The organism is Anaerotignum lactatifermentans DSM 14214, from assembly GCF_900142265.1.
Lineage (GTDB): Bacteria > Bacillota > Clostridia > Lachnospirales > Anaerotignaceae > Anaerotignum > Anaerotignum lactatifermentans.
The window spans coordinates 1-57671 of the sequence record NZ_FRAH01000008.1 but is presented as its reverse complement, the minus strand read 5'-3'; the positions used below and the strand labels follow the sequence as shown (position 1 = coordinate 57671).

At 48.3% G+C, this 57671-nt stretch carries 54 protein-coding genes and 3 pseudogenes (1 of these 57 running past the window's edge); 40 read left to right on the top strand and 17 right to left on the bottom strand.

Features of this window, described 5'->3' with window-relative positions:
- From BUB35_RS19455 to BUB35_RS03675, 22 genes and pseudogenes are all read left to right on the top strand, one after another.
- Positions 1-267, top strand: partial view of a TnpV protein gene (locus BUB35_RS19455; protein ID WP_084730548.1) — the 3' portion only. It extends 84 nt beyond the left edge of the window; the window shows 267 of its 351 coding nt (coding positions 85-351); its start codon lies beyond the left edge, outside the window; it ends in the stop codon at positions 265-267.
- A gap of 122 nt (positions 268-389) precedes the next feature.
- Positions 390-4901: pseudogene (locus BUB35_RS18815) on the top strand (DEAD/DEAH box helicase family protein); the annotation flags it as partial.
- A 778-nt stretch (positions 4902-5679) separates the two neighbouring features.
- Positions 5680-7575: a group II intron reverse transcriptase/maturase gene (gene ltrA / locus BUB35_RS03765; RefSeq protein ID WP_072849300.1), complete on the top strand. Its 1896-nt coding sequence runs from the start codon at positions 5680-5682 to the stop codon at positions 7573-7575.
- Positions 7576-7734: 159 nt separating this feature from the next.
- A pseudogene (locus tag BUB35_RS03760) lies at positions 7735-9753 on the top strand (helicase-related protein); the annotation flags it as partial.
- 2 nt (positions 9754-9755) lie between these two features.
- Complete coding sequence (locus tag BUB35_RS03755; RefSeq protein WP_072849297.1) at positions 9756-10565, top strand: DUF3848 domain-containing protein; 810 nt, start codon at positions 9756-9758, stop codon at positions 10563-10565.
- Position 10566: 1 nt separating this feature from the next.
- On the top strand, positions 10567-10905 hold the full coding sequence (locus tag BUB35_RS03750; protein ID WP_072849293.1) for a plasmid mobilization protein: 339 nt from the start codon (positions 10567-10569) through the stop codon (positions 10903-10905).
- Between the two features lie 138 nt (positions 10906-11043).
- Entirely contained in the window at positions 11044-11349 is a 306-nt protein-coding gene (locus tag BUB35_RS03745; protein WP_072849344.1) for a hypothetical protein, read from the top strand.
- Positions 11349-11639 carry a CD1845 family protein gene (locus BUB35_RS03740; protein ID WP_096348612.1) on the top strand — a complete coding sequence of 97 codons (291 nt, stop codon included), beginning with the start codon at positions 11349-11351 and terminating at the stop codon, positions 11637-11639. The genes BUB35_RS03745 and BUB35_RS03740 overlap by 1 nt, the downstream gene beginning before the upstream one ends.
- Positions 11640-11689: 50 nt before the next feature.
- Entirely contained in the window at positions 11690-11893 is a 204-nt protein-coding gene (locus BUB35_RS03735; RefSeq protein WP_072849286.1) for a hypothetical protein, read from the top strand.
- Between the two features lie 19 nt (positions 11894-11912).
- Positions 11913-12575, top strand: coding sequence for a response regulator transcription factor (locus BUB35_RS03730; protein ID WP_072849282.1), 663 nt, complete (start codon positions 11913-11915; stop codon positions 12573-12575).
- The gene (locus tag BUB35_RS03725) at positions 12572-13588 is read left to right on the top strand and encodes a sensor histidine kinase (RefSeq protein ID WP_072849277.1); all 1017 of its coding nucleotides are present in this window, start codon (positions 12572-12574) and stop codon (positions 13586-13588) included. Before BUB35_RS03730 ends, BUB35_RS03725 begins: the two co-directional genes overlap by 4 nt.
- A 125-nt stretch (positions 13589-13713) precedes the next feature.
- Complete coding sequence (locus BUB35_RS03720; protein WP_072849273.1) at positions 13714-14484, top strand: ABC transporter ATP-binding protein; 771 nt, start codon at positions 13714-13716, stop codon at positions 14482-14484.
- Positions 14471-16486 carry an ABC transporter permease gene (locus BUB35_RS03715; RefSeq protein WP_072849268.1) on the top strand — a complete coding sequence of 672 codons (2016 nt, stop codon included), beginning with the start codon at positions 14471-14473 and terminating at the stop codon, positions 16484-16486. Before BUB35_RS03720 ends, BUB35_RS03715 begins: the two co-directional genes overlap by 14 nt.
- Before the next feature lie 2 nt (positions 16487-16488).
- Positions 16489-16623, top strand: coding sequence for a hypothetical protein (locus BUB35_RS19770; protein WP_276326378.1), 135 nt, complete (start codon positions 16489-16491; stop codon positions 16621-16623).
- A gap of 433 nt (positions 16624-17056) precedes the next feature.
- Positions 17057-17539, top strand: a complete 483-nt coding sequence (locus BUB35_RS03710) for a hypothetical protein (RefSeq protein WP_072849263.1) — start codon at positions 17057-17059, stop codon at positions 17537-17539.
- Between the two features lie 225 nt (positions 17540-17764).
- The gene (locus tag BUB35_RS03705) at positions 17765-18154 is read left to right on the top strand and encodes a BlaI/MecI/CopY family transcriptional regulator (protein WP_072849258.1); all 390 of its coding nucleotides are present in this window, start codon (positions 17765-17767) and stop codon (positions 18152-18154) included.
- The gene (locus BUB35_RS03700; protein ID WP_072849254.1) at positions 18138-19103 is read left to right on the top strand and encodes a M56 family metallopeptidase; all 966 of its coding nucleotides are present in this window, start codon (positions 18138-18140) and stop codon (positions 19101-19103) included. Before BUB35_RS03705 ends, BUB35_RS03700 begins: the two co-directional genes overlap by 17 nt.
- A gap of 52 nt (positions 19104-19155) precedes the next feature.
- On the top strand, positions 19156-20034 hold the full coding sequence (locus BUB35_RS03695) for an ABC transporter ATP-binding protein (RefSeq protein ID WP_072849251.1): 879 nt from the start codon (positions 19156-19158) through the stop codon (positions 20032-20034).
- The gene (locus BUB35_RS03690) at positions 20027-20788 is read left to right on the top strand and encodes a hypothetical protein (RefSeq protein WP_072849248.1); all 762 of its coding nucleotides are present in this window, start codon (positions 20027-20029) and stop codon (positions 20786-20788) included. Before BUB35_RS03695 ends, BUB35_RS03690 begins: the two co-directional genes overlap by 8 nt.
- Positions 20785-21420 carry a hypothetical protein gene (locus BUB35_RS03685; RefSeq protein ID WP_072849246.1) on the top strand — a complete coding sequence of 212 codons (636 nt, stop codon included), beginning with the start codon at positions 20785-20787 and terminating at the stop codon, positions 21418-21420. Before BUB35_RS03690 ends, BUB35_RS03685 begins: the two co-directional genes overlap by 4 nt.
- A complete protein-coding gene (locus tag BUB35_RS03680; protein ID WP_072849242.1) occupies positions 21417-21698 on the top strand; it encodes a helix-turn-helix domain-containing protein in 282 nt (93 codons plus the stop codon). The genes BUB35_RS03685 and BUB35_RS03680 overlap by 4 nt, the downstream gene beginning before the upstream one ends.
- Before the next feature lie 73 nt (positions 21699-21771).
- A complete protein-coding gene (locus BUB35_RS03675) occupies positions 21772-23196 on the top strand; it encodes a relaxase/mobilization nuclease domain-containing protein (protein ID WP_072849342.1) in 1425 nt (474 codons plus the stop codon).
- Positions 23197-23580: 384 nt separating this feature from the next.
- On the opposite strand, the gene BUB35_RS03665 is transcribed toward BUB35_RS03675, so the two are convergent.
- Positions 23581-23949, bottom strand: a complete 369-nt coding sequence (locus BUB35_RS03665) for a helix-turn-helix domain-containing protein (RefSeq protein ID WP_072849238.1) — start codon at positions 23947-23949, stop codon at positions 23581-23583.
- A gap of 99 nt (positions 23950-24048) precedes the next feature.
- Here BUB35_RS03665 and BUB35_RS18665 point away from each other — a divergent pair.
- Positions 24049-24177, top strand: a pseudogene (locus tag BUB35_RS18665) (TnpV protein); the annotation flags it as partial.
- 43 nt (positions 24178-24220) lie between these two features.
- On the opposite strand, the gene BUB35_RS03655 reads toward BUB35_RS18665, so the two are convergent.
- Genes BUB35_RS03655 through BUB35_RS03645 form a run of 3 tightly spaced genes read right to left on the bottom strand, consistent with a single transcriptional unit; the run spans position 24221 to position 26093 of the window.
- The gene (locus BUB35_RS03655) at positions 24221-24979 is read right to left on the bottom strand and encodes an ABC transporter permease (RefSeq protein WP_072849230.1); all 759 of its coding nucleotides are present in this window, start codon (positions 24977-24979) and stop codon (positions 24221-24223) included.
- Entirely contained in the window at positions 24976-25893 is a 918-nt protein-coding gene (locus BUB35_RS03650; RefSeq protein WP_072849225.1) for an ABC transporter ATP-binding protein, read from the bottom strand. Before BUB35_RS03650 ends, BUB35_RS03655 begins: the two co-directional genes overlap by 4 nt.
- On the bottom strand, positions 25890-26093 hold the full coding sequence (locus BUB35_RS03645) for a PLDc N-terminal domain-containing protein (RefSeq protein WP_072849224.1): 204 nt from the start codon (positions 26091-26093) through the stop codon (positions 25890-25892). The genes BUB35_RS03650 and BUB35_RS03645 overlap by 4 nt, the downstream gene beginning before the upstream one ends.
- A gap of 168 nt (positions 26094-26261) precedes the next feature.
- Here BUB35_RS03645 and BUB35_RS03640 point away from each other — a divergent pair, with 168 nt between their 5' ends.
- The 3 genes from BUB35_RS03640 (at position 26262) to BUB35_RS03630 (ending at position 27522) form a co-directional block, all read left to right on the top strand.
- On the top strand, positions 26262-26816 hold the full coding sequence (locus BUB35_RS03640; RefSeq protein WP_227604675.1) for a helix-turn-helix domain-containing protein: 555 nt from the start codon (positions 26262-26264) through the stop codon (positions 26814-26816).
- Positions 26817-26908: 92 nt separating this feature from the next.
- The gene (locus tag BUB35_RS03635; protein ID WP_072849222.1) at positions 26909-27196 is read left to right on the top strand and encodes a metalloregulator ArsR/SmtB family transcription factor; all 288 of its coding nucleotides are present in this window, start codon (positions 26909-26911) and stop codon (positions 27194-27196) included.
- A gap of 11 nt (positions 27197-27207) precedes the next feature.
- The gene (locus BUB35_RS03630) at positions 27208-27522 is read left to right on the top strand and encodes a winged helix-turn-helix domain-containing protein (RefSeq protein WP_072849220.1); all 315 of its coding nucleotides are present in this window, start codon (positions 27208-27210) and stop codon (positions 27520-27522) included.
- Between the two features lie 82 nt (positions 27523-27604).
- Here BUB35_RS03630 and BUB35_RS03625 read toward each other — a convergent pair whose 3' ends face one another.
- The gene (locus BUB35_RS03625) at positions 27605-27937 is read right to left on the bottom strand and encodes a hypothetical protein (protein WP_072849218.1); all 333 of its coding nucleotides are present in this window, start codon (positions 27935-27937) and stop codon (positions 27605-27607) included.
- A 43-nt stretch (positions 27938-27980) separates the two neighbouring features.
- On the opposite strand from BUB35_RS03625, the gene BUB35_RS03620 reads away from it, so the two are divergent.
- The 3 genes from BUB35_RS03620 (at position 27981) to BUB35_RS03610 (ending at position 30694) form a co-directional block, all read left to right on the top strand.
- Entirely contained in the window at positions 27981-28484 is a 504-nt protein-coding gene (locus tag BUB35_RS03620; RefSeq protein ID WP_072849216.1) for a sigma-70 family RNA polymerase sigma factor, read from the top strand.
- A gap of 595 nt (positions 28485-29079) precedes the next feature.
- Positions 29080-29274 (top strand): helix-turn-helix domain-containing protein, encoded by a 195-nt coding sequence (locus BUB35_RS19450; protein ID WP_072849340.1) that lies wholly within the window; start codon positions 29080-29082, stop codon positions 29272-29274.
- Between the two features lie 115 nt (positions 29275-29389).
- Positions 29390-30694: a tyrosine-type recombinase/integrase gene (locus tag BUB35_RS03610; RefSeq protein ID WP_072849214.1), complete on the top strand. Its 1305-nt coding sequence runs from the start codon at positions 29390-29392 to the stop codon at positions 30692-30694.
- A 180-nt stretch (positions 30695-30874) separates the two neighbouring features.
- Here the strand turns inward: BUB35_RS03610 and BUB35_RS03605 are convergent, their stop codons facing one another.
- Positions 30875-32065 carry a zinc-ribbon domain-containing protein gene (locus BUB35_RS03605; protein WP_072849212.1) on the bottom strand — a complete coding sequence of 397 codons (1191 nt, stop codon included), beginning with the start codon at positions 32063-32065 and terminating at the stop codon, positions 30875-30877.
- A gap of 198 nt (positions 32066-32263) precedes the next feature.
- Here BUB35_RS03605 and BUB35_RS03600 point away from each other — a divergent pair, with 198 nt between their 5' ends.
- Positions 32264-32593 (top strand): helix-turn-helix domain-containing protein, encoded by a 330-nt coding sequence (locus tag BUB35_RS03600; RefSeq protein ID WP_072849210.1) that lies wholly within the window; start codon positions 32264-32266, stop codon positions 32591-32593.
- Positions 32594-32767: 174 nt separating this feature from the next.
- Here BUB35_RS03600 and BUB35_RS03595 read toward each other — a convergent pair whose 3' ends face one another.
- Both BUB35_RS03595 and BUB35_RS03590 read right to left on the bottom strand, forming a co-directional pair.
- Complete coding sequence (locus tag BUB35_RS03595; RefSeq protein WP_242949191.1) at positions 32768-33652, bottom strand: restriction endonuclease; 885 nt, start codon at positions 33650-33652, stop codon at positions 32768-32770.
- A gap of 175 nt (positions 33653-33827) precedes the next feature.
- A complete protein-coding gene (locus tag BUB35_RS03590) occupies positions 33828-34280 on the bottom strand; it encodes a helix-turn-helix domain-containing protein (protein ID WP_084730544.1) in 453 nt (150 codons plus the stop codon).
- Between the two features lie 107 nt (positions 34281-34387).
- On the opposite strand from BUB35_RS03590, the gene BUB35_RS03585 reads away from it, so the two are divergent.
- Positions 34388-35479 carry a serine/threonine protein kinase gene (locus tag BUB35_RS03585; protein ID WP_072849206.1) on the top strand — a complete coding sequence of 364 codons (1092 nt, stop codon included), beginning with the start codon at positions 34388-34390 and terminating at the stop codon, positions 35477-35479.
- Between the two features lie 95 nt (positions 35480-35574).
- Here BUB35_RS03585 and lysS read toward each other — a convergent pair whose 3' ends face one another.
- The 3 genes from lysS to BUB35_RS03570 all read right to left on the bottom strand — a co-directional run bounded on the left by lysS (position 35575) and on the right by BUB35_RS03570 (position 39122).
- On the bottom strand, positions 35575-37479 hold the full coding sequence (gene lysS, locus BUB35_RS03580; protein WP_096348613.1) for a lysine--tRNA ligase: 1905 nt from the start codon (positions 37477-37479) through the stop codon (positions 35575-35577).
- 78 nt (positions 37480-37557) lie between these two features.
- On the bottom strand, positions 37558-38037 hold the full coding sequence (gene greA, locus BUB35_RS03575; RefSeq protein WP_072849202.1) for a transcription elongation factor GreA: 480 nt from the start codon (positions 38035-38037) through the stop codon (positions 37558-37560).
- Between the two features lie 170 nt (positions 38038-38207).
- Complete coding sequence (locus BUB35_RS03570; protein ID WP_072849200.1) at positions 38208-39122, bottom strand: hypothetical protein; 915 nt, start codon at positions 39120-39122, stop codon at positions 38208-38210.
- A 416-nt stretch (positions 39123-39538) separates the two neighbouring features.
- Here BUB35_RS03570 and nifJ point away from each other — a divergent pair, with 416 nt between their 5' ends.
- From nifJ to BUB35_RS03555, 3 genes are all read left to right on the top strand, one after another.
- On the top strand, positions 39539-43069 hold the full coding sequence (gene nifJ, locus BUB35_RS03565) for a pyruvate:ferredoxin (flavodoxin) oxidoreductase (RefSeq protein ID WP_072849198.1): 3531 nt from the start codon (positions 39539-39541) through the stop codon (positions 43067-43069).
- Positions 43070-43544: 475 nt separating this feature from the next.
- On the top strand, positions 43545-44783 hold the full coding sequence (locus tag BUB35_RS03560) for a dicarboxylate/amino acid:cation symporter (protein ID WP_072849336.1): 1239 nt from the start codon (positions 43545-43547) through the stop codon (positions 44781-44783).
- Positions 44784-45298: 515 nt separating this feature from the next.
- Positions 45299-46036: a hypothetical protein gene (locus tag BUB35_RS03555; protein ID WP_072849196.1), complete on the top strand. Its 738-nt coding sequence runs from the start codon at positions 45299-45301 to the stop codon at positions 46034-46036.
- Positions 46037-46140: 104 nt separating this feature from the next.
- Here BUB35_RS03555 and BUB35_RS03550 read toward each other — a convergent pair whose 3' ends face one another.
- The gene (locus BUB35_RS03550) at positions 46141-46851 is read right to left on the bottom strand and encodes a 4Fe-4S binding protein (RefSeq protein ID WP_072849194.1); all 711 of its coding nucleotides are present in this window, start codon (positions 46849-46851) and stop codon (positions 46141-46143) included.
- 101 nt (positions 46852-46952) lie between these two features.
- On the opposite strand from BUB35_RS03550, the gene BUB35_RS03545 reads away from it, so the two are divergent.
- Both BUB35_RS03545 and BUB35_RS03540 read left to right on the top strand, forming a co-directional pair.
- Positions 46953-47612, top strand: a complete 660-nt coding sequence (locus tag BUB35_RS03545; protein ID WP_159432857.1) for a Crp/Fnr family transcriptional regulator — start codon at positions 46953-46955, stop codon at positions 47610-47612.
- Between the two features lie 120 nt (positions 47613-47732).
- A complete protein-coding gene (locus BUB35_RS03540) occupies positions 47733-48389 on the top strand; it encodes a hypothetical protein (RefSeq protein ID WP_072849192.1) in 657 nt (218 codons plus the stop codon).
- A 193-nt stretch (positions 48390-48582) separates the two neighbouring features.
- Here BUB35_RS03540 and BUB35_RS03535 read toward each other — a convergent pair whose 3' ends face one another.
- The 5 genes from BUB35_RS03535 to proC form a co-directional block, all read right to left on the bottom strand.
- The gene (locus BUB35_RS03535) at positions 48583-49890 is read right to left on the bottom strand and encodes a GntP family permease (protein ID WP_072849190.1); all 1308 of its coding nucleotides are present in this window, start codon (positions 49888-49890) and stop codon (positions 48583-48585) included.
- A 34-nt stretch (positions 49891-49924) separates the two neighbouring features.
- The gene (locus tag BUB35_RS03530; protein WP_330391064.1) at positions 49925-50716 is read right to left on the bottom strand and encodes an enoyl-CoA hydratase-related protein; all 792 of its coding nucleotides are present in this window, start codon (positions 50714-50716) and stop codon (positions 49925-49927) included.
- 208 nt (positions 50717-50924) lie between these two features.
- Entirely contained in the window at positions 50925-52319 is a 1395-nt protein-coding gene (locus BUB35_RS03525; protein WP_072849188.1) for a sigma-54 interaction domain-containing protein, read from the bottom strand.
- 639 nt (positions 52320-52958) lie between these two features.
- Positions 52959-53777: an S-layer homology domain-containing protein gene (locus tag BUB35_RS03520; RefSeq protein WP_072849186.1), complete on the bottom strand. Its 819-nt coding sequence runs from the start codon at positions 53775-53777 to the stop codon at positions 52959-52961.
- 200 nt (positions 53778-53977) lie between these two features.
- Positions 53978-54787: a pyrroline-5-carboxylate reductase gene (gene proC, locus BUB35_RS03515; RefSeq protein ID WP_072849184.1), complete on the bottom strand. Its 810-nt coding sequence runs from the start codon at positions 54785-54787 to the stop codon at positions 53978-53980.
- Between the two features lie 154 nt (positions 54788-54941).
- On the opposite strand from proC, the gene BUB35_RS03510 reads away from it, so the two are divergent.
- The 4 genes from BUB35_RS03510 to BUB35_RS03495 all read left to right on the top strand — a co-directional run bounded on the left by BUB35_RS03510 (position 54942) and on the right by BUB35_RS03495 (position 57475).
- Positions 54942-55295: an arsenate reductase family protein gene (locus BUB35_RS03510; protein WP_072849182.1), complete on the top strand. Its 354-nt coding sequence runs from the start codon at positions 54942-54944 to the stop codon at positions 55293-55295.
- Entirely contained in the window at positions 55277-55786 is a 510-nt protein-coding gene (locus tag BUB35_RS03505) for a GNAT family N-acetyltransferase (RefSeq protein ID WP_084730542.1), read from the top strand. The genes BUB35_RS03510 and BUB35_RS03505 overlap by 19 nt, the downstream gene beginning before the upstream one ends.
- Positions 55787-56134: 348 nt before the next feature.
- Positions 56135-56881 carry an SIMPL domain-containing protein gene (locus BUB35_RS03500; RefSeq protein WP_072849180.1) on the top strand — a complete coding sequence of 249 codons (747 nt, stop codon included), beginning with the start codon at positions 56135-56137 and terminating at the stop codon, positions 56879-56881.
- Positions 56882-57058: 177 nt separating this feature from the next.
- Positions 57059-57475: a hypothetical protein gene (locus BUB35_RS03495; protein ID WP_072849178.1), complete on the top strand. Its 417-nt coding sequence runs from the start codon at positions 57059-57061 to the stop codon at positions 57473-57475.
- The last annotated feature ends 196 nt before the right edge of the window (positions 57476-57671 follow it).

Sequence of the window (57671 nt, the reverse complement as noted above, 5' to 3'; positions counted from 1 at the left end):
TACGGGAGGATGCGCCGGGATTATCTGAAGGAGCATCGGCCAGTCCTGTTCAACGCCATGATGGTGAGCGGGAAACTGTACCCGCACCTGAACGAGATCGAGCAGACCATGAACCGGCGTCTGGAGCAGATGATGCCGGAGCTGATGCAGGCAGCGGGCGTGACGGAGGAACTGAAAGCCCGCGATCCGATGACCTGGGTGGGGCTGATGAACAACTGCAAAGCTCAGGCGGAGGAAATCCTTCTGACGGAACTTATATACAGCTAACCCTGTTCCCCTCGGAACAGGAACAAATACGGCGGATTGATGAAGGGCCAGGCGTTTTCGCGTCTGGCCCTTCTGCTGTCCCGGAGCCGGAACCGACCCCGCCAGCACCGGCGGCCCCTCGCCGGGCGCTTACCCAGGCCGACATTGATGCCGCCATCCAGGAATGGAACGGCAATATCGAGAGCAAGCACGCGGTTGTCCGCTACATGAAGGACCATGCCCGTGAAAAGGACACCGCTGCCTGGCTGCGGCAGGAATACGGCGATGCGCTGCCAGCCTTTCCTGTCACAGCGGATGGCGCGGCGGGCGATGTGCCGTGGCCCAAAGTACAGCGCCGGATCGCCCAGCTCATCAAGGAGGACCGCTTCTATACTCAAGAAGAACAGGACCGCTTTGACAACATCGACCCTACCGCCATCCGGGAGGCCCTGGCCGAGCGTGGGATTGTGGACGGTCAGGTGGCAGACCCGGAAAGGCTGGACAATGACCCTTTCATCCGCCAGGTGATGCGGGATGTGGATGCCATCGCAGTCGAGAAACAGGACGAGGCAAGGCCGGAGCCGCCTGCGCCGGACTTATCCGGCCAGCCTGTCACCCGCGAGGGAGACACCATTACCATCGGGAACGGGGAGCCGACCCATGAGATCGACATTACCGTTTCCGATGAGGAATACGAGGCCATCCAGCAGGCCATCCCGGAGGAAAAGGTCTATGACCCTGCCGCGCCGGTCTACCATGAAGGCGATACGGTCTATCTGGAAAATCAGGAATACCAGATCACGGAGCTGCGGGAGGATATGGTACAGCTTCTTCCTTCCGGCATGGCTTACCCCATCTTCCGGGCCGAGAGCCGGGAGCGGTTTGAGCAGCTTCTGAAAAACGACCTGAGAAACGGTCCCATTACTGAATTCCTTTCTGCCGCCCCGGAGAAAGCGGACCAGGACCTGCGGGAAGTGCTGACTTCCGGCCTGTTTACCTGGCAGGACAAGGAGTATATTTCCCGCTGGCTGCGGGATGGCGAGGGCAACACCAAAATCGCCAAACGCCTTTCCGAGCTGTATTCAGGGCGTGTGGAGACGATGGACCTTGTGACCGGGGATATAGCGGACTACCGCACCTTCACCACCAGCGTTGAGGTGGAAATTCTGGACCATGAGGAACGAAAACTTGCGACCCTGGCATACCGCTGGGAGGAACTTGCACCGCTTCTGCGGGGGCTGTATGTAAAGGAGCAGGACGGCTTCTTTCAGGACCCGGAAGGCTTTGCAGACCGGCACACCCCTCTCATGGAAGGAACTCCGTTCTATCAGGTGGGCGACCATGTGACGCTCCCCGCTCCCGACCACCCCATCACCGGCACGATTGATGCCATTGAGGATAACTCTGTCCGCATTTACACCGGGCCTTATGCCTGGAGCTATGATGTCATCAGCCGGGAGCAGTTTGAAACCTGGCTGCGTCAGGATGAGCGAAACGCCGGACTGTTCACGCCGGAGGAAAAAGAAACCCCTGCGCCGGAAATTACTTCTGAACCGGTAACGGTCTATCCGGGGGACAAAAATGGACTTCCCTATGATGTGGTGGTGGAGCGGCTGCGCGTGGATGAGCCGGAACCAGCCCCATCTGCGGAGCAGGCTGACCATCAGGAAAACACGGACCAGCCCCGCCGAACCGGGCAGAACTTCCGCATCACGGACGATCACCTGGGGGAAGGCGGACCGAGGCTCAAATACCAGACCAATATCACCGCCATCCGGCTGTTGAAAGAACTTGAGGCGGCGGGCCAGCAGGCCAGCCCGGAACAGCAGGAAGTGCTGTCCCGCTATGTGGGCTGGGGCGGCGTGCCGGAGGCTTTCGACCCGTCCAAAACCGCCTGGGCCAAAGAGTATGCCGAGCTGAAGGAGCTTTTGACCCCGGAGGAATATGAGGCGGCGCGGGCCTCCACCCTGAACGCCCACTACACCAGCCCTATGGTGATCCGCGCCATTTATGAGGCCGTGGAGCAGATGGGCTTTCACAGTGGCAACATTCTGGAACCGTCCTGCGGCGTGGGCAACTTCTTCGGGATGCTCCCGGAGAGCATGAGCGAAAGCAAGCTGTACGGCGTGGAGCTGGACAGCATCACCGGGCGCATCGCCCGCCAGCTCTACCCCAATGCCCGCATCGAGGTCAACGGCTTTGAGAAAACGCAGTACCCGGATGGCATCTTTGACCTTGCCATCGGAAATGTGCCGTTTGGCAACTACCGGGTGAGTGACCGGCCTTATGACCGGCACAATCTGCTGATCCACGATTACTTCTTTGCCAAGACCATCGACAAGGTTCGGGCAGGCGGCATCATCGCTTTCATCACCTCCAACGGCATCAGCGGCGGCACGATGGACAAAAAGGACGCGCACGCCAGAGAGTATATGGCCCGGCGCTGCGACCTGCTGGGCGCGGTCCGCCTGCCGAACACTACCTTCCGGGCCAATGCCGGGACAGACATAGCGATGGACATTGTTTTCCTGCAAAAGCGGGATGTCCCCCGGATGCAGGGTGAGCCGCTGCCGGAATGGGTGGAGACAGACCTGTTACACACAAACACTTATACGGATAAAGATGGGCGGGAACGACACGACCATGTGACCATGAACCGCTACTTCCGTACCCACCCGGAAATGGTGCTGGGCGACCTGGATATTGTGACCGGGCCGTTTGGCCCCCAGCTTGTCTGCAATCCGAGAGAAGGCGCAGACCTGGAACAGCAGCTCCATGAAGCGATGCAGCATATCCAGGGCCGCTATACCGAGGCCGAGCTGCCGGAGCTGGGCGAAGGCGAGGACATCGACACCTCCCTCCCGGCAGACCCGGATGTGAAAAACTATTCTTACACAGTGGTCGATGGCGCGGTGTACTATCGAGAAAACAGCCGCATGGTGCGCCCGGACTTAAACGCTACCGCCGAGGCCCGCGTCAAAGGGCTGGTGGAGCTGCGGGACTGTGTGCAGCGGCTCATCGACCTGGAAATGAACGCCTCCATGCCGGATGCCGCCATCCGGGAACAGATGGCGGAGCTGAACCGGCTCTATGATGCCTTTTCTGCCAAGTACGGCCTTATCAATGACCGGGCGAACCGGCTGGCCTTTGCCGATGACAGCAGCTATTACCTGCTCTGTGCGCTGGAAGTGCTGGACGAGGATGGCAGGCTGGAACGCAAGGCGGATATGTTCACCAAGCGGACCATTAAGCCCCATGAGGCGGTGGCCTCCGTGGACACCGCCGCCGAAGCCCTGGCAGTCTCCATTTCGGAGAAAGCCTGTGTGGATATGGGCTATATGGCTTCGCTCACCGGCAGGACCGGGGACGAGCTGGCCGAGGAACTGCGGGGCGTGATCTTCCAGGTGCCGGGGATTACGGAACCGGACGGCTCGCCCCATTATGTGACCGCCGATGAATACCTGTCCGGCAATGTCCGGCAGAAGCTGCGCCAGGCACAGCGGGCGGCGGAGCGCGATCCGGCGTTTACCGTCAATGTGGAGGCGCTCACCGCTGCCCAGCCTAAAGACCTGGATGCCTCTGAGATTGAGGTGCGGCTGGGTGCGACCTGGATTGACAAGGAATACATCCAGCAGTTTATGTACGAAACTTTCAAAACCCCGCCCTATCTGCGGGATGTGATCGAGGTGAAGTATGTCCCTTACACCGCTGAATGGCAGGTGACGGGGAAAAACTCTGTGGGCTATAACAATGTGGCCGCCTACACTACTTTCGGGACCAACCGGGCCAACGCCTATAAAATCCTGGAGGACAGCCTGAACCTGCGGGATGTCCGTATCTATGACACAGTGGAGGATGCGGATGGAAAAGAGCGCCGGGTGTTAAACGCCAAAGAAACCACCCTGGCCGCGCAGAAGCAGCAGGCCATCCGGGAGGCGTTTAAGGACTGGATTTGGAAAGACCCGGAGCGGCGGCAGGCATTGGTGCGCCAGTACAATGAGGAAATGAACAGTACCAGACCACGCGAGTATGACGGCAGCCATATCGTCTTTGGCGGCATGAACCCGTCCATCACCCTGCGGGAGCATCAGAAAAACGCCATTGCCCATGTGCTGTACGGCGGAAATACATTGCTGGCCCATGAGGTGGGCGCTGGCAAGACCTTTGAGATGGTGGCCGCTGCAATGGAGGCCAAGCGCCTGGGGCTATGCCAGAAATCCCTTTTTGTGGTCCCGAACCACCTGACCGAGCAGTGGGCTTCGGAGTTTTTGCGGCTGTACCCTTCGGCCAATATCCTGGTGACAACCAAAAAGGACTTCGAGAAACACAACCGCAAGAAGTTTTGCGCCAGGATCGCTACCGGCGACTATGATGCTATCATTATCGGACACTCGCAGTTTGAGAAAATCCCCATCAGCAAAGAACGCCAGGAGCGGCTTTTACGGGAGCAGATATGGGAAATCACCGAGGGTATCTCCGAGGTGGAGGCCAGCGGCGGGGAACGCTTCACAGTCAAGCAGTTGGAACGGACCAAGAAATCTCTGGAGGCCCGGCTGGAAAAGCTGCAAGCGGAAGGCCGCAAGGATGATGTGGTAACTTTTGAACAGCTCGGCGTGGACCGGCTCTTTGTGGACGAGGCGCACAACTATAAAAACCGTGCGAAACGTTGCGCATAAGCCCTTGTTGACAGCAAGGACGAACAGCGCCATGTGGTAGCACTTGTAAATCAAGACAATACCACAGAGAACTCAAATCTCGAAATCAGGGGTGAAATTCCCCTGCCGTACAGAATCAATGCCGGAAAGGAGCAATCCGAGAGCGGTCTGTCAAGCCGCAGGCAGTACGCGGGCTAATACTCCACTGTGCGTCGCCCATCTGCAAATCGGGCGAGGTACAAGAGCGTGGTGAAGCCGTAGCCTGAAAACCTAAACCTCTTGCAAGAGAGGCATGGATAATAATGGAGCGGGCCTCCGCAAGCCTATGGCTATCCGTAAGTGTAAGCTATGCAGCATCGTAAGAGTGACAGGCATCCGAAAGGGTGAAAATTGGAAAAGGTATATGTGGCTGGTTTTTCTGCATATGCCCGACGGAATGAAATATCCGTCTGGAACCGTGCAAAAACTGTGATTCAAAGCACGGTTGGATTTTCCCGGTGTAAGGTAGCGGCCTAAGGGCTTCAGCGGTCAATGTAAAGAGCGACCACAAGGATAGAGATTTGGGAACGTTTGAGAATCTGCAATCGGAGTGTTGCAGCACGATGAACATTGCAGGGGGTCAGCCGTACCATAGTAGTCTGAGGCTGGGAAAGCCAGCTACACGGGGCTGAAATGCTCCACGGCGAAGGGTACGAGTCAAACTGATTTACAAATTTCACAAAGCGAAAATCTAATAACTCCCTGAAAGATGGGTGACGAACTGCGAGGTGAAAGCCTTGTGCATTTGAACGTCAGATTTTCAACGGAAACGGAACTAAAAGCCATTCAGGATATGCTCTATGAGAAATCCAGGCAAGGCGTTTCGTTCACCGGACTGGTGGAAGCAATGGCGCACGAAGTCACCATTGTTACCGCCATCCATAACATCAAGTCCAACAAGGGCAGTAAAACTGCCGGAGTGGACAAGATGAAGATGGACAACTATCTGCAAATGCCAAAAGATGAACTGATTTTATTGATTCAATCGTGTTTTCGCAAATATCAGCCCAAACCAGCCCGCCGTGAATATATTCCAAAAAGCAACGGCAAAATGCGGCCGCTGGGAATCCCTACGGTACTGGACAGAATCATGCAGGAATGTGTGCGGCTAATCATAGAGCCGATATGCGAGGCGAGATTTTATCCGCATAGCTATGGCTTCCGCCCTTACCGGGCGCAAAAGCACGCAATCCGGGATATTGTCAATGTAATCAACGCCGGGTGTAAATCCCCCGACCAGGCTGTGTGGGCAGTGGAAGGTGACATTCAAGGGTGTTTTGACAACATCAGCCATCGGATACTGCTTCAAAAAGTATGGCGAATGGGCATCCATGATAAACGGGTGCTGAAAATCATCAGCCAAATGCTGAAAGCCGGGTATATTGAACGGGATTTGTACCATCAAACGGCAACAGGCACACCGCAGGGAGGAATCCTTTCCCCTCTGCTGTCGAACATCTATCTGAACGATTTTGACTGGTATGTGGGGCGGACCTATATGGAGCCGCATCGCAAATGCAAGCACAAATGCAACGATACACGCAGGCTGAAATGGGCAGGAACCACGCCAAAGTATAACTTCCGTTATGCAGATGACTGGGTGGTGCTGACTTCTACGGAAAAGGAAGCGTTCCGTATGAAGCGTGAGCTGACAAAATACTTTAGGCAAAAACTGAAACTGGAACTGTCGCAGGAAAAGACCTATGTAACCGATTTGCGGAAAGGGGGGATACATTTCCTCGGTTACATCGTCAAGGCGGAGCGAAAGCGCAAAACACCGAACCCTGCAACGTGGACGGAACATCTGGTGGGAAAACCATTGCCGGATATGGAACGGCTGTCCAAAAAGATTGGCAGTCTGCTGGAACAGGTACACCGTATTGAACTGTATTCCAAACCAAACACACAGGCCGCCCAGATACAGTATGTGAATTCCATCATTCTGGGGCTGGCGCAATATTACCAGCCATCCATCTGTTCACACGCCTATCATGCAATCGACCGCAGGGTAAACAATGCGGCGCTGGCCGTTTGGAAAAAGCTGTTCCCGAAACAGTATAACCAGATGCAGGTTCCGCTGAAAACACTCTGCAATCTTCCACACAGGCACGAAGGATATGAAAGCAAAACCTTCGCAATTCCCATTGAGGGAAAATGGTTTGGAATCACCTATGCGTTTATTACGCACAGCCGGTATGAGAGCAAACCGTTTGACCAGAAGATGACGCCTTATACGGCAGAAGGTCGCAGGCGGTACGTCAATTACCGAAACAAGCACAAACCGCTGCCCTGTGACCGGTCGTCCATTAACACCCCGGAGGACATTGCCCTTGCCTGCTATGCAGACGGAAAGGGCTGGAAAGCAAACTTTGAATACTTCATGAATCGGGAATATGCCTATAACCGGGATAAGGGAAAGTGCAAATGCTGTGGAAAACCATTTTCCATAACAGTTCCAAAACACTGTCACCACATCGACAACCAGCTTCCAATCGAAAGAATCAATAAAGTTACCAATCTGGCATGGCTTTGCGAATCGTGCCACCGCATGGTTCATAACAGCCCAATACCGCCTGAGCTAGACGCAAAGGCGGTGCGCAAAATTATGAAATACCGAGAAAAACTCAAATCGTGAAATTTGTGAGTACGCTGTACCCGTGAGGATGCAGTGGTATTGAAATCTGAAGGAAGAAAGTAAATCAGTTTGATGGTAGGCCGGGTGCGCTGAAAGGTGCACGCCCGGCGTGAGGTGGGGGAAAATCCGGAGATTGCTTCAAAGGATTACCTATCACCATTGTTCCTCTATACAAAAATGCGGAATGTGGCGGGCCTTTCCACTACGGACGCGCAGAAATCCAGCGATATGTTTGCCAAGTGCCGGTACATGGATGAAATCACAGGCGGGCGCGGTGTGGTCTTTGCCACCGGCACCCCTGTCAGCAACTCTATGACAGAGCTTTACACCATGCAGCGGTATCTCCAATATGACCGGCTTCAGGAGCTGGGCATGGCGCACTTTGACTGCTGGGCCAGCCGCTTCGGGGAGACAGTGACCGCTTTGGAGCTTGCCCCGGAAGGGACCGGCTATCGGGCCAGGACCCGCTTTTCCAAGTTCTTCAACCTGCCGGAGCTGATGAACCTGTTCAAAGAGATCGCGGACATCAAGACCGCCGACCAGCTCCATCTTCCCACCCCGGAGGTAGAATATCACAACATCGTGGCCCAGCCCACCGAACACCAGAAGGAGATGGTAAAGGCCCTTTCCGAGCGGGCGGCCAAGGTACACGGCGGGAGCATCGACCCCAGGCAGGACAATATGCTCAAGATTACCAGCGATGGCCGCAAGCTGGGGCTGGACCAGCGGATCATCAATCCGCTGCTGCCGGATGAGCCGGGAACCAAAGTCAATCAGTGCGTGGACAATATCATGCAGATCTGGCGGGATGGGCAGGCGGATAAGCTGACCCAGCTCGTATTCTGCGATATTTCCACGCCCCAGGCAAGCCCCGCAAGAAAAGTGGCGAAGGCGCTGGACAATCCGACCCTGCACGCCCTGGAAGATGCGGTGCCGCTGCCGGAGCCTGAACCGGCCTTTACGGTGTATGAGGACATCCGGCGGAAACTCATCGCCCAGGGGATGCCCGCCGAACAGATTGCGTTTATTCATGAGGCCAATACTGAAGTGCGGAAAAAGGAGCTGTTCTCTAAAGTCCGTACCGGCCAGGTGCGCGTTTTGCTCGGCAGTACCCAAAAGATGGGGGCTGGGACCAATGTGCAGGACCGCCTTGTGGCGCTGCATGACCTGGACTGCCCCTGGCGGCCCGGCGACCTGGCCCAGCGGAAGGGCCGCATTGAGCGCCAGGGCAACCAGAATGAAAAGGTCCATGTATTCCGCTATGTGACTGAGGGGACCTTTGACGCATACCTCTGGCAGACGGTGGAGAACAAGCAGAAATTCATTAGCCAGATCATGTCCTCGAAATCGCCGGTGCGAAGCTGTGATGATGTGGATGAAACGGCACTCTCCTTTGCCGAGATCAAGGCCCTGTGCGCCGGGGACCCCCGCATCAAGGAGCGTATGGACCTGGATGTGGATGTGTCCCGTCTGAAGCTGATGAAGGCCGACCACCAGAGCAAGCAGTACCAGATGGAGGATAACCTGCTGAAATACTTCCCGGAGCAGATCGAAAAGCACAAAGGCTTCATCAAGGGGCTTGAGGCAGATATGGAAATGCTGGCTGCCCATCCCCACCCGGCGGACAGCTTTGCTGGGATGGAGGTGCGGGGCGATACCCTCACCGACAAGGAGAACGCCGGTGCCGCCCTGTTGGATGCCTGCAAAGAAGTGAAAAACGCCGAGCCGGTCCAGGTGGGAAGTTACCGGGGCTTCGCCATGTCGGTGTCCTTTGATGCCTTCCGCCAGGAATACACCCTGCAACTGAAAGGCCAGATGACCCATCAGGCCACTCTTGGCGTAGACCCGCGCGGCAACCTGACTCGCATTGACAATGCCCTGGCGCAGATGCCCCAGCGGTTGGAAAGCGTGAAAGCCCAGCTTGATAACCTCTACCAGCAGCAGGCCGCCGCAAAGGAAGAAGTCGGCAGGCCCTTCCCCTATGAGGATGAGCTGCGGGAGAAATCGGCCCGGTTGACGGAGCTGGACACGCTGCTCAACATCGACAGCAAGGCCCCCGGCCAGCAGGAAACCATTGTTGCCAAAAGTACACGCCCCTCCGTCCTGGAGGGGCTTCGCCGTCCCATGCCGCCGAGAGCGGCAGACAAAAAATCCAAAACCCATGAGGAGGTGCGATAACCATGACACAGGAAGAAATGCTGACAGCCCTTTATGAAAAGATGGCTGCTGAACAGGACAAGTACCGCGACTGGCTGAAAGGCCAGCCTGCGGCGGAGGTCCTGAACCATGCCTACGAGTACACTGTCCGGGAGGACATCGTGATGTGCATGGAGGAATTGGAGCTGACCGAGGCCCAGGCAAAGGCGCTTCTGGCTTCGCCCGCGCCGCTGGCCGATGTTTACAAGGACTTTGAGAAGCTGGAAACCAGCTACATGGATGTGATACGGGACACCATCGAAACCAGGGCAAACGAGCTGTATCAGGCCCAGGAAACACTGAAAAATACGCCCCTCTATCCTCATTCGGCGGCGTATGCGTCCGAGCATGGGGAGATGGCACAATACAACGCCTCGTTTCAGGCAAGCCATGCCTGCAAGGAGGCCATCGAACAGGCAATCGGCCGCCATTACAGCAATAACCGGCTGGATGCCGAAGCCGCTGTGAACGATGTATTAGAACAGTTCGGGGCGGACCGGGTACAGTATGTGCTGGCCAACACGGTCCGGCATAAGGAATGGGATGGGCGCATCTCCCGCGACAATAAGGCATGGGCCAGCACGATGCCCCTGCCGGAAGGCAGTCCCCAGGACCGGCACAGCGAGTATCTGGTGGTGGACCGCTGCAACCCCGGCCTGACCGACCTGTTTCTGAAGCAGGTACGGCAGCTTGCCGGGGAACGGGAAAAGCCCTCTGTCCGGGAGATGCTGCAAAAGGCTCCGGCGGCTCCCCGGCGCTCTGCCCCGGCCAGGAAGAAAGAGGCGGAGCGTTGATATGGCGAACCGGGAACGGGAAATCCAACTGAAATTCCGCGTCACGCCGGAGGAAAGGGATCTGATCGAGGCAAAGATGGCCCAGCTCGGCACACAGAACATGGCGGCCTATCTGCGGAAGATGGCCCTGGATGGGTATGTGGTCCGTCTGGAATTGCCGGAGCTTCAGGAGATGGTATCTCTGCTGCGCCGGAGCAGCAACAACCTAAACCAGCTCACCCGGCGCGTCCATGAGACGGGGCGCATCTATGATGCCGACCTGGAAGATCTGCGGCAGGGACAGGAAAAGCTGTGGGAGGCGGCGGAGCATATCCTCTCGGCATTGGCGGCCCTGAAATAAGGGTGCGGGGCGGCGGCCAGAACTTTGGCTTGCCGCCCCGCTTTCTTTTTTGGCCGCATCCTTGCAAAAAGAAGCTGGGGCCGCTATGCTGAAATCAGAAACGAAAACAGCGCACGAGGTAAAGGAGCTGATTGCGATATGCTGACACACGAAAAAGTGCTGAAGGTGTTCGGCCCGTATCTGGATGCCGACCCTGACTATGAGGTGGTAAAGACCAGCCGGGGCTATACGCTGCTGGCCTGGAACAACCGCCGGGAGGAATGGTTCAGCGCCGAGTTCTGCAAGACCCCGGAGGACCTGCGGGATGCCCTGTTAGATGCCTATGTGAATTACCTGGAATATGTTGTCACCGATGAGGACCGGGACCCCACCGAGCAGGAAATGCGGGAAATCCAAAAGAAGCGGCAGGCGATGTATGAGGAATGTATGAAGGAGGGACTGTGATGAGATTGATTTTGAAGATTTTGGCCGCACCCCTGGTGGTCGCCCTGACCCTGTTCGTCTGGATTTGTACCATTCTTTTGTACTGCACCGGCATGGTCCTTGGGCTGGCCGCTTTGGTGGTGGCCCTTTTAGGGGTGGCTGTGCTTGTGACCTACTCCCTGCAAAACGGCATCATCCTGCTGGTGATTGCCTTTCTTATCAGCCCGATGGGACTGCCGACTGTAGCGGCCTGGCTGCTTGGAAAGGTCCAGGGCCTACGGTATGCAATCCAGGACCGCGTTTATAGGTGAACACACCGCCTGGATATGGTATAATCGGAACATGGAAAGGCGGTGGCGGCATGGGGGCCAGCAACAAGGTCTGCCCGGTATGCGGCAGGAAAATGAAACAGCAGTTCATCGGCTTGCAGCACTGTAAATGCGGCATAAGCTGGAAAAAGGACATTGGATTTTTTGAGCGCACCAGCGACATGGTGTTTGCTCTGGAACGGCGGACGGAGGGCAAAAAGGTAAAACAGGTTCCCGTGATCCGGCATAAGGACTAAATAAAAGCAGGTGATATTTATGAAAATTTTTATCGTAGAAGATGAAGCAGCTATCCGTGAAGAATTGATACAGATGCTTCAAAAATATGGGTATGAATGTGAAATCTCTGATGATTTTCAGAACATTGGAGAAAAAGCATTATCTTCAAAAGCTGATTTGATCTTGTTGGACATCAATCTTCCTTACCAGGATGGATTTCAGGTTTGCCGCTATATCCGCCAGAAATCCAATGTGCCTATTATCATTCTAACCAGCCGCAATACGGACTTCGATGAATTGATGGGCTTAAACATTGGCGCTGACGACTTCGTTTCCAAACCCTACAACGGACAAGTGCTGTTGGCTCGTATTCAGAAAATACTGGCCCGGACGTATGAAGTGCAGTCCAACACTTTGCTTACCCACAAGGGTCTTACGCTAAATTTGCTTCGTGCAACCATAAGCCATAATGGGAACGAAAAAGAACTGACAAAAAATGAGCTTGGCATTCTGCGACTGCTGATGTTGAACAAGGGAAATATCATTCCCAGAGATGCCATTATTGATGAGCTTTGGCAGAGTGAGGAATTTATTGACGAGAACACGCTCAACGTCAATGTCGTTCGGTTACGAAAGAAGCTGGCCGAGATTGGCCTACCTGATTATCTTGAAACGAAACGTGGTATGGGGTATAGCGTATGAAATTGACCGATTATCTTTCAGACCGTATTGTTCCCATCGTGTGCTTTGTTATTGCGGAAGGTCTGTTGTTCGGGCTGCTGTGGCTGATTGAAGTCCCTTCGGTGTTTATTGCATTTGCAGAGATTATTTTTCTGCTTTTCTTTTCGGCTTCATTCATTTGGGACTTTCATAGAAGAAGCAGCTATTACAATAGGCTGCTTAGACTGCTGGAACAATTAGACGAAAAAACACTCCTGATGGAAATTGCGGAGCGCCCCACCTTTTTGGACGCTCAAATTATTTCTGATATTCTGCGCCAGAACACGAAATATCAAAATGATAAAATTGCCGAAATGCAGGGACAGAGCCGGGATTACCGGGATTTTTTAGATACATGGGTGCATGAAATCAAAACCCCTATTACATCAGCCCGGTTAATTGTAGAAAATGAAAAGAACCCCACAACACTCAAGATAGATGACGAGCTTCGTAAAATTGATGCCTTTGTGGAATTGGTACTATATTATGCCCGGAGCAGCGATGTGGAAAAAGATTTCAAGGTGGAGAAAACTACATTGAAAGCCCTTGTCAGCGCATCCCTAAAAACCTATTCCAAGCCAATCATTCAGGCCAGCGGGCGCATCCAAATGGAAGGACTGGACATTTCTGTTTGTGCGGATTGCAAGAGTTGTGCCTTTGTGATCGGGCAGATCATATCTAATGCGATCAAATACCGACAGGATAATTTTTGCCTCACCTTTACATCTGATACAGAGAAAAACAGGGTACTCTTAAAAATCCACGACAACGGGATTGGGATTGATACAGCAGATCTGTCCCGTGTCTTTGATAAAGGATTTACCGGCGAGAATGGCCGCCGCTTTCCCAAATCTACCGGGATAGGTCTGTATCTTTGCAAGAAGTTGTGCGGCAAGATGAATATGGACATATCTATCAGCAGCGAGAAAGGGAATGGCACAACAGTAACTTTATATTTTCCAACAGAAAGTTTTCTGAAAGGGGCGGGCGTATGACCCGCCTTTTTCCAACCTTACATTCTGGTAATCTAAATGTAATCTAACTTAATGGCACATCCTAAATAGATGTGATATTGTAAAAATGCAAAGAGAGAATTTCTTTGTGAAAGGAGCTGAAATCTATGAATGATGCAATCTTGCGGGTAGACGACATCCAAAAATATTACGGCAATAAAGGCAGCCTGACAAAAGCTGTGGATCATATCTCGTTTACGGTTGATAAAGGAGAGTTTTTAGGGATCATGGGGCCGTCCGGCTCTGGCAAGACCACCCTGCTCAACTGCATTTCTACGATTGATACTGTAACCAGCGGCCATATCTTTGTAGAAGGACAAGATATTACGACGCTGCATGGCGGACGGCTCTCTGATTTCCGTGGCCGAAAGTTAGGATTTATATTTCAGGATTTTAACCTGCTGGACACATTGACAGCTTATGAAAATGTTTCGTTGGCGCTGTCTATTGCAGGGGTCAAACCTGCGGAAATCCAGAAGCGCGTAAAACAGATTGCCGAGGCGCTGAACATTTCCGAAGTGCTGTCAAAATATCCTTACCAGATGTCGGGAGGTCAGCAACAGCGTGTCGCGGCAGCCCGCGCAATGGTTACAAATCCAGCAATCGTACTGGCAGATGAACCGACCGGCGCATTAGACTCCAATTCTTCACGGATGCTTCTGACGATGCTGACAGAATTGAATGAACGTCTGTCTGCAACGATCCTTATGGTTACGCATGATGCTTTCTCTGCCAGTTATTGCCGCCGTATTCTTTTTATCAAGGACGGGAAAATCTTCCATGAATTGAACCGCGGTTCTGACAGCCGGAAGAATTTCTTTTCTCAGATACTGGAAGTGGTGTCTGTGCTGGGAGGTGAGCAAAATGACCTCTTTTAAGCTGATTTTCAAAAACGTGCATAAGAACCTTCGGGACTATCTGATTTACTTTCTTACCCTGATGATCTCAGTTAGTCTGTTCTATGCGTTTAACTCCATTTCCGACCAACCAGCTTTCTCGGAAATGGGAATGACACGGACTTTGTTGTACGACCAGCTCGGCATTTTACTTTCTGCTCTTTCTGTGTTAATTGCTATTGTGCTAGCATTTTTGATTATCTATGCAAATCAGTTTCTCTTAAAGAGACGAAAGAAAGAGTTGGGTATCTATATGATGCTCGGCATGAAAAAGGGACGGATTTCGCGTATCTTTGCAGGCGAAACATTCTGTGTTGGGGTGATTGCTCTCGCGGTTGGCTTGATTCTGGGATTTATACTTTCACAAGGTGTTTCACTGATTGCCTTGAAATTATTTGCTATTGAACTGGATAAATACCAGCTTGCGTTTTCGATGGGAGCTTTTCGTCAGACGATCATCTGCTTTGCGTTGATTTTCTTCCTTGTTATGCTTTTTAATGTCTGGTCTGTTTCCAGCGTTCAACTGATCGACCTGTTGACGGCCAGTCGGAAGAATGAACGACTGAAAAGCGAAAATCGTGTACTTCCTGTTTTGATGTTTCTGCTGTCAATTCTCTGCATTGGTATTGCCGGAGTTCTTTTTTACAAGAACGGTATATTGCCATCAAGAGAAAATATGTCTTTCCAGATTGCCGGACTTGCATTAGTCGTTGGAACCATTTTGCTGTTTTACTCATTTGCAGCGGTGTTCATTCAGCTTATGCGTTCCAATAAGGGATTTTACCTGAAAGGCTTAAATACTTTTCTGGTACGACAGATTGGCAGTAAAATCCGTACCAATTATTTTGTAATGACGGTTGTTTGCGGCCTGTTGACCATTACAATCTGTGCTGTTTCCATTGGAGCGAGTACCGCATTGGCAATGAATAAGTTATCCCAAGCCGCAACACCGTATGACCTGACTGTGATTTCTGATGTTTCCATTGATGGTGACAGCGATATTACCGATTATCTGGCTACTTGTGATGTGCAGATGTCGGACTATGCAAAAAATATGGAGCAGATCAGTGTATATGATGCTGATATGACTTACGCAGACCTCTTTGCCGGGCAGGATTTGAATTTGTGGCCGATTGATGAAGCCGTTCCCCAAAGCAGGGTGTCCGTCATTTCTATCTCGGATTTTAACCGGGCTTTAGCGATGCAGGGCAAAGGGCCAGTTACGCTAAATGAAGGGGAATACCTGCTAAACTGCAACTATGAAGGTACTTATCAGTATGTGATAGAGGCCCTGCGTACTTATTCTGAATTGTCAGTTGGCGGAGTTGCTTTGCAGCGTGCCTCTGATGAAGTCCTTCAAGAAACTTATGTCATGACTTCTGTTGGCAACAATGACCGTGGGACTTTAATCGTGCCGGACAGCGTTGTGACAGCCCTGCCGAAAGATGTAAATGCCCTGCTGGTGCAATATAAAGAAGAAACCAATCCCGATGAAGTGTTACAGAAAATGATCCCCATCGGTTTGGATGAAACCCACGGCTACCGTTATTCTGAAAAGAATATGCTGTATGATATGTTTTATGGTATCAATGCACTGGTAACATTTATTTGCTGTTATGTCGGACTGATCTTCCTGCTAATTTGTGCGGCTTTGCTCGCGCTTAAACAGCTAACGGAAACGACAGATAATATTTTCCGCTATGGCCTGCTTCAAAAATTAGGAGCAAAACGGCAGCAAATTAACCATACCCTTTTCGTGCAAACGGGTGTATTTTTCACCGTTCCTTTGGTAGTAGCCGGGCTTTACTCTATTCTGCTGATTGGAAAGGGAATGGAAATCGTTGAAGAATTTATGAACATCCATATTGCAACGAATGTGTGGCTTACTGTTATCCTTTTCCTTATTGTGTACGGGAGCTACTTTATCGCAACTTATCTATCCTGTAAACGGATGGTTACAGAGCAAAAAGAAATGGAGGTGTAACTATGTTGCCTGAAAATATCAAATGGGATGCTGTGTTCCAGAGTATTGTTGACACATGGCTCCCCCTGATCGGAGTGGTTGCCGCAATCATTGTAATTGCTGTGATCGTTCATGTGATTAAGAAAAAGAGAAAATAATTATAATCTGCCGGACGACGGCAAAAGAAAAAAAGCCGTCGTTCAGCAGGCAATCACCATGCCATCATTATATATCGCGGCGGCTTTGAACAAATCAAGGCCGCCGCTCTTTTGTCCCTCAAAGGAATGACGACCACAAGCTAAAGATCACGGCGGCTTTAGGAGGGAGCCGCCGTGAAGCGAGAACAGCTTCGACATAATCCGGCAGGAATTTACCTGCCAAAAAAAGCCTGTCCCCGGTAGCGGGGACATATACCCAAGAAGATGAACTATACCGTGTAGGTAAGCAGCAAAACACACCAGATAGCGTCTGGCTGGCGTATGACCAGTCAGGCGTTTTTTGTCTCATCCTGCGGTTTTCCGTGGGGTGTCGTTCTCCACCGTCCCCATTTCAATTCACCCGTTAACCCCTGAATTGAAATGGAGGACAAGTATGTTCAATAAGAAAAGTGAATACGCGCAGAATAAGCGCGAGAAAGATAGCATCATCTACATAAGTGTGAATGGACGCATCCGGCTCACCCGCGCAGACTTTTCCAGTGAGGGAGAATTTCTCCGATGGAAACAATGGTCCGATGAGGACTATTATGAAACCGAACGCCGGGGGCGCGGCTACTATGACAATGGGGTTCCTCTGGATGAAAACATAAGCGCGGCAGGTGCGGTGGAGTCTGCGGAGGATACATATTTCCGTGAGCTTCTGGCTGATGAAATCGACGCCGCTCGGAAGGCTCTGTGCCAGGAGCGCATGGCCAAGGTGAAGGCCCTTCTGACCGCCAGGCAGTACCGCCGGATCTGGATGTATTTGGCCGAAGGAAAATCCATTACAGAGATCGCCAAGGCTGAAGGACTGTCTAAAGCCAGCGTGTCCCGTTCTATTGCTGCGGCGCTCCATAAGCTCCGCAAACTGCGTTAAGGCAGAATAAGAAACTATCAACAGGGGTGGCCTGCAGATGCAAGCCGTTTTGTGTTGAGGTGAATTAAAGTGATAGAACTGATTTATCAATAGGTTTTAAGTGGGGGCTGTTTTGCAGCCCCTGCTTATTGTAAATTTTAAGAAAGCCCCTGCAATGGTTGACACTATGTAGTTTCAATGCTATAATAGAATAAACTACACAGTATCAATCAAAGGAGGCGCTTTATGGAACAGCAACTTTCAATTTCAGAGTCAGAGTGGCGAGTGATGAAGATTGTTTGGAGTAATTCTCCACAAACACTTCCCGAAATATTAGACAGGTTAAAAGAAACAGGTTGGAGCAAGACGACTATTCAAACATACCTTGCCCGTTTGGTAAAGAAAGGAGCATTGACTACAAAACGCCAGGGAAAGGGATATTTATATTATCCAGCAGTATCAGAAAGTGAATGCCAGCTTGCGGAAAGCCGCAGTTTTCTAAGCCGCGTATATGATGGTTCCCTGTCTAAGATGGTAATGGGATTTGTCAAAAACGGCAATCTTTCGTCTGATGAATTGCATGAGCTAAAGAGCCTGATCGAGCAGCAGGAGAAAACAGATGCAGATACTCGGTAACATTTTCAATGCGATTATTTTTGTATCTGCTATTGGCGGTATATTTTGTGTTTTATCTCTTTTTATCAATCACATTCTGCGTTGTACGCTGCCGCTATGGTTTCCGCTTTGCGGTATGATCCTTTTTTGCGTTCCATTCCTTTCACCGGATGTGTTTCTCATATCACCAGAAACACAGGAATGGTTAAATGGATTTTATATTGCCTGTTGGGTATGGGTGTGTGGGTGCGGTATTCTTTTCGTCTATGATACGATACGCTCTATAATGGCAAAGCGGGCATTGAAAGGATACCAGATATGTAGCACTGAGCGTCTAAATGCTCTTTGCTTACAATGTGCGGAAATTGTCGGCTTAAAAAAAGTGCCTGCACTATATTGGGGGACTTTGGATAACCCCATTTGCGTTACCGGCGCAATCCGCCCAGCAATTATCATGAGCAAAACAGTTATAGAAAAGCTGACCGATGGCGAATTATCCGCTGTTTTTATCCATGAGTTGACCCATATTAAGCGGAAACATATTCTTTTGGAGCGTATCTATGATTATGTTTGCATATTAAACTGGCTTAACCCTTTTGCGTGGATTGCTAAAGGAGATTTTTCACTACATTGTGAAACGGATTGCGATTGCAATGCCTTAAAATTTTCGCAGGGGAAAGTCACGGCAACAGAATATGCTGCGGCTATTATCCGGCTGCTGGAACTGTCTACGGTTCAAGCTACAAAACCCGGTAAAGGGATTGGCGCACTCAGTTTTGTGTTGGCAAAACGCAGAATTAAACGGATCACCACAAGAACATCAAAGATTAGGGACAGGATGATAACGGTTATACTGGCTGTTTCTCTGATACTTACGGTTGCTTTTTCCGTACAATTCAGCAGAGAACATTTCTATCCTTATCCGGCCTATCATACTGGTACAGAATATGGTGCGGGTTACAATGAGTAACCCGTATCATTAAAGCCTATAAATCTACGAATGTAGTTAAATGGAGGAGCGTATGAATACAAACATTGAGATTAGTCACATTACTAAAAAATACAAGAACGGCGTTACCGCCCTTGATGATATCAGCTTTCATGTTGGCAGCGGTGTTTTTGGCCTGTTGGGACACAATGGTGCCGGAAAAACTACGCTGATGAAGGCATTGGTTACGGTATTAACCCCATCAGCAGGCACAATCCGCATTTGCGGTTTTGATACCGTGAAACAGGGAAATGAGGTCAGAGCAAGGATTGGGTATTTGCCACAGGAACTTGCCATGTACCCCTCTCTTTCTGTATTTGACTTTGTAAATTACATGGCAGAACTCAAAGGCATTCATAACAAAAAAGCTGTCAGCAACGTGTTGGAGCAGGTTGAAATGTTGGAATTTTCCAAACGCAAAATAGGTCAGCTTTCCGGCGGCATGAAACGGAGGGTTGGCATTGCGCAGGCGCTAATTGGCAATCCTCAAATTCTTGTTGTTGACGAACCGACAGCCGGTCTTGATCCAGAAGAACGGGTGAGGTTCCGCGGCCTATTGTCAAGATATGCAAGCGAGGGCCGCACCGTTTTGCTTTCTACACATATTGTCGAAGATATTCACCAGCTTTGTGAAGAACTTGCTGTTCTGCGGAAAGGGCATCTATTTTATGCAGGTACATCTGCCGCCCTATTAGAACGGGTAAAGGATAAGGTGAAAATCCTACATTTAGAAAATGAAAACCAGCTTATCGAACTTCAAAAGAAATCCGTAGTGTTATCGACGACATACGAGAGCCAAGGATTGACTGCGAGAATTATGGACGAAAGCGGACTTTTCTTACAGGCCACACCTGTCACGGCGACTTTGGAAGATGCTTATGTGTATTGTATGGGAGGGAAAGCCCATGCGTAAAATGTTTTCTGTTCTCCATTATGAATATAAAATGCAGTTCAAGCGCCTGGTTACATGGGGTGTACTTCTCGTAGCGACGGCACTTTCTTTACTTGACAATTTCCCCTTTGCTGGGAATTTAGCCCGGTTGGAGTTTTTGAATGAGCCAGCATATTTTGTCTATCGGATCGTGAGCCTTGACAGCCTTGTTTTATTGTTTGGTCTGATGTTCTTATTGGCAGGACGTATTCCGATAGATACTAAGACAGGAATGAAATCTTTGCTGATGTCATCGGCCTTACGAAAATGGCAATATGTGTTGGGAAAGCTGTTGGGCGGATTTCTATATGTTTTCTCCATGCAGTGTATTTTTCTTTTGCTTAACACGATGGTCTATTTTATTGCTGCTCCGTTTGAAATTTCCCTGATTGAATGTATTGTCCCGTTGATAAAAGCAATCTTTGTTTCTTTAGTTCCAACGAGTTTATTTGTCAGCTTTTGCTCGATTGCCTTACCGGGGATGATTGACATTCGCTTATTCTATATTCTGGCTGCAATATTGTTTGGGTTTAATGCCACCTATGTAGGCTCGGCAGAGGCAATGCCATTTTACTTGATTACTTCCGGCGATTTAGTCCGTTTGATATGGGTGCATCCGAGATGGCCGTTTGTTGATATGGGGAGCGTTATTGCAAATGGATTTTTCCTTGTAGGAAGCGGTCTTGTGTTTGGCAGTCTGCTGTTTTTGAAACACAAGTTTTGGAGGTCAGAATGAAAGCGCGAATTGAAAGCGAAGTAAAAATTTTCGGGATAAATTTCTTTATCGTATCAGCGGCCTTTACGGTTGCTATGATTGTTCTTTCTATCATAGCCGGAGATCTGCTGGATTTTTACCCGGTCAGCTTTGAAGTGATATTTCCGTTTTTTGTTACAATCGTTGTTGGTGAATGGGGAAAGACAAGAGCCGACAGTAATTTTGATATTATTGCCGCACAAAGCAAATCTCTTTTCAAATGGGTATTGTTACGTTATATAATCGCTTTTGCAATATCCAGTTTATTCGCGGTTTTTAGCATGGCAGGCGCGTCAGTTATGCGATACGAAATGCCAATATGGGAATTGATTGTGCTGTATTTCCCACCAACATTCTTTTTATCGTCTCTGTGCGCCTTGTTAGGGATTATATGTAGGCAAGAACATATTGCAACATTAGTTTGTGGGGTTATATGGCTGATAATCTTATTGACACGAAGCCTGTTAAGATTTCCGGGGTTAGAATATGTCTACTTGTTTATCCGATTTGCCGGAGATCAAAATAATATTTGGCTATGGAACAAAGGAATTATTACTTTGGCAGGTCTTTTTTTATGGTGTGTTATTTACTGGAAATGCAAAAGGGTTGATTGAGGTATAAGAAAAATAAATATCGTTTTAATCTGCCCCGCCAGACGGGAAAAGAAAAAACCGTTCTGGCTGATGAAATCGAAGCCGCTCGGAAGGCTCTGTGCCAGGAGCGCATGGCCAAGGTGAAGGCCCTTCTGACCGCCAGGCAGTACCGCCGGATCTGGATGTATTTGGCCGAAGGAAAATCCATTACAGAGATCGCCAAGGCCGAAGGACTGTCTAAAGCCAGCGTGTCCCGTTCTATTGCTGCGGCGATCCATAAGCTCCGCAAACTGTGTTAAGGCAGAATAAGAAACTATCAACAGGGGTGGCCTGCAGATGCAGGCCGCCCTCATCATGGAAGGAGGGTTTTTCATGGCAACCACGCGGCTCATGCCCCTGCACACCGGCAAAGGCCGGACGGTGGGGACAGCCATCAGCGACATCATCGACTATGTTCAAAATCCGCAGAAAACAGACAACGGCAGGCTCATTACCAGCTATCAATGCGACAGCCGGATTGCGGATGCAGAGTTCCTTTTCAATAAGCGGCAGTATATCGCCGCCACCGGCCGGGTACGGGGCGAGGACGATGTGATTGCCTATCATATCCGGCAATCCTTTGTCCCTGGTGAGATCACGCCGGAAGAAGCAAACCGGCTGGGCTGTGAACTGGCGCGGCGCTTCACCAAGGGGAAACACGCCTTCATTGTCTGCACCCATATAGACAAGAAACACATCCATAATCACATCATTTTCGATGCCACTGCTCTGGACTACCAGCGGAAGTTTCGGAACTTTTGGGGCAGCACCCGCGCGGTCCGGCGGCTCAATGATACCATCTGCATTGAGAACGGATATTCCATTGTAGAGAACCCGAAGCCGCATGGAAAGAGCTACAACAAGTGGCTGGGTGATCGGGCTAAACAATCCCAGCGGGAGACGCTACGGGTGATGATCGACCAGGCCCTGGAGCAAAAGCCCGCCGACTTCGATACCCTGCTGAAGCTGCTGGAAGGGATGGGCTGCGAGGTGTCCCGCCGTGGGCAGTCGTACAGCCTCAAAGCTCCTGGCTGGGACAATGCCGCCCGCATGAGTAAGAAGCTGGGCAAAGGGTACAGTGAAGCCGAGCTTCGTGCGGTTCTGGCCGGAGAAAAGGAACATACCCCCACCAGGGCCACGCTCCACCCGGAACCGAAACGGACAGTGAGCCTGATGGTCGATATTCAGGAAAAGCTCCGCGCTGGCAAGGGGGCCGGTTATCAGCGATGGGCCACCGGCTTCAATCTGAAGCAGATGGCGCAGACCATGAATTATCTCTCCGAGCATAAACTGCTTGATTACAAAGTGCTGGCTGAAAAGACAGCAGCAGCCACCGCCCGATACAATGAATTGTCCGCGCAGATCAAGGCGGCAGAAAAGCGAATGACGGAGATTGCGGTTCTCCGCACCCATATCATTAACTACGCCAAAACGCGGGAAGTCTATGTTGCATATCGCAAAGCCGGATATTCAAAGAAGTTCCGCGCCGAGCATGAGGCGGACATCCTTTTACACCAGACCGCGAAGAAAGCATTTGATGAGCTGGGAATGAAAAAGCTCCCCACCGTAAAGAGTTTGCAGACGGAATATGCAGAGCTGATGGCACAAAAAAAGGCAGCCTATTCCGGCTACCGAAAGGCCCGTGATGAGATGAAGGAGCTTCTGACCGTCAAAGCCAATGTGGACCGCATCATGGGCTATGAGGAAGAAAAGCAGACAGAGAAAGACCACACCCAGGAGCAGAGCCAGGGACGATGACCGGCTCATGAATTTGGGCTTTTCGGGAGGGAAAGCCTGCGGCGGCTTTCCCTCTTGTCTGCTCACCGGCGCAGGACGGGAACCGGGTCAAGAGTGCGAAGCACCGCCCACCGGCGGCTTGCTCTTAATGCGGGTTCTGTCCTGTGCTATCCATCGCCTGGGCGATGGAAAAAGCGTTCCATCGGAACGCGTAGCCAGCTCCAGAATGGAGCTGTTTATGGGGGCTTGGGGGCAGCGCCCTCAACAAGCAACCTGGGATCTTCGCGCCAGCGAAAATCCCAGGTTTGGCCTCGGTGGGTCCCACGAGGCATTGCTTGCCGGTTTCTCGTACCCCGTATTTATGCCCTTTCGGGCGGTATTTCTTCAAATGAGAAAAGAGGACGCTTACACATCCTCCTTCTCATCATCCGCATCTTTCAATTTGATGGCTCCGTCAATGACACCTTCCACAATGGGCAGATACTTCTCCGGGCAAAGCTGTAATTTATGGCTTGTCCGCTGGCGCTGCTCACTGTCCTCCCGAAGCAGCTCCGGGTTGAAGTAGCGTTCTGCGGGCAGCTTGCAAATGCGGATGAGCTGCATCACAACCGGCACGCTCGGTATTGTGCCGCACAGCTCAATATTTGCAAGATAGCGCGGGTCGATGCCGACCTTTTCGGACAGCTCCCGGCGGGACATTTTCACAGCTTCACGCGCCTGCTGAACATCTGCTCCGAAGGTTTCAAATCCAGGGCAATCTTTTACATTCGGCATATCACATCACCCTATTACATTCTATTGTTCATAGGATGTGCTGGGAATGATACAATATGCACTTTATCTTCATTTTATAATTCATTCTCAGAGAGAAATTACATGATGGAGGCGGCGGGCGTCACCGAGGAACTGAAAGCCCGTGACCCCATGCGCTGGGTGGGGTTGATGAACACGCTGAAAGCGCAGGTGGAGGAAATGATTTTGAATGAAATCATTAACGAATAACATACAAGGTCTCGGAAAAATCCGGGACCTTGTTATACGGAGGTTATAATTGTTTTTTATTAAATGCCCTGATTGCTGCCGCTAAAAATATCACAGATAAAACCACTGAAATAATAAATGGAATAAGAAACTCCGTCATGGTAATCTCTCCTGAAATCAGGTCAACATTTCGTGAAGTGAGGACAACCGGGTTAAAGGCAGACAACGGTTTTACAACACTTAAAACAGAGAACAGGGCTACAATCCCGCCAGTAAACAGGATGCTTGTAAAAGTCTGCTTGAATAGAACACAACCGAGTATGAGGATGCTAAGATAGAGAAATCCAATCATCCACATAAAAAACGCAGACGGTACGACATTTGAAAGCGAAGCATCCGGCCAAAGGTAATATGTATATCCATAGGCCCCTACAAAACTCACCCAAAAACTAACCGTCATAGATACTGCTGCTACCGTGTACTTTGCCATAATCACAGATGGCCTTGCCAGTCCTTTTGTCACCAGCAGGAGCAATGTACCTTTGGAATACTCACTGGACATACAGCTTCCAAACAGAATGATAAATGCGCTAAATCCAATGCCAGATATGTTTTTAAAGAATTGCTGCCATGCGTCAAGGGCGACAGGTTCCTCGGTGATTTCTAATCCGGCTCCAAATGCAGCTATAATTTCCGGCGTGAATTTTGCCAGGAAAGCACTGGACATTCCGAAAATCGCAAAGATTGCAAACAGGATTAAAAAGCGATAGTTTTTAAGATTTTCTACAAACTCTTTTTTTACAAACGCAATATAGCCTTTCATTTTATCACCTCCAAAAACAGGCTTTCAAGCGACGGCTCCATAAGTTCCACCTTAATCGGCGCAATATCTGCTTCGGCCAAAGTGGAGAAGATGGTATGCTGGGCCTTTTTCATCTCCCGGCTGTGTATTACAATTTCCCGCCCCTTTTCTTCTGATCCGTTCAGAAGTGATTGGCCTGTCATGCATTCTTTGAAATGCTGCAAATCAGCCTCGGTTGAAAATTCAATCAACAGACTGTCATGGCTGTGCAGCGCCTTAATTTCTGATAGTGTTCCGCCAACAGCGATATTACCGTCATTCAAGAGTGCCACATGATCGCAAATGCGCTCAACATCGGATAAAATATGTGTTGAAAATAAAACTGTTGTTGTCCCACGAATTTTGTAAAGAATATCCAAGATTTCTTTTCTTCCTACCGGGTCAAGGGCGCTGGTAGGCTCATCGCAAATCAGCAGTTTAGGATCAGCCAATAACGCCTGTGCAATTCCAAGACGCTGTTTCATACCACGCGAATAACCGCCAACGCGCTTTTCTATACCATCAAGACCGACAAGGGAAAGTAGCTTTTTTCCCTTTTGAGAAATGCTTTCTTTGGGAAGCCCAACAATTTCTCCGCACAGCGTAAGGTACTGCAAGGCGGTCATATAGTTATAAAATTCCGGCACATCAGGCAAATATCCAATATACTGATTTGTTTTAGTCTGTCCAAAGCGAACAGGCTCATTACACACAAGGATTTCTCCCTGATCGGGCTGCAAAAGCCCCAAAACCATTTTCATTGTCGTAGTTTTTCCTGCGCCGTTTTGTCCAATGAAGCCGAAAACGCTTCCCTCTGGAACCGACATATTCAGATTTTTTATAATTTGCTGCTGTCCGAAACTTTTAGATAGATTGCGGATAGAAAGCACATTCATTTTTCCTCACCTCTCCCAAAAACAAAATAGATAATCGGGCCAAACATAAGAATAATCAGGGAGATTATAAGCCACATGGCCCTATTCCCAAAACGATAATGTGGATGCCGGAGAATATGCCGGACAGCGGCCACGGCAAGGATCACATCAATCACAAAGATGGGAATAAGAAGCGGAAACATTTCCTGCAACAAAGACATACCAATTTACCTCCTATTGTTATAATTCATATCGGTATTTGCGGGGCTTCGACATTTTGTCTTAATATTCCCGCATAGGTTATATTACCACTATGGAAACAAAAAAGCAATACCTTCCCTTGACTTTTTATTTCCGAAGTGATAATATTTTCAAAAAGGAGGTTGAACATGGGCAGCAAGAATTTGAATGAAAAGATTATGGAATGTATTTCAAATCCGGCCAAGAGCCGCCTGCTGATAGAAATAATGCGTCGAGGGGAAGTTACCGCAAAGTATTTGGCTGAAAAATGCTCAGATATTCCTCAAACTACACTATATCGTAATTTGAAACGAATGACCGATGATGGACTATTGAAAATCGTTAATGAAACACCAATACGCGGAACAGTTGAAAAGACTTACGCATTAACTTTTGACCCGTCTGATCCTCCATCAGTTCTCGGAGAAAATTCCGGTGCCATTTATATGCAGATGTTCTTTCAGTATTTTTTGACCTTCGCCAAGATTTTTCAAGAATACTGCGACACACCGGGAATTGACATAAAAAGGGATCGGTCTGGTCTTAGTCTTTCTCATGTTTATTTGACAGATGAGGAACTTGAAAAAGTGGTATCGGATATTGCTCAAATCTTATATCCACTTCAAGATAATAAACCAGAGCCGGGTCGCAGATTAAGAACGGTTGGATTGATTATCTCCCCGGAACATAAGGCGGATGAATAGAGAAAAACGCCCTATATGCACAGGGCGTTTTCTCTTGACTTAATATTCCCATAATGGTAATATTTTGTTATCGGGAATAATGGAGATACATTATGAAGAATGAACGCGAAAATGCACTGGACAAAAAATTCCATGCGTTATCAAATCCAACCAGACGAGAAATTCTAATGCGGCTAAGCCAAAAACCGCACTCTGCCGGAGAGATTGCAGGATATTTTCAGATAACACCTGCCTCGATTTCTTATCATCTTTCTCTGTTGCAAAGGAGTGGCTTAATTTGCTGTCGTCAAGTAGAAAAACGGAGGATATATAGCATCAATCGCGGCTCATTGGATGAAGTGTATCTATGGCTTACAGGTCTATATCAATCACAAATATAGGGGACAATTCTATGGGCTGGGATATTGATGTTCGAGAAAAGATATATTTACGCCTTGCAAATGAGATTTTCTTTCGTATTTTGCATGGAAAATATGCACAAGGGGAAAAGCTCCCCTCTTATACAGAACTCGCAAAAGAAGCTGGATGTAGCACAGAAACCGTCAGAAAAGCAATTCGTGAGTTGCAGCAACAGAGAGTAGTTGAAAGATTAAGAATGGGATATGTTGTTACTTCTGATAGCACCCAAATAATAGCTTATCGTCAACGCTATCTTATATCCATAAAAGAAGAATATCTTATTGCAAAAGCAAAAGTGGAAATTTAAAACAGCATATTGAAGCTATCCTGCCCCGCCCGACGGGGAAAGAAAAAAACCGTTGCGGGGCAGGTGGCTTTGTGCGCGCAATTTACAATTTCACCCCGGCGGCGGTTTTGAAATACATTTCAAGGCCGCCGTTCTCCATGCCCTTATGAGAATGACGACCCTGTGCTAAATGTTGCGGCGGCTTTAGGAGGGAGCCGCCGTGAAGCACAGAGGGTTTCGACATAATCCGGCAGGAATTTACCTGCCAAAAAAAGCCTGTCCCCGGCAACGGGGATTTATACCCAAGAAGATGAACTATACGATGTAAGACAATATCAAAATGCACCAGATAGCGTCTGGCTGGATTATATCCAGTCAGGCGTTTTTTGTCATGTCCTGCGGTTCTCCGTAGGGTGCCGATCTCCACCGCCTCCATTTCAATTCACCCGTCAACCCCTGAATTGAAATGGAGGAAAAGTATGTTTGATAAGAAAAGCGAATACGCCCTGAACAAATACGATCAGGACAGCATTATATACATAAGTGTAAGCGGCCGCATCCGGCTCACCCGCGCGGACTTTTCCAATGAGGAAGAATTTCTGAAATGGAAAGCCTGGTCTGATGCAGACTACCACCAGACAGAAAAGGAAGGTCGGAGCTTCAACGATAATCGGGTGGCTCTGGATGATTACCTGGATGTGGTTGGAGCGGTTCAGTCTGCCGAGGATGAATTTTTCTCCGAGCTTCTGAAGGCGGATGTCCAGGCAGAGGAAAAGGCTTTACGCGAGAAACGGCTGGCTGCATTGAAAGCCATTCTGAACGCAAAGCAGTATCGCCGGATCTGGCTGTACTATGCTGAGAGGAAGTCTGTCACCGAGATTGCCAGGCTTGAAGGAGTGACGAAGGCCAGCGTCTCCCTCTCACTTGCCAGGGCAATCAAAAAAATTTCAAAAAAGTTCGCGGCGGGCCTCAAAAATAGCTAACAAACGGCCTTAAAAAATGTGATAGGTGAAGGACACATTTTCCTCACCCTTCACAGAACCATGACAACTGAATATACGGTATTGCAGGTACAAAACCCGCGTGATGAGCGACATAAGGTGCGCCGCCATGACGATAGCTTCAAGGAGGTGATGGGACAAGCTATCCGAGCGATCAACGCATACCTTAGACCCGGACAGGCACTCCGGGCGCGATGACAGCGCGGGGGTTAAAGATACTTTCTCACGACCTCCCACAGACTTGAGGGGGAACCCTGCGGCACACGCTTTGAACGATGCCGCGGAGTTATGACAGCCCTGCCAGGGGCGGCCTGTAATATCCCCACCGCTGGGGATGCGTGGCAAATACAGCGGGCTTGAAGTTACTGAAAAGTCAAGGCAGCCGCGCCGAAATGCGCCGTATGTTACAACGGCTCCAACCAGATCGGCGCGGCTGCTTTTTTGTTCTCGAAGGAGGCGAACAATTATGACTTCAAATTCGCCTGTTTGTTATGCGAATATTCCGTCCGGGACTTCCGGGCGTACTCATACAGAAAGATACTCCGCTGTTCAGCCTGCGGGCTTTGGTAAGATCGGCATGACGATTGAAGAAGCTGCCGACTATACCGGCATTGGACGCAACACCCTCCGCCGTCTTGTGGATTGGGGGAAAATCCCGGTCCTGCGGATTGGGCGTAAGTCCATAGTCCGTGTGGATGTGATTTGCTGCTTCATGCAGATCAACGAGGGCCGCGACCTTCTGGACCGCAATCAGGTTCTTGCAGTGAAGTAAATATTGAAACCTTGAAATTTAGCAAGCGGTATGTTTGATAGGTTGGCCACCCTTTGCTATAATCAGGGTGACACATCACTACGGTTCCGTTTGCCAGCATAGAAAGGAGTTTGCTATGGCAAAAGGATCTGTAAGAAAGAAAGGAAAGAAGTGGTACTATCGCTTTTATGTAGAGGATGCCAGCGGCAACCGTGTCCAGAAAGAATTTCCGGGAACGGAAAGCAAGAGTGAAACCGAGTCTCTGCTCCGCAAGGCGATGGAGGACTATGAAACCAAGATGTTTCTGGCACAGGCCAAGAACATCACCTTGGGAGATATGCTGGATATGTGGGTGGAGGAAGAACTGAAACCCGGCTCGTTGAGTGATGGGACGGTGACGGCCTACATCAACACTGTTTCCCGCATCAAGAAGCACCCCATTGGTAAGCGCAAGCTCAAGACGGTAACTTCCGACCATCTGCAAAGCTATATGGATTTGTTGAGCTTCGGAGGGACAAGTCCCGATGGAAAAACCGTTGAGGCTTTGAGCAAAGGCTCGCTGGGCCAGTATTCGGCAGTGCTTCAAAACTCCTTCCGGTTTGCGGTTTTCCCCAAAAGGCTGATTACCTTCAATCCGATGCAGTATGTGGTGAAACGGGTCAAAGACGATGAATATGAGCTATTTACCGAGGATGGCATAGGCGACCTTCCCATTGAAACGCCGACAATCTCCCATGAGCAGTATTTGGCGCTGAATGAGCTTTTGAAGAAAAAGCACAATCCCGCGTTACTGCCTATCCAGATCGCCTATTTCGCCGGGCTTCGTATCGGCGAGGTGTGCGGGCTGACTTGGCAGGACATCGACCTGAAGGAACAGTGCCTCACCATCCGCCGGAGTATGCGGTATGACTCCGTAAGGAAGAAAACGCAGATCGGCCCCACAAAGCGTAAGAAAATCCGTACCGTGGATTTCTGCGACACCTTGGCGGCTATCCTGCGGGAAGCCAAAAAGGAGCAAATGCTGAACAGCATCAAATACGGGCCGTTGTACTCCCAAAACTACTATCGCATCGTTAAGGAAAAGAACCGCACCTACTACGAGGTCTATTCCTTGCCCCGTACAGAGACACCGCCGGAAGATTACACCCAGGTTTCCTTCGTCTGCCTGCGGCCTGATGGAGCCTATGAAGCTCCTGCAACGGTCAGCAGCGTATGCCGATACTCCCGAAAGAAGATCGGGGATATGGATGATTTTCACTTCCATCTGTTGAGGCATACATATACGACCAACCTTCTTTCCCACGGGGCAGCCCCCAAGGATGTGCAGGAGCTGCTGGGACATTCTGATGTAAGTACCACGATGAACATTTACGCCCACGCCACCAGAGAGGCCAAGCGAACTTCCGCAAGGCTGCTGGATAAGGTTGTAGGGACGGCCTGAAAATAGTTTCCCTCATTTCTTCTCGCAAGGGAAAAAATGAGGGAAAAGGGCCAAACCGAGGCGGCGAAAACGCTGGAAACACCAGTGTTTTCAAGGGGTATAGAAATTTTAACTGAGAAATACGAATTTTTTAAAATTGCTGTCCCACAAATACCTATCTAAAACTGTCTCCTTTTATCATTATCCAACTCTAGTGCAGTGCATGTGATCTGCTGCTAAATTATAGGCATCACCATAATAAGGATCTGACATCTGAATTGCTGTAGCTGTAACATAAAGTTCTCCATTTGCAAATTCAAGAGTAATATCACCACAGTTATTCCATCCATCTTCTTCATAAGATGTCGTTGCCAAATTACCACTAACATTCAACACCAAACCATCTACTCCCACAAAAGCGGTGGAATGGTAGAGTGCTGCCATATCCAGTTTATACTGGTTACCCTCTTTATATATGCTCAAAGTAGTGCCAGAGCTGATTGTTTCACCATTCTCTCCTATTTCGGGCATGCCATAATCTGTAATGTACCACTCCCCAAGATAATTATCAATTCCATCTTGTTTCACTGGCTGTACTGGTTGAGATGCTGTTTCCATAGCAGATGCTGTAAAACTGCCCAATGTGTTGCCGGGAACCATATAAGACCCAGCTAATACAACTACCAGAGTGTCTTCTTTCTTTGTATTTTCAAAGGAACCACTGCTCAAAGGCAAACCCACAATATCAACATAATCATCTTCAAAAGTATTGTCCAAAGTGCCATGATAAAAAACCCAATAAGGCTGGAAATTATCATCCATTACATTCAATTCTGTAATATATTCTCCATTACCAATACTCTGCTCAAAGATCTGATTCACCCTTACATTCGACAGCACCATCATTTTGTCGCCGTATTTATCGTCGTTCTTAAAAATATGCTTATATGTAATAGAAGTATCTACCAGATCTGCAGAAATATCTTCTTTTGTCTTTGCAGGGAACAAATTATCATGTTCCTGTAAAAACATATGCGCTTTCCCTGTGATTGCAAAAGAAACACTGCTTCCGTCCTGAATTGTCTGATACAACTCCAAAGCACTCATTTTTTCAGACTCTTCCGTCTCTACTTGCACCTGTTCTGTGGGTTCCGTATCCTCTGAATCTCCAAAAAGACAGCAAAGCATTGCGCCACCTAAGATAACCACCAGAATAATCAACAGCATTTTGAACCCGGATTTCTTTTTTTCCAGCGGCTGCGCATTTTGATTCTGGCAGCTCTCTGCACTTTGCGGTTGTGGTGCAGGTGTCCCACAATTACTGCAAAAGTTTTCATCTTCCTGCAGTATCCTGCCGCACTTTGTGCAAATTTTTTCTGTACGTTGTTCCATAGTTTTTGCACCCCTTCATTTTTGTTTCTTATGCCAAAAGTAACTATTTGTTTTTCTTTCTTGCCCCCTTTTGCTTAGAAAGTCCATTTAACCTCATTATACATAAAATACCACTTATAGTCCATAAAAAACCATTAACAGTATATTTTTATAACAGTTACTTTATGGGTAAAGTAATAGGATAAGAGGTGATGTACGATGAATTATGAACATCTTGGACAGCGTATCCGAGAAGAACGCCTGAAACACAACCTTACCCAGTCAAAACTGGCTGAAGATGTGAATATATCCGATTCTTACTTAGGTTATATCGAACGCGGAGAGAGAAGCCTTTCCCTAGAAACACTGGTAAACCTGGCAAACCGTCTTGGGGTGACGGTGGATTACCTGCTTCATGACAGCATCTCTCCCAGCGACGAAACCATCGTGGATCAATTCCGCAGTTTGATTGACCAAAAATCAGATGCAGAAAAACAAATGGCAATCGATGTGCTGAAAACCATGTTTTCTTATTTGGACCACGAATGATTCTTCTTCAGTATAAGCAAAAACAAATTTTCTTTCGTTAGCTGTCAGCTAATTTGGCATGAAAAAACGGTAGTCTTTTGACTACCGTTTTTATCGTGTAAATATAAAAAAGAAAGGCTGCTATAGAGCAGCCTAAAGTGCAACATAAAATTGCTAAAGAGAAAAACATTTTCATTATTGTGTGTCGTTATTCACAACCCAAATTTTTTTCAGAGGAATCAATTCTTTGATTTCATCATCCATTTGATCGTAGTACTTAAGAAACTCCTCAATAATTTCTTTATGGGTCCAAAGCCGGATTTCAAAGAACTGTTTCGCTGTCTCATTGATGACTGAAGATTTGAACCCACTCCATGACACCAACAAGCCATATTCAGCACCAAAGTTTTTCATCACGCCGCCCAACTGATCCAAAACAATTCGATCTACTGGTGCATCTGTAGATTTCACCTGAACACAGATTTTGGGGCTTCCAAAACCAAGTGTACCGGCAGAAGCCAAAATATCCACGCCTTTATCCGGTCCAGCAGGGCTGACATATGTCGTGAATCCCTTTGCCCGAAGAATTGCGTCTACAATTTTTGCCAAACCATGTCCCTTCGTCTTTTGGATAATCAGGTTTGTAATAACTCCCAGAGCTTCATTTTCAATATCCCGTGATTCTTCTTCATCCCGCGACTCCCGCAGCATAAGGGGTGGCACTTTCTTTCCCTGCTTATGTGCATTGATAACCGCTTTTATACGTTCTTCCTGTTTGATACGGCAAATGGTCATAAATGCCCCAAAGGAATATAAGATATCCTGATCAAAAGCTGTGCGTGGGATGTCACAGGCAAACCAATCAACTTGATGTGCATGATAATAAGGATTATCGTTGTTAGGCAAAAATTCGTAATCCCCTACGATCTTTCCAAAATGAATTACAGGTTTGATTTTGCTAGGCATAGCAATGATCTCTCCCTTTTTCATCTCATGGGCAAAAGGCCATACTTGACTCGCCCAGTTCATTGCTGTTTTTACCTTTACATCCGGATCGTTGTCCACAAAATACTGCTGCAACTCCTGCTTCGTACTGAACTTCATGATGGATTCAGGGAGATTATCCCAAGTACAGTACACTCTACCGTCCTCAAGAAATTTATTCTCAAACTCGCCATATCTCCCGGCACGGCATAACCACATCGGCATTTTGATACCCCCTCTTACAGTTTCCTATTGTGACACTTCTTCAATTTCATTTTTGTCGTTCATCCTCAAACAAGCTGTCAAATCCCATTTCGCCCAGCCGTTCTTCCGTCTGCAACACCGTATTTCCATGATAGATGCAGAACATAATGACCGCATCCCGCTGATCTCTGCTATAGAGCTGACAGCGTCCGCCAATCTGCAGCAATCTCTGGGTTTCTTCCAGATTCAGCCCCATGGCAAAAGCCAAAAGAAGCAGTTTATCCCGGCTGACATTCTTCTTTTTCCCCGTAAAAATCTCATAGACATAAGTCTTGTCAATGCCGCTGCTCTTCCGCACCTCTACGCTGTCCAGTTTCTTTTCTTCCAGTAGTGACTTGATATATTCCGCCAGTGTCATACTACCCACCAGATATTTTTTCTCCTCTTTCAGATAGGATGCCACATCCTTAGAGCGAAACAATTCCTTTGCCAGTTCTTCCGTTGATTTTTCCCACATCATACAATGCCCCCTCCTGCCTTTCTTAGGACAGTATACTAAGTTATGCTTGCCATTTCAAGAGAGAGCCATTAATATCAAAGGGAGCAAAGAAAAAAGGAGTCACTACTATGGAACAGTTTGCAGCAGGTTTTGGCAGTTATGAAAGACTTTGTTCGCTGGCAGAAACCGCCAACAGCACCGTCTTTCTCATTCGTCAGCAAAAGCGATTATATGTGGAAAAAATCATAGAAAAAGCCTCCATGAATTATGAAGGATACAAAGAACTGATACATCTACGGCATCCGAACATTGCCGATGTGTATCAGGTGTTGGAAAACGAAAAGGAAGTCTATGTTTTTCAGCAGTACATCTACGGCAGGACCTTGGCAGAAATGCTTCTGCAAAAAGGTCTGTTTTCCATGGAAGAAATGCTGGATTATACCATACAAATCTGTGATGCCATTGCCTTTCTCCATAAACAAAATCCGCCTCTGATTCACAGAGACATCAAGCCGTCCAACATCATGTACACAGAACATAAAGAAATCAAACTGGTAGACTTAGGCACCATTCGTTCTTTCAAAGATCACGCCCCCAAGGACACTGTCTGTCTGGGAACACCGGAGTATGCGGCACCGGAACAATTTGGCTATGCCCAAACAGACAATCGTTCCGACATTTACGCTATTGGTATTTTATGCTATCAATTCCTCACAGGAAAGGAAATCATAAAGGGACGTTCCTTGGCAGAACAGATTGCAGAAAACAGAGAAACCATTCCAAAAATATTTTCCCGTGTTCTGCTGCGGTGCTGTGCCTTTGATCCCAAAAACCGCTTTGCATCCATGCCACAACTTCTGATGGAACTGCGGAGAATCCAACTGATCTATAAACGTAAGGGCGGCACCCTCTGGGGCAGAATACTCTATGCCACACCGGGATTCCGTACCGATACCCTCTGGAAACAAATTATAGCGGTTTTTGGCTACCTGCTGATGGCACTTTGGTTTCTATTGATGATAGCTACGCCGGGACATACCCCCCTTGGGATCTTCAACCGTTACTTTGTCCCTTTAATCTTCTGGGCACTGGCAACGAATTTTCTGGATATCTGGCAGTACATTCCTTTTTTCCAGAAAAATATTGGTACACGGATATTGCTCATCATTCTATTTTTTGTTTTTGATTTCATGATTTCTGTATGGTTTTTAGTCCTTTAGAAAAACAGATTTTCATTGGTACAAAATTGGTACAATTTGGTACAAAAAAGGCGTTTTCTCTTCCGAGAAAACGCCTTTCGCATTTCTATTTTAAATTAGTACAGTTTTGCACCTGCGGGGATTCTATCATCCACCATCAGCAGGTTCAGACCTTCGTGACCATCCACTTCATGTACAGCGGAGATCAGCATACCACAAGAGTCAATGCCCATCATGTTACGAGGAGGCAGGTTTGTGATAGCGATGCAAGTTTTGCCTACCAGTTCTTCGGGTTCATAGAATTCATGGATACCGCTCAGGATCACACGATCTGTGCCGCTGCCGTCATCCAGCACGAATTTCAGCAGTTTTTTGCTCTTAGGCACTGCTTCACATGCTTTTACTTTTACGGCTCTATAGTCGGATTTCGCAAATGTATCGAAGTCCACGAATTCTTCAAACAGAGGTTCTACCTTTACGTTGGAGAAGTCGATTTTTTCCGCTACGGGAGCAGCCACAGCAGCAGGAGCTTTTGTTTCTGCTTTCTTAGGCATGTCCAGGGGTTTCATTGTGGGGAACAGAATTACGTCTCTGATGGAAACGGATTCTGTCAGCAGCATAACGAATCTGTCGATACCTACGCCCAGACCGCCTGTAGGAGGCATACCATATTCCAGAGCTGTCAGGAAGTCTTCATCGATCATGTTTGCTTCGTCGTCGCCTGCTTCTCTCAGGTATTCCTGATATTCAAAACGATGACGCTGGTCGATGGGGTCATTCAGTTCGGAGTATGCGTTACCATATTCTCTACCAACGATAAACAGTTCGAAACGTTCTGTGAATTCCGGTTTATCGGGTTTTCTCTTTGTCAGAGGAGAGATTTCAACGGGGTAGTCGATGATGAATGTAGGCTGGATCAGGTTCTTTTCTACGAATTCTTCGAAGAACAGGTTCAGGATATCGCCTTTTACATGACGTTCTTCATATTCTACATGATGTTCATCAGCGATTCTCTTAGCTTCTGCTGTATCAGCTACCTGATCGAAGTCTACGCCGGAGAATTCTTTAACAGCGTCTACCATGGTCTTTCTTGCGAAAGGTTTGCCCAGATCCAGTTCGTGACCGCCGTAAACCACTTTTGTGGTACCCAGTACGTTCTGTGCAACGGTACGGAACATTTCTTCTGTGATGTCCATCATGCCGTTATAGTCTGTATAAGCCTGATACAGTTCCATCAGGGTGAATTCGGGGTTATGACGAACGGAGATACCTTCGTTACGGAATACACGGCCGATTTCATACACACGTTCAAAACCGCCCACGATCAGACGTTTCAGAGGCAGTTCCAGAGCGATACGGCAGTACATGTCGATATCCAGTGTGTTATGGTGTGTGATGAAAGGTCTTGCGGAAGCGCCGCCGGGAATGGTCTGCAGTACAGGTGTTTCCACTTCCAGGAAGCCCTTGCCATCCAGGAATTTACGGATTTCTGTGATGATGCGGGAACGTTTGATGAATGTGTCACGCACTTCGGGGTTCACGATCAGATCCAGATATCTCTGACGGTAACGCAGTTCCTGGTCTTTCAGACCGTGGAATTTTTCGGGCAGTACCTGCAGGCTCTTGGACAGCAGTGTCACTTCTTTTGCGTGTACGGAAACTTCCCCTGTTTTTGTTTTGAATACGAAGCCTTTGATGCTGATCAGGTCGCCAATGTCGAATTTTTTGAATGCGGCATAAGCTTCGTCGCCGATGTCGTTACGACTTACATAAGACTGGATGTTGCCGTTTCTGTCCTGAATGTTGCAGAAGGACGCTTTCCCCATGATACGTTTGCTCATAAGTCTGCCGGCGATGGCAACGTCTTTGCCTTCCAGTTCGTCGAAGTTGTCTTTGATTTCATCGCTGTGATGTGTTACTTCGCATTTTGTAATTTCAAAGGGGTCTTTGCCTTCAGCCTGAAGCTGTGCCAGTTTTTCCCGTCTGATTTTAATCTGTTCGCTCAGTTCCTGCTGTGTCATTTCCTGTGCAGGCTGGTTGTTCTGTTCTGCCACTTTGTTTTCCTCCGTTTCCGTGTTCTCTTATGCAAAAAATAAAAATTATTTCTGGATGTTCAGAATTTTAAATGCCACTTCGCCGTCGGGTGTATCTGCCATAACGGTTGCGCCTACCTTCTGACCCAGCAGAGCCATACCCAGAGGGGATTCGTTAGAGATTCTGCCGTTCATAGGGTCTGCTTCTGTGGAACCAACGATGGTGTATTCCATTTCTTCGTCAAATTCCACGTCCAGTACTGTTACTTTGGAGCCCAGGTTGACAACGTCCATTTTCAGTACGTCTTCGTCGATAACTTCCGCGTTGCGCAGCAGGTTTTCCAGCTGTATGATACGGCTTTCGATTTCGCCCTGTTCTTCTTTCGCAGCGTCATATTCGGCATTTTCAGACAAGTCGCCCTGTCCTCTTGCTTCTTTGATTTTTTCTGCTACTTCTTTTCTGCGTACGGTTTTCAGGTTTTCCAGTTCCTGTTCCATTTTTTTCAGACCGTCATAGGTCATGACTACTTTTTTTGCTTCTGCCATTGCTTATTTCATCTCCTTGCGGGTTTTATCCAATTTTTCAAAAATAGGGATTTTCCTTGATATTACAAGGAAAAGGGAGGGCTTACCGAAATGCCCTCCGAAAATTCATTGATAAATTATATACTAAGGTAAGTAATTTTGTCAATGTTTTCTCCCGGGAAAATGCGATTTTATCCCTGTTTTTTCGGAATTTTTCGTCTTTTTCCGCCCAGAAGAAAACCGACGGGACACAACTGTCCCAAACCGGCTTTTGCCTCTGCCGCTTTTTCGGCGCCGGGCGCATCAAAATACGCCCGAAACATCTGATTTTCACAATAAGTACGGGCTTCTGTCAGGGCACCTGCCTCCATCTCTTTTTGGTTGCCAAAGAAAAATCCGTCTGCCGCCAGCACATCGGCGCGGCGCAGGGCAATACTCTCCGTAACGGTACCGTTGCCCACCAAATCCAGAAACACAGCCCCTTCCGCCAGAGCATAAGCCATGGCGCCGTTGCCCTTCGCGCAGGAAAGGACCACATCTGCCTCCCGAAAAACGCCGTAGCCCACGGAGCTGAACACTTCCACCACCAGCCCTCTTTCCTCCAGGAACCGTTCCTGCCATGACACGAAAAAAGGCTGACGGTCTGTGAGGATACCCAGACGATTCACCCAGCCGGGCAAAGCTGCCAGTGCCGCTTCCGTTTCCCATTCGCCGCCGTCTGCCACCACGAAAGAAGCTCCTTCCTGTCGTTTGCCCATGGCTTCCAGCCCTGTGGCTGCGGCTTCTGCCCCGAATATGGGATAGAGTTTTCGTCCTGTGGCAAAGGGCAGGATATCCCCAGGCAAGTCTGCTGCCATAGGTGAAAGGGCAATCTTTGCTCCCCCATCTGCTGCCTGTTGCAGCAACTCTCTGGCTTTCTCCCGCCACGGAGGCAGAAAACAGCCGTCCCTATCCGTCTGCAAGCACCAGCTGCCCTCCGCCGTTTCCACCCACGGGCAATACTTCAGCTGCCATTTCTCTGCCCAGCTTTCCGGCAGTTTCCCCACCCACTTGGGACGATGCCGCTGGGATTTCTGCCGCAGACATGTGATGTTGATGATTTCCATGGAAACGCCTCCTAAATCGTTAATTTATAAACAATCTTTTTGCATTTTTTGTCATACAATCCTTTGCAATCCCCTGAAATCTGCCCCTGTTTTTCCTTGAATTTCCTCTTTTTTCCAGCCCTTTCGCAAACATGTGCCTCACCAATTTGACGATGTATCAACGAAAATACAATAATTTATTGTTTTTTCTTTTTTCTGTACACAACAATTTCGTGATTTTTTTGCTCGTTTTTTCCTGTTTTCTCCTTTTTTCGGAATTTTTTATGGTTAAATTGCACAAATTCACAGCCGAATGTCAAACAAATTGACTTTTTTTGTTTTCTTTTTGGTAATTTCTTGACAGTGTATGCAGAATACATTATCATGAAATTACAGTTATTACGGGGACATTTTATTTATATGAAAGGAGTTTTTCCATGAACACAAAAATTATGAAAACCATGGACGGGAATGAAGCGGCTGCTTATATCTCTTACGCATTTACAGAAGTCGCTACCATTTACCCTATTACCCCTTCTTCTCCCATGGCAGAACACGTTGACAGCTGGTCTGCAAACGGCAAGAAGAACATCTTCGGTCAGACAGTACGTCTGGTAGAAATGGAATCCGAAGCAGGTGCCGCAGGTGCTATGCACGGCGCACTGGAAGCTGGTACACTGACAACCACATACACAGCTTCTCAGGGTCTGCTGCTGATGATCCCCGGCATTTACCGTATTGCCGGTCAGCTCAAACCCGGCGTATTCCATGTAAGCTCCAGAACCGTTGGTACACATGCTTTCTCCATCTTCGGCGACCATTCCGACGTTATGGCTTGTCGTCAGATCGGTGTGGCAATGCTGTCCTCCGCTTCCGTACAGGAAGTTATGGACCTGGGCGGCGTAGCACATCTTTCCGCTATCAAAGGCAGCGTACCTTTCATGCATTTCTTCGATGGTTTCCGTACTTCTCACGAACTGCAGAAAATCGAAGTCATGGACTACGAAGATATCGCAAAACTGCTGGATGAAGACGCACTGCGCAAATTCCGCAAAAACGCACTGAACCCCGAACATCCCGTACAGCGTTCTACCGTACAGAACCCTGACGTATTCTTCCAGAACAGAGAAGCACAGACACCTTTCTATACACGTCTGCCTGAAATCGTGGAAAACTACATGCACGAAATCAACAAAATCACAGGCAGAAATTATCAGCTGTTCAACTACTTCGGCGCACCCGATGCAGAACACGTTCTGATCGCTATGGGCTCCATCACTGGCGCAGCACAGGAAGTTGTGGAATATCTGACAGCAAAAGGCGAAAAGGTTGGTTTCCTGCAGGTTCACCTGTACCGTCCTTTCTCCCTGAAACATTTCTTAGGCGCACTGCCTGAAACAGCGAAAATCGTTACCGTTCTGGACAGAACAAAAGAACCCGGCGCACTGGGTGAACCTCTGTACCAGGATGTATGTTCCGCACTGACAGAAGCAGGCAGAACGCCTCTGGTACTGGCAGGCAGATACGGTCTGTCCTCCAAAGACGTAACCCCCGCACAGGTTGTTGCTGTCTTTGACAACATGAAAGGCGAAAAGAAAAACCACTTCACCGTTGGTATCATTGACGACGTTTCCATGACATCCATCGAAGTTGGCGCAGAACCCGAAGTAACAGACGCAAGCACCATCTCCTGCAAATTCTGGGGTCTGGGCTCCGACGGTACTGTTGGCGCAAACAAAAACTCCATCAAGATCATCGGTGACCATACAGATAAATACGCACAGGCATACTTTGAATATGACACCAAAAAATCCGGCGGTATCACAAAATCTCACCTGCGTTTCGGTGATGTGCCTATCCGCTCCAGCTATCTGGTATTCAAAGCAGACTTTGTGGCATGCCACAACCAGTCCTACATCTCCAAATATGATATCGTTTCCGAAATCAAACCCGGCGGTACTTTCCTGCTGAACTGCGGCTGGAAAGGCGAAGAACTGGAAAAACACCTGCCTGCTGACGTAAAACGTTACATCGCAAACAACAACATCAATTTCTATACCATTGACGCTGTTGAAATCTGCCGTGAAATCGGTCTGGGCAACAGAACCAACTCCGTTCTCCAGTCCGCATTCTTCAAACTGGCAAACATCATCCCCGTTGATGACGCCGTTGGCTACATGAAAGCAGCCATCGAAAAATCTTACGGCAAAAAAGGTGAAAAAGTCGTTAACATGAACTATGCCGCTGTAGACGCAGGTCTGACAGGTCTGGTAAAAATCGACGTTCCCGAAAGCTGGAAAGACGCAAAAGACGTGGACAAAGAAGAAATCAAACGCGTTCTGCCTGAATACGTTGAAAAACTGCTGGTTCCCATGAACGCACTGAAAGGCGACTTGCTGCCCGTATCCGTATTCGTTGGCAGAGAAGACGGTACCGTACCTCTGGGTACTTCCGCTTACGAAAAACGTGGTGTTGCCATCGACGTTCCCGAATGGGATGCAACAAAATGTATCCAGTGTAACCAGTGTTCTTACGTATGCCCTCATGCATGTATCCGTCCTTTCCTGCTGACAGAAGAAGAAGCGAAGAACGCACCCGAAGGCTATGTAACAGAACCCGCAAAAGGCGCTGGCGAAATCGCGCAGTATCGTTTCCGCATCCAGGTTGACCCTCTGGACTGCCAGGGCTGTGGTGTCTGCGTAACAGCATGTCCCGCAAAAGAAAAAGCGCTGGTAATGAAACCTCTGGATACTCAGATGCACGAACAGCCTAACTGGGACTTCTCTCTGGCTCTGTCCGATAAGAAGAACCCTATGGACAAATACAGCGTAAAAGGCTCTCAGTTCGAACAGCCTCTGCTGGAATTCTCCGGCGCATGTGCAGGCTGCGGCGAAACAGCTTACGCAAAACTGATGACACAGCTTTACGGCGACCGTATGTATCTGGCAAACGCTACAGGCTGTACACAGGCTTGGGGCGCTGCTGCACCTTGCGTACCTTACACAACAAACAAAGAAGGCTGGGGCCCCGCATGGAGCAACTCCCTGTTTGAAAATAACGCAGAATTCTCCCTGGGTATGGTTCTGGCAGTAGAACAGCAGAGAGAACGCGTAACCATGAAGCTGAAAGAACTGCTGGCTCTGGTAGATGATGCAGATCTGAAAGCAGCAGCTGACGTATGGCTGGCAAACTACGATGACGGTCACAGAAGCAAAGAAGACACCAAAGCTCTGCTGGCAGCTCTGGAAAAAGTTTCCGTAAGCGGTGAAGCGGCAGACCTGAAAGCCTTCATCATGGATAACAAAGAACACCTGACCAAGAAATCCATGTGGATGTACGGCGGCGACGGCTGGGCATACGACATCGGTTACGGCGGTCTGGATCACGTACTGGCTTCCGGCGCAGACGTAAACGTACTGGTGGTTGACACAGAAGTTTACTCCAACACAGGCGGTCAGTCCTCTAAAGCAACACCTATCGGCGCTGTGGCACAGTTCGCAGCAGGCGGTAAAGCAACTGTGAAGAAAGACCTGGGTATGCTGGCAATGAGCTACGGCTACATCTACGTTGCACAGGTTGCTCTGGGCGCAAACCCTGCACAGCTGATCAAAGCCCTGAAAGAAGCAGAAGCTTACAAAGGTCCTTCCCTGATCATCGCTTATGCGCCTTGTATCAACCACGGTATCTCCAAAGGCATGGCAAACGCACAGCTGGAAGCAAAACTGGCAGTGGATGCTGGCTACTGGTTCCTGTACCGTTACAACCCCGATCTGAAGAAAGAAGGCAAGAATCCTTTCATCCTGGATTCCAAAGAACCTTCCATGGATTACAACGACTTCATCATGGGCGAAGTTCGTTACGCTTCCCTGGTTCGCACCTTCCCCGAAACAGCAAAAGTGCTGCTGAAAGAAGCTGCTGACAAGGCGAAAGAAAAATACGAAGCATACAAGAAGCTTGCAGAACAATAACCCCGTAACATACTGTTTGCAGGCAGCAAAAAACCTGGCGAGTCAGCCGGCAAAGCCGGCTGAACCTCGCCCCCTTGCAAACAGATGGGCTTTCGGCAAGGCTCCATGAATATTTGTGATAGACTCTGGGAAAAAGAGGTCATGTCCATTGGGGGCTTCATCAGAAGAAAATTTTCTTCTGATGACAGCCGCCGCAGTTTCCCTTAAGAAATCAAAAACCAATGTTTTCTTAAGGGAAGCCTGCTGGACATGCCTCTTTTTCTATTATGTAAAAATTCCATATTTTTCCATTGTATGAATATCCATACATCATTTTCGTCAATTGTAAAAAAAGTACAAAAAAATACGCATTCTTTTGGCGAAAATCCTTGTCAAGGTTTTCGTGTATCTTTATAATAAGGAACGGATAAAAATTCAATGAGAAAATCATAAAAATAGGAAAGGAGTGTTTACATTGACGAGCCAAAAGAAAAAAATGCCTCTGGCTTTCTGGATCTTCCTTGGTCTGATCATCGGTATCGTGGCAGGTCTGCTGCTGATGAACGCAAACCTGTTCGGCATGACCGGCGTTGACTTCGCGAAAGCTTATATCCAGCCCTGGGGTACCATTTTCCTGAACCTGCTGAAATTCATCGTCGTGCCCATTGTGATGTTCTCCATTGCGGCTGGCGTCATCTCCATGAAGGACATTCGCCGTGTAGGCGCCATCGGCGGCAAAACACTGATTTATTACATGTGCACCACCGCTTTTGCCGTAACACTGGCACTGATTCTGGCAACTCTGTCCAAAGGTATGTTCGTTGTGCTGGACCCTTCCGGCGCTTCCTATACCCCTGCAGAAGCCCAGAGCGTTATGGATACCATCGTAAACATCTTCCCCTCCAACTTTGTGAAGCCCATGGCTGAGGCTTCCATGCTGCAGGTCATCGTCATTGCCCTCTTTGTGGGCTTCGGTATCCTGCTGGCTGGGGAAAAAGGCATCCTTGCCGGTCAGGTGGTAGAAAGCTTCAATGAAGTGTTCCTGAAAGTCATGGACTTCATCATCAAGCTGTCCCCCATCGGCGTTGCCTGCCTGATCTGCCCCGTTGTAGCAGAAAACGGTCCCATGCTGCTGACAAACCTCATCATGGTACTGGCTGTGGCATATGTAGGCTACATCGTACACATGGTTGTGGTATATTCCCTGACCATCAAGACACTGGGCGGCGTTTCTCCTCTGAAATTCTTTAAGGAAATGATGCCTGCTATGATGATGGCATTCTCCTCCGCTTCCTCCGTAGGCACACTGCCCTTCACCATGGAAGCTGCGGAAAGACTGGGCGCTCGCAGAGAAGTAGCTGGTTTCGTACTGCCTCTGGGCAGCACCATCAACATGGACGGTACTGCCATTTATCAGGGTGTTTGTGCCGTATTCATCGCCGCTTGTTACGGCGTTGACCTGACACTGGGTCAGATGATTACCATTGTACTGACAGCCACACTGGCTTCCATCGGTACAGCTGGTGTTCCCGGCGCTGGTCTGGTTATGCTGGCAATGGTACTGGAAAGCGTTGGTCTGCCTGTGGCTGGTATCGGTCTGGTTGTTGGCTTCGACCGTATCTTCGACATGGGTCGTACCACCGTTAACATCACCGGTGACGCTGCCTGCGCAACCATCGTTTCCAAACTGGACGACAAACGCAATGCCAAACTGGATGCAAAAGCAAAAGCATAAAAAACGAAATATCTTTGGGGGCATCTTCATAAAAAAACAAAGAAAGCCAAAATCCTTATCATGACAAAGGATTTTGGCTTTCTTATTTTATTAAGATTTTATTTGTTATGTTTTCTTATGAAGACAGCCGTCGCAATTCCCCTTAAGAAATCAATAAAATAAAAAACAATGTTTTCTTAAGGGGAAGTTGCTTTGGGAATCTTCTTTTTGGAGATTCCCAATTTTTTTGTGATTTTTCATCATGTTTGGCAGCAACAAAGCAGAACAGCCCAGATAAAATCATAATCAAAATAAGAAAGCTGGAATCCTCTCTATCATAAGGATTTCAGCTTTTTTGTTTTCTGATGAAGATGCCCATCCTTTTGTCATTACCACTTCTCCCATTCCTCGGGCTTCCTCCTTGCGGATAGGAAAATCTATGGTATTATAAAAATAAGACTTTCTGTCATTTTCAGAAAATTCGATTCTTGTTCTTTTAGGCACATTGGAAACAGAAAAGAAAGGAGATGTGTCCTATGGCAAATATCTCTAGTGCATCAGGCACCATACATTTAACGGGAAGATGGACAAAAGCAGCGGTGGAAGCATTGCTTCCAGTACTGGACGCCTGGAAATTTTACGGAGAATACGGTCTGCAATGGTACGATACCCCAAGCTTACAGGAGCGTACGGTGGATTTTTCCGGCTGCGGACGATGGTCATTTTCGGAAACACTGGATTCCTTCCATGATTGGACTTGTGGACTGCTAAAAGAAAAGCCCCAACGGAACGGACAGCCCATCTGCACCTTAACGGAAGAAGCATATCAAAAGTTTTTGCAGATCATGGCGGAAAGAGACCTGAAACTCACCTTTGATTTTGAAGACAAAGAAGGAGGCGTCGGTTTCCGTGTCCACTGCGTCTGCAAACTTTCCAGCGACGGGGAAAGACTGCACTGTAAACAGACCCGTTTTGAAGGCATCCGCGCCACATCGGCGGATATGGAAACAGCCATCGACTTTTTCGCTCAGTTTCTCACCCATGCGGATCGGGAAAAATTGCAGGAATGGATCGAAGACCGTATTGATTTCTTAGATTTGTTCCGCACCTACGCACTGTATGAATACGACCAATTCATCTATGATTTTCTGGAATATATGGATGACCCTTTCCCGGATTTCTGTCGGGAATTTTCTCCAGATACGCCAGCATGGAAGTCCCTTTGCGAAGATTACGAAGACATCGTCGGAAACCTGCCGGAAGATGGGGATTGATTGAGAAATGGCTGTGTCCTTAACATAGCCTCTCATAAAGACAACAGCAAACACAAAAGACCGAACTTCCTTTCCAAAGGAAATCCGGTCTTTTTCTATATCATTTACTTATCTAAAATTTTGCCGTCTGTGGAGATAGTCACCACCTGCCAAGGGATGAATTTACCGCTGGCCTGCAATGCTTTTTTCGCTGCCAGTTCCATGCCGCCGCAGCAAGGTACTTCCATACGGACGATGGTCACGCTCTGGATGTCATTCTGTTTGATGATTTCTGTGAGCTTTTCGCTGTAATCCACCATGTCCAGTTTGGGGCAGCCCACCAGTGTGATTTTGCCTTTCATGAATTCCTCATGGAAATTGCCGTAAGCATATGCGGTACAGTCTGCCGCAATGAGCAGCTTCGCACCGTCAAAGTAAGGGGCTTTGATGGGTGCCAGTTTGATTTGCACAGGCCACTGACGCAGTCTGGAAGGCACCGCAACAGGAGTTGCTTCTTCTTCTCTTTTTGCTGCCATTTTTTCCTGCACTTCCAGCAGTTTGCTCTGGCTGCCGGGGCAAGCGCAGGGTGTTTTGCCTTTTTTCGCCATATTTGCCTGCACAGCCCCTTCGTCATAAGCTGCCGCTTCCCGTTCCACAAATGTGATAGCACCTGTGGGACATACGGGCAGGCAGTCCCCCAGACCGTCACAGTAGTCATCCCGCAGCAGTGTGGCTTTGCCGTCTACCATACCAATGGCACCTTCGTGGCAGGCCTTCGCACACAGACCACAGCCATTACATTTTTCTTTATCAATCTCTATAATTCTACGAATCATGTGGTTTCCTCCTCGTTTTTCCGTCCTTGTTTTTCTGATAACAGTATGCTATACTGCGGGAAAATAGTATGTTGTTTTTCCAACAAAAAGGAGGGGGTCTTTTGATAGAACCATCAAAATTGGCATCTCTGCCCTTTTTTCAGGGCATTTCTCCTGAAGATATGACGAAGCTTTTAGAGGAACTGGATGCAAGAGAAGTTTTTTATGAAAAAGGCAGTTTTCTGGTACATGCCGGGGATAAAATCACGGCGGCAGGACTCATCCTTTCCGGGGAAGTTCATATCCTGCGGGAGGATTTCTGGGGCAGCCGGGCATTGGTGGCGCAAATCCCGTCGGGGGCATTTTTCGGGGAAACCTATGCCCTTTTGGATACAGCGGCAGAAGTAAGCGTATTGGCTGCTGCAGACACAACGGTGTTATACCTTTCTCTGAACCGGATACTGGCACCCACCGGGCAGACCAATCCCCTTTTTGCCCTCCTCTCCCGCCGTCTGCTGCAAATCTTCGCCGGACGGAATTTGACACTGACGCGGAAGATTGCTCACGTCACCTGCCGCAGCACAAGGGAAAAACTCCTGTCCTTCCTGTCCTCCTGCGCACAGGATTCCGGCAGCGCTGTTTTTTCCATTCCCTTTGATCGGCAGCAATTGGCGGATTATCTGGCAGTGGAGCGCAGCGCCATGTCAGCGGAACTGAGCCGCATGAAAAAGGACGGGCTGCTGGATTACCACAAAAATCATTTCCGGCTCTTCACAAAATGAATGATTACAGCAATATTTCAAATTTCTTAAACTTCCCTGAAAATCCCGTTTTTCTTTGCAAACCATGGTATAATAAAGACGAAAACATCAAGACGAAAAATATGAAAGGAGTCTTACAAAATGAAAAAGAAACTGGCCATTGTGCTCAGCTGCGCCCTGGCTGCGACACTGCTGTTCGGCTGTACATCCAAAGAACCCACAACGACAGAAGGTGAAACACAGCAGCAGAAAACAACCACAGAAACAGATGCCGCTGACAGCGAACTGACTGCGGAACAGTTCCAGACACTCTATGACGGCGCATTTGCCATCTACAAACAGATTGTACTGGAAGGCTTTGAAATGAGCACCACAGACATCATCGACGTAGACGGTTACACCTACAACCGCGTAACAGACGAACGTTTCCCCGATATGGAAGCATTCCGCACCTATCTGGGACAGTACTTCACACAGAACATGATGGACACTGACATCTTTGCTGAAAACAACATCCGTTTCACAGAAGGCAAAGGCGGCGGTCTGTATGTACTGGACGGCGCAAGAGGCACAAACATCTTCTATGCAGGCTATGTCATGGGTGAACCTGTGAAAACAGATACAGGCATGTCCGTAACTGCTACTGCATACTACACCAAAGACGGCAATCCTTACGAAGGGGAAACATTCACAGAAGCCCCTGCAGACCCTTCCCAGTACGAAACAACAGATTACACATTCAATCTGGTACAGGAAGACGGACAGTGGAAATTTGATACCTTCCATCTGTTCTACTAAGTTACAAAAACGCCGACCTATCTTCGGCAAGCCTTAACAGACAAAAACAGCTGAAATCTCTTGTATTTTCGAGGATTTCAGCTGTTTTTTTGGGCTATTTTCGTTCCATTTAGAAATTGAGAGAGAGAAAATGGCGTTTTCCAAAAGCGGCTTTCCCTGAAAATGCCCAATGGAAAACTGTTTTTTGTTATTTTTAAAGTCCCATAGAAACCAGCGGGATAAAGATGAACAGTGTCAAAATGGGAATGAGGATCTGTGTCACAGCAATATCGAAGTAAGCTTCTTTATGGGTCAGTTTGCAGATGCCAAGCAGGGTGATCTGTGCGCCCTGATGAGGCAGGGTATCCAGCGTACCTGCGGCAATGGCGCCGATACGATGGACAGCTTCCAGACTGACACCCATGCTTTTATAGGTATCTGTCAGAGCCGCAAAGGCAACGCCCATACCGCCGGAAGCAGAACCGCATACGCCTGCACAGATGGCAATGGTCACGGCAACGAATACCAAGGGGGAGATGGACAGATTTTGCAGGTTATTGATGAGGTATGTAAAACCTTCTGTCTGTTCCACTACGCCGCCAAAACCAACGACGATGGCTGTATTCAAAATGGCTGTGCCGGAGTCGGCAGCGCCTTTGTTAAAGACTTCAATCCAGTGAGAAACATCTGCCACTCTCCGGAACATGAGCACCACTGCCAGAATGATACCTACGGTTACAGATGTTTCCACAGGCAATTTCACCACATTGAAGCAGATGATGATGGCTGCAATGGGAATCAGCGCAATGATGGGATGGGGCAGGTTTTCGGATGTTCTTTCTTCCAGTTCCTCCGGGGCAAGCTGGGTTTTCAGGCTATCGTCAAAGAACAGTTTGCCTTTTTTGGTGAAGCTGCGGGCGCGCCATTCCAGCCAGACAAAGATCATGAGGAATTCCGCCGCTGTGGCAATGAGGGAGGGAATGAGCGCAGCAGTGGCAGGTGTGCCCAGACTTTTCATGGCAATGGTATTCTGTATGGAAGGCGAGCCCGGCGCTGTCATAGACCAAGTCCAGCAGCCTGCGGAAATGGCAGCAGGAATGAGCCGCCGAGTCAGGTTAGCACGTTTGAACATCTGCAGGGCAATGGGATAGACCACGAAGAATACCACGAAGCCGCTGACACCGCCGAAGGTCAGCAAACCAGTGATGCACATGATCATAGGCGCTACAAAGTGGTTATGGGACAGACGCCCCATGGCAAGGGCAATGGATTCCGCTGCCCCTGTAAACTGATAAACTGCCCCGAACAATGCCCCTACGAAGAAAATCAGGAAATATTGGGTGATATAGTCTGATGTGGCAGGCATAAAGTCATTGAGCAGGGTATCCAGCACAGGCATCCCCGACAGCACAATGACGAATATGGTCACCAGCGGCGCCAGAATCAGGGCGCTCATCTGACGGAATGCCAGCACGCCGAACAGCACAATGGCAATGACCAGCACCAATACGCTAAAATTCATTTGTCCTCCTCCTTCCCCATTTCACACAACAGCATCAACGGAATACGGGTTTCTGTTTTTTCAGAAACGCATGCATACCCACTTCTTTATCCTCTGTAGCAAAGCACAGACCTACCAGGTCTTTTTCCACTTCCAGACCATTCATCAGATCCATGTCTGCCCCTTTGTTGATGGACAGTTTTGCGTATTTGATGGCAACAGGAGATACTTTCAGGATGTCTGCCATAAGGGCTTTTGCCGCATCCAGCAGTTCTTCCGCAGGGACTACTTTATTGACCAGACCATAGGACAGGGCTGTCTGGGCGTCGATATGTTTGCCTGTGTAAATCATTTCTTTTGCCAGACCTGCACCAATCAAACGGGGCAGACGCTGTGTGCCGCCGAAGCAAGGGATGATGCCCAGTGTTACTTCGGGCTGACCGAATACTGCTTTTTCGGAAGCGATACGGATATCACAGCTCAGTGCCAGTTCACAGCCGCCGCCCAGCGCAAAGCCGTTGACTGCGGCAATAACGGGCTTGGGCAGTGCTTCGATTTTGTTGAATGTTGCCTGGGCATAGCCTGCGTAATCTCTGCCCTGTTCACTCTTATAGGGTTCCATCTGGACAATATCCGCACCGGCTACAAAGCCTCTGCCTTCCCCAGTGATGATAACGCCGTAAATTTCCGCGTCCTGGGCTGCCATATCAAAGACTGCCTGCAATTCGTCCAATGTCTGATTGTTCAGCGCGTTGAGGGCTTTGGGGCGGTTCATGGTTACGACCAGTACGTGTCCGTCCATTTCTGCTTTTACGTTTTCCAGTTTTTCTACCAATGTCTGCATCATGATTCATTCCTCCTAAAATCCTTTGTTTTTGTGAAATGTGTATAAAACAAACGGAAATACACCTGCTGTTTTTGACAGGAAACCCCGTATTTTGGGCATAAAAAGAACATCTGCTGTTTTCGCGTTTTTTCACGAAACACCCGACACATTTGACGGGAAGAAAATCCGCAAAAACAGCATGCGGTGTAGCTTCCGTTGTCAGTCTGATTTATTTTTTCTGTAAATCGTACTTGGCGATTTTTTTATATAAAGCACTGCGATGGATGCCCAGTTCATTGGCAGCAGCCTGACAATTCCAGCCGCAGACTTTGAGCACATCCAGCAGGATGCCTTTTTCGTATTCCTCCATCATCTGATTCAGCTTCTTACTGCTGCCCCCTTCCCCTGCCAGATGATGGCGGGAAACCATTTTAGAGGGCAGGTCTGTGAGCTGTATGAGAAAGTCCTCACAGGCAGCATAAGCGCTTTTGATGACGTTATCCAACTCTCGGATATTCCCCGGCCAGTCATAGCTGACAAAGCACTCCCGGACTTCCGGCGAAAGGGAAATGGCTGTCTTATAATCGGAATTGAGCCGATTGAGGAAGTAGGAAGCCAATTCCACAATATCCCTCCGTCGCTCCCGCAAAGGCGGCAGTTCGATGTCCAGCACATTCAGGCGATAGTACAGGTCTTCCCGGAATTCCTCGGCGGCAATCATTTCCGGCAGGTTTTTCCTCGTGGCAGCAATGATGCGCACATCTACGGGGATGGGCTGATAACCGCCGATTTTTTCCACTTCTTTTTCCTGAAGGACCCGCAGGAGTTTTGCCTGCATGCCCAAGGGCATATCACCGATTTCATCCAGAAACAGTGTGCCGCCGTCTGCCAGTTCAAACTTACCCTTCTTGCCGCCTTTTTTGGCTCCTGTGAAAGCCCCCTCCTCGTAGCCGAACAGTTCGCTTTCCAGCAGTTCATTGGGGATGGCAGCGCAGTTGATGCTGACCATAGGCTTTTCTCTGCGTTCGCTGCTGTTATGGATGGCATGGGCAAACACTTCTTTGCCGGTGCCTGTTTCCCCCGTCAGCAGCACCGGGAAGAATGTTTTAGCTGCCTTATAGCCTGCCTTCTTCACTTCCGCGAAACGGCTGCTGTTGCCGACGATTTTATCAAAGGAACACTGGCTGTTGCTGCGGTTTTGGTATTCCTCACGGTAAAACTCATAAGCGGCATATTCCCGCATAAGCTTCTTGGCACTGTCCAATGTCTGCAAACGGAATTTGACCTGTGCCACACCGGCAATGACCTTATGGTCGTCATCATAAACGCAGGAACGGTTGACCAGAAAGATGCTGTCGTTTTCATCATCCCGCTCCTCGCTAAGCCGGAGAATGGCGCCTTCCTCCCGGTAGCCATAATTGACGATGTCAATCATTTTGGTATTGGGGATGATTTCCGCGATGCTGCGACCGATGGCATACTCTTTGGTGGTCTTCAGATACTTGCAGTACTGGTCATTGATGTCTGTAATGACCCCGTTGGTATCGACTACCACGAAGCCGTCGTCTGTCAGTGTGAGGATTTCATCAAATATATATTTATAACGATTTTCTGTGGATTCCATGTTGCTCCCTCCTTTCCTCTCATCATACCACCGGAAATCCCTGTCCATGGAAATTTTTCTCCATTTGGAAACAGGTTTCTCTTTTTGGAAACATCATTCTCCATTTGGAAACAAGATTCTCTGTTTAGAAACATCATTCTCCATTTGGAAACACATGTTACAGCTGCAAAATAGAAGTTTTTGAGGCTGTTCAGATGTTTTTTTCCCTTTGTTTTGGGCTTTTCCGATGTTTTGAGGAAATTTCCAGTTCTCACAGGCTTATTTCTGAAATCAAAAGGCTATGGGAATCAGCTTTCTTTCTTTTTTCCTTCACCCTATATAAAAGCAAGTATTGTGCCAAAAAGCGAATTTTTTCTCTTTTTTTCCAAAAAAGCAAAGAAACCTTGAAAAATCAAGGTTTTTAGGGGTGCCTTTATTCTTTTGCAAATAAAAATTCCAAGCTGACTTTCCGCCATTTGTCGCCAAATGGAGAAAAGGGCACAAAAACGGCTGTCTTCAGAAGAAAACATAACAAATAAAATCGGAATAAAATAAAAAAGCCAAAATCCTTATTATGACAAAGGATTTTGGCTTTCTTTGTTTTCTTATGAAGATGCTCCCCAAAAAGAAAAGCGGTTTTGTGCAAACAATCAGAATAAATTATTCAGCGGGTGTTGTATCAGCGGGAGCTTCTGCTGCTTTCAGGTCAGCTGTCAGCATCAGCATTTCAGCAACCTGTGCTCTTGTAGCATCAGCTTTTGCATCTACATCAGCTGCAACCAGTTTCAGGCTTACTGCCCAGCTCATAGCGTCTTTTGCCCAGTCGGAAGCTGTAGCAACGTCTGTAGCTGTTTCAACTGTTACGTCAACGCCTTTGTACTGAGCGTAGTTGTACAGGATCTGTACCAGCTGTTCTACTGTCAGGTTTGCTTTAGGAGCGAATTCTGTTTCGCTAACGCCTGTCATCAGGTCTTTGTCAGCTGCCCACAGGCAAGCTGTAGCGTACCATCTGCCGATTTCAACGTCTGTGTAAGCAGATTCTGTTGCAACGTCTGTTGCGCCTTCTTTATTGTACAGGATCTGAGCCAGCATTGCTCTCTGCAGAGATGCTTCAGGTTCAAATGTTGTGTCTGTTGTACCAGCCATCAGTTTGTTGTCATAAACGTATTTTACTGCGTTGTAGTAAGCTGCGTCTGCTGCAACGTCTGTGAAGGGCAGAGTAGTTGTTTCTGCTGTTTCGCCGCCTTCAGGTGTTGTTGTTTCGCCACCTTCGGGTGTTGTTGCTGTACCGTCAGAAATTACGTACTGACCCATTTCGTCCTGTTTCATAACTTCTTCGGGAACTTTGCCCTGTTCCAGAGCGCCATAATAAGCTGTGTCTTCATCCCATGTGGTGCCTGCTGCGAATGCTACTGTGGGCATAGCCATCATAGCAGCCAGAGCCATAGCTACCATACGACCGTATTTTCTGTTTTTCATACTGTTTTCCTCCTCAACTCACCATAATTTTTTTGTTGTTTCAGTATTAAAATTACCCGCGTAACCATTATAACGAATTCCACGCTGTAATTCAATGAAATTTTGTCAATTTTCGTGTAAATGTAAAAAAAATGAAATATTTCCCTTTTAAGCGTTTTTCACAAAGGAAAAAGCTTGGGCAAAACACCGCAGTCCTTTGATCAAACCTCTCCGCGTCCGATCTTTTTATCTTTTTCCAGCACTGCGTCAAAAGCCGCTACCACTGCCGCTTCGAAGCCTTTTGCCTGGAGTGTGGTAACACCTTCGATGGTGGTGCCGCCGGGAGAACATACCTGATCCACTAAAGACCAAGGGGCTTCCCCACTTTTGAGCACCATTTCCGCACTGCCTTTGACGGTTTCCGCTGCGATTTCCAGCGCCTGTTTCTTGGGCATACCCGCTTTCAGTGCGGCTCTTGCCAAAGCGTCCATATACATATAGGCAAAGGCAACAGATGCGCCGCCGATGACACTGAAAATACCGAAATGATTTTCAGGGATTTCTGCCACACTGCCAATGGTAGCAAAGACTGCCTTCACCGCTTCCAGCTGCTCTGCTGTCACAGCATCGTTATGGCAGATGCCTGTGGTGGATGCGCCGATTTTGGCGTTGATATTGGGCATTACACGAACGATGGGCATATCTTTGGGCAAGTTTTCTGCCAGATACGCCAATGTTTTTCCTGCGGCAATGGACACCACCAAGGGTTTCTTTGCTGCGAAATCTGCCTGCAAGCCCGGCAGGATTTCCGCCAGAATATGGGGTTTGACACCCAGCACCACCACATCGCTTGCGGCAATGACTTCTCCGGCTGTCTGGCAGCTGTTTGCGCCGCAGGCTTCCGCAAGTTTTGCCGCGGAAGTCACAGTCTTGCTAGTGATAAAAATATTTTTTCCGTCATAACCGTTGGCAGTCATGCCTTTGACAATGGCGCTGACCATATTGCCGGCGCCGATGAATCCAAATTTCATAGACTCCTCCTCCTTTTCTCTCTTGTCCCTATTGTAGCATGTTTAAGGGAGGAAAAAAAGCGAAATCTGACCGTCTGCAAAAACCTTTTGTCTTTTGCCCTGCCCCATGCTATACTGAAAAAAATATCATGGAAACAAAAAAGGAGGGACTCACATGTCCGTATTATTTCTGGAATACCCCAAATGCAGCACCTGCAAAAAAGCCAAAGCATGGCTGGAAGGTGCAGGTGTAGACTTTATCGACCGTCATATCGTGGAAAACAATCCTACCGCGGAAGAACTGAAACAGTGGCACGCCAAAAGCGGTCTGCCCCTGAAAAAATTCTTCAACACCAGCGGTATGCTTTATAAGGAAATGCAGCTGAAAGACAAGCTGGCGGACATGAGCGACGAGGAACAGTTTGCCCTTTTGGCTACCAACGGCATGCTGGTGAAACGTCCCCTCATCATCGGCGATGATTTTGTGCTGGTAGGCTTCAAGGAAGCAGAATGGGAAAGACTGAAATGATGAGCAAAGAAATGCGGCAGGCTGTTCTGGAGGATGTGCCCACCATCCTTGCCCTGCTGCAAAAACGCATCGACTGGATGGACGAAAAAGGCTTGTATCAGTGGAACAAGACCGCTTATCTGACCGTATACCCTGCCGAATATTTTGCAGAGCGCATAGGGGAAAACAGCGTGTTTCTTGCCATGGATGGGGACAAAGCCATTGGCGTCATTGCCCTTTTTGACGTAGACCCCAGATGGGACAACGACAAAGACGCTTATTACGTCCATCACCTTGCCACAGACCCTGCTTATCCAGGATTGGGACGGGAAATCCTCACCTTTGCGGAAACCTATGCCCGCAACGCCGGAAAAGAAGTGCTGCGGCTGGATTCCCAGAAGGTCAACGACGATTTGAGCCGTTATTATGAGGCATTGGGCTATCCTGCCGTGGGAGAATGCATCGACGGAGCCTATGTGGGCATCAAACGGGAAAAACCTCTGAACGGCTGAGCATCCCCGAAAGGAGGACGCCATGAAAAAGAAGGAAAAATCCAAAAAAGAAAAACGGCGCAATATTTTTTTGCATATCTTTGAATTTGTGGTGGACGGGATTCTGACCATATTGGATGCCATTTTCTGAAAGCGGGAATCATCATGGGAAAAAAGAAAGAAAAGAAAAAACGTAAGAGTCTGTTGGAAGTCCTTCTGAATTTGCTTTTGCATATCATTGAATTTATTTTTGATCTTTTTTGAAAAAAAATCAGAAAATCCTGCAACTTTTCTGTATTTTTCCTCGTCCAAAAGAAAAAAGGAATCCGTATGTAAGAAAGAGTCCTAAACTGGAAAGGGGTTGTTGGTATGAAAAAATGGAAAAGAAACATGATGGCATGTATGGCAGCGGCAGTACTGGCTTTGGGCATGAGCACTATAGCGCTGGCAGCGGAACCTGCGGCAAACACCATTACCGTAAACGGACAGGGCATCGTGAAGGTAGCACCTGATGTAGCCACCATCCATGTGACTGTGGAAAAGACCGCAAAAACAGCAGCGCAGGCACAGAAAGATGTGAATGAAGAACTGACAGACGTCATTGCTGCCATGAAAGCACTGGGCGTTACAGAGGAGGATATTGTGACATCTCACATCTCTGTATATCCTTCTTACCGTTATGACGAAAAAACCGACAAACAGGTTCTGGAAAATTATCAGGCTTACACCTCTGTGAATGTGACCACCAACGATGTGGACAACGCTGGAAAATATGTAGACGCTGCGCTGAACGCAGGGGCAACAGGCACCAACGGCGTCACATTCTCTCTGGAAAAACCGGAAACCTACTACAATCAGGCTTTGACAGAAGCCGTAAAAGCAGCCCAGTCCTCTGCCACAGCCATTGCACAGGCTTACGGCAAACCGCTGGGACAGGTGGTATCCGTTGTGGAAAACAGCCGCAACACATCCACCAGCTATAAAGAAATGAATTACGGTGCAGAAGAAGCTATGGTCATGGATGCTATGGCAACAGGCAGTGCCAACAGAAACACCAACATTTCTTATGAAGACATCGAAGTAAGCGCAAACATCACAGCCGTTTACGGATTCTAACATGTTCGGATGAAAGGCTAGGTCCTTTCAAAAGCAATCTAAAAAATCAGAAAGCTGGAATTCTTTATGAGGATTCCAGCTTTTCTATTTTCCGAATGTTTTCTTAAGAATATATCTGATTTCTTGACAGCCCCCTTCCTGTCCGTTATGCTAAGCAAAAACAAAAAGGAGCGACCTATGAAAACAACCCTGACACAACCCTTATATTCCCTGCCCTACAGCCTCCACGACGGGTATCTAACAAAACTGGAGGCAGACGAAGAAACGCTGGTCTGCCACTTTCCCTACGGTATTTTTTCCACTGATTCCCCATGTGAACAGACGGCAATGGCAAAAGTCATATTGACGGGTATAGACTGGGATTCTTCCTTTCTATATGTTTTTGATGGACCGGGGGAAACAGGGGCTTTTTCCGGCGAAAAATGGCTTCTAAAGGATTTTCTGCCCCATTTGGAACGGCTGGAGGTCATTGACGAAACATATGGCTATTGGCAGGCAAAATGGAGCGGTCTGCTGACAAAGGGAGAGGCACTGGTAGAATGTATGGTAGAGGTGTGCTACAGCGGAGAAATGGTGTATGAGATAGAGGAATGATCAAAAAAGCCCGCAGGATGAAAGTTCGATTCTGCGGGCTTTCTATGTGGTAGATGGATTTGAGCAGCGGCACTCGGGTTCCATGCTTTTTCTTTTGAACAAAAAAAGACATCCCTGCAAATTCCTTTCGGAATTGCAAGCGTTGATGTCTTTACCGGAGAAGGAGGGATTTGAACGACCCACCTCATCAGCAAAG

Coding starts and splice junctions, on each gene's coding strand:
- BUB35_RS03635 (WP_072849222.1), top strand. CDS start 26,909: ATGAAGAATGAACGCGAAAATGCACTGGACAAAAAATTCCATGCGTTA.
- BUB35_RS03755 (WP_072849297.1), top strand. CDS start 9,756: ATGACACAGGAAGAAATGCTGACAGCCCTTTATGAAAAGATGGCTGCT.
- BUB35_RS03725 (WP_072849277.1), top strand. CDS start 12,572: ATGAAATTGACCGATTATCTTTCAGACCGTATTGTTCCCATCGTGTGC.
- nifJ (WP_072849198.1), top strand. CDS start 39,539: ATGAACACAAAAATTATGAAAACCATGGACGGGAATGAAGCGGCTGCT.
- BUB35_RS03600 (WP_072849210.1), top strand. CDS start 32,264: ATGAATTATGAACATCTTGGACAGCGTATCCGAGAAGAACGCCTGAAA.
- BUB35_RS03700 (WP_072849254.1), top strand. CDS start 18,138: ATGCAGATACTCGGTAACATTTTCAATGCGATTATTTTTGTATCTGCT.
- BUB35_RS03570 (WP_072849200.1), bottom strand. CDS start 39,122: ATGGAAATCATCAACATCACATGTCTGCGGCAGAAATCCCAGCGGCAT.
- BUB35_RS03535 (WP_072849190.1), bottom strand. CDS start 49,890: ATGAATTTTAGCGTATTGGTGCTGGTCATTGCCATTGTGCTGTTCGGC.
- BUB35_RS03525 (WP_072849188.1), bottom strand. CDS start 52,319: ATGGAATCCACAGAAAATCGTTATAAATATATATTTGATGAAATCCTC.
- BUB35_RS03705 (WP_072849258.1), top strand. CDS start 17,765: ATGGAACAGCAACTTTCAATTTCAGAGTCAGAGTGGCGAGTGATGAAG.
- BUB35_RS19450 (WP_072849340.1), top strand. CDS start 29,080: ATGACGATTGAAGAAGCTGCCGACTATACCGGCATTGGACGCAACACC.
- BUB35_RS03630 (WP_072849220.1), top strand. CDS start 27,208: ATGGGCTGGGATATTGATGTTCGAGAAAAGATATATTTACGCCTTGCA.
- BUB35_RS03640 (WP_227604675.1), top strand. CDS start 26,262: ATGGGCAGCAAGAATTTGAATGAAAAGATTATGGAATGTATTTCAAAT.
- BUB35_RS03695 (WP_072849251.1), top strand. CDS start 19,156: ATGAATACAAACATTGAGATTAGTCACATTACTAAAAAATACAAGAAC.
- BUB35_RS03505 (WP_084730542.1), top strand. CDS start 55,277: ATGGGAAAGACTGAAATGATGAGCAAAGAAATGCGGCAGGCTGTTCTG.
- BUB35_RS03745 (WP_072849344.1), top strand. CDS start 11,044: ATGCTGACACACGAAAAAGTGCTGAAGGTGTTCGGCCCGTATCTGGAT.
- BUB35_RS03605 (WP_072849212.1), bottom strand. CDS start 32,065: ATGGAACAACGTACAGAAAAAATTTGCACAAAGTGCGGCAGGATACTG.
- BUB35_RS03550 (WP_072849194.1), bottom strand. CDS start 46,851: ATGATTCGTAGAATTATAGAGATTGATAAAGAAAAATGTAATGGCTGT.
- BUB35_RS03530 (WP_330391064.1), bottom strand. CDS start 50,716: ATGATGCAGACATTGGTAGAAAAACTGGAAAACGTAAAAGCAGAAATG.
- BUB35_RS03685 (WP_072849246.1), top strand. CDS start 20,785: ATGAAAGCGCGAATTGAAAGCGAAGTAAAAATTTTCGGGATAAATTTC.
- BUB35_RS03675 (WP_072849342.1), top strand. CDS start 21,772: ATGGCAACCACGCGGCTCATGCCCCTGCACACCGGCAAAGGCCGGACG.
- BUB35_RS03730 (WP_072849282.1), top strand. CDS start 11,913: ATGAAAATTTTTATCGTAGAAGATGAAGCAGCTATCCGTGAAGAATTG.
- BUB35_RS03540 (WP_072849192.1), top strand. CDS start 47,733: ATGAAAAAGAAACTGGCCATTGTGCTCAGCTGCGCCCTGGCTGCGACA.
- BUB35_RS03710 (WP_072849263.1), top strand. CDS start 17,057: ATGTTCAATAAGAAAAGTGAATACGCGCAGAATAAGCGCGAGAAAGAT.
- lysS (WP_096348613.1), bottom strand. CDS start 37,479: ATGACACAGCAGGAACTGAGCGAACAGATTAAAATCAGACGGGAAAAA.
- BUB35_RS03495 (WP_072849178.1), top strand. CDS start 57,059: ATGAAAACAACCCTGACACAACCCTTATATTCCCTGCCCTACAGCCTC.
- BUB35_RS03585 (WP_072849206.1), top strand. CDS start 34,388: ATGGAACAGTTTGCAGCAGGTTTTGGCAGTTATGAAAGACTTTGTTCG.
- BUB35_RS03665 (WP_072849238.1), bottom strand. CDS start 23,949: ATGCCGAATGTAAAAGATTGCCCTGGATTTGAAACCTTCGGAGCAGAT.
- BUB35_RS03610 (WP_072849214.1), top strand. CDS start 29,390: ATGGCAAAAGGATCTGTAAGAAAGAAAGGAAAGAAGTGGTACTATCGC.
- BUB35_RS03620 (WP_072849216.1), top strand. CDS start 27,981: ATGTTTGATAAGAAAAGCGAATACGCCCTGAACAAATACGATCAGGAC.
- BUB35_RS03625 (WP_072849218.1), bottom strand. CDS start 27,937: ATGGAGGCGGTGGAGATCGGCACCCTACGGAGAACCGCAGGACATGAC.
- BUB35_RS03655 (WP_072849230.1), bottom strand. CDS start 24,979: ATGAAAGGCTATATTGCGTTTGTAAAAAAAGAGTTTGTAGAAAATCTT.
- BUB35_RS03735 (WP_072849286.1), top strand. CDS start 11,690: ATGGGGGCCAGCAACAAGGTCTGCCCGGTATGCGGCAGGAAAATGAAA.
- BUB35_RS03645 (WP_072849224.1), bottom strand. CDS start 26,093: ATGTCTTTGTTGCAGGAAATGTTTCCGCTTCTTATTCCCATCTTTGTG.
- BUB35_RS03750 (WP_072849293.1), top strand. CDS start 10,567: ATGGCGAACCGGGAACGGGAAATCCAACTGAAATTCCGCGTCACGCCG.
- BUB35_RS03560 (WP_072849336.1), top strand. CDS start 43,545: ATGCCTCTGGCTTTCTGGATCTTCCTTGGTCTGATCATCGGTATCGTG.
- greA (WP_072849202.1), bottom strand. CDS start 38,037: ATGGCAGAAGCAAAAAAAGTAGTCATGACCTATGACGGTCTGAAAAAA.
- BUB35_RS03510 (WP_072849182.1), top strand. CDS start 54,942: ATGTCCGTATTATTTCTGGAATACCCCAAATGCAGCACCTGCAAAAAA.
- BUB35_RS19770 (WP_276326378.1), top strand. CDS start 16,489: ATGTTGCCTGAAAATATCAAATGGGATGCTGTGTTCCAGAGTATTGTT.
- BUB35_RS03500 (WP_072849180.1), top strand. CDS start 56,135: ATGAAAAAATGGAAAAGAAACATGATGGCATGTATGGCAGCGGCAGTA.
- BUB35_RS03715 (WP_072849268.1), top strand. CDS start 14,471: ATGACCTCTTTTAAGCTGATTTTCAAAAACGTGCATAAGAACCTTCGG.
- BUB35_RS03720 (WP_072849273.1), top strand. CDS start 13,714: ATGAATGATGCAATCTTGCGGGTAGACGACATCCAAAAATATTACGGC.
- BUB35_RS03650 (WP_072849225.1), bottom strand. CDS start 25,893: ATGAATGTGCTTTCTATCCGCAATCTATCTAAAAGTTTCGGACAGCAG.
- BUB35_RS03520 (WP_072849186.1), bottom strand. CDS start 53,777: ATGAAAAACAGAAAATACGGTCGTATGGTAGCTATGGCTCTGGCTGCT.
- BUB35_RS03590 (WP_084730544.1), bottom strand. CDS start 34,280: ATGATGTGGGAAAAATCAACGGAAGAACTGGCAAAGGAATTGTTTCGC.
- proC (WP_072849184.1), bottom strand. CDS start 54,787: ATGAAATTTGGATTCATCGGCGCCGGCAATATGGTCAGCGCCATTGTC.
- BUB35_RS03690 (WP_072849248.1), top strand. CDS start 20,027: ATGCGTAAAATGTTTTCTGTTCTCCATTATGAATATAAAATGCAGTTC.
- BUB35_RS03740 (WP_096348612.1), top strand. CDS start 11,349: ATGAGATTGATTTTGAAGATTTTGGCCGCACCCCTGGTGGTCGCCCTG.
- BUB35_RS03555 (WP_072849196.1), top strand. CDS start 45,299: ATGGCAAATATCTCTAGTGCATCAGGCACCATACATTTAACGGGAAGA.